Origin of the sequence: Bradyrhizobium campsiandrae (assembly GCF_014529705.1) — a bacterium.
Classification (GTDB): domain Bacteria; phylum Pseudomonadota; class Alphaproteobacteria; order Rhizobiales; family Xanthobacteraceae; genus Bradyrhizobium; species Bradyrhizobium campsiandrae.
Genome location: NZ_JAANIH010000002.1, coordinates 92,892 through 146,685, shown reverse-complemented (window position 1 = coordinate 146,685; position 53,794 = coordinate 92,892). Strand labels below are relative to the sequence as shown.

General features: G+C 63.8%; 62 protein-coding genes and 1 pseudogene (2 of these 63 only partly in view). 32 read left to right on the top strand and 31 right to left on the bottom strand.

Annotated elements, in window-relative coordinates; genetic code table 11:
- From G8O24_RS02100 to G8O24_RS02075, 6 genes are all read left to right on the top strand, one after another.
- Positions 1-466 carry the 3' end of a glutamine synthetase beta-grasp domain-containing protein gene (locus tag G8O24_RS02100; protein ID WP_188096005.1) on the top strand. 569 nt of this gene lie to the left of the window's left edge, so the window shows 466 of its 1,035 coding nt (coding positions 570-1,035); its start codon lies beyond the left edge, outside the window; it ends in the stop codon at positions 464-466.
- 199 nt (positions 467-665) lie between these two features.
- Complete coding sequence (locus G8O24_RS02095) at positions 666-1,349, top strand: substrate-binding domain-containing protein (RefSeq protein WP_188096003.1); 684 nt, start codon at positions 666-668, stop codon at positions 1,347-1,349.
- A gap of 32 nt (positions 1,350-1,381) precedes the next feature.
- Positions 1,382-2,203 (top strand): tetratricopeptide repeat protein, encoded by an 822-nt coding sequence (locus G8O24_RS02090; protein ID WP_188096001.1) that lies wholly within the window; start codon positions 1,382-1,384, stop codon positions 2,201-2,203.
- A 106-nt stretch (positions 2,204-2,309) separates the two neighbouring features.
- A complete protein-coding gene (locus G8O24_RS02085; protein WP_188095999.1) occupies positions 2,310-2,777 on the top strand; it encodes a hypothetical protein in 468 nt (155 codons plus the stop codon).
- An 85-nt stretch (positions 2,778-2,862) separates the two neighbouring features.
- Positions 2,863-3,012, top strand: coding sequence for a hypothetical protein (locus tag G8O24_RS02080; RefSeq protein ID WP_007609497.1), 150 nt, complete (start codon positions 2,863-2,865; stop codon positions 3,010-3,012).
- A 459-nt stretch (positions 3,013-3,471) separates the two neighbouring features.
- Positions 3,472-4,968: a hypothetical protein gene (locus G8O24_RS02075; RefSeq protein ID WP_188095997.1), complete on the top strand. Its 1,497-nt coding sequence runs from the start codon at positions 3,472-3,474 to the stop codon at positions 4,966-4,968.
- A gap of 168 nt (positions 4,969-5,136) precedes the next feature.
- Here the strand turns inward: G8O24_RS02075 and G8O24_RS02070 are convergent.
- Together G8O24_RS02070 and G8O24_RS44225 are read right to left on the bottom strand one after the other, a co-directional pair.
- Positions 5,137-5,729, bottom strand: a pseudogene (locus G8O24_RS02070) (VOC family protein).
- On the bottom strand, positions 5,671-6,018 hold the full coding sequence (locus tag G8O24_RS44225; RefSeq protein WP_311972334.1) for a hypothetical protein: 348 nt from the start codon (positions 6,016-6,018) through the stop codon (positions 5,671-5,673). The pseudogene G8O24_RS02070 and the gene G8O24_RS44225 overlap by 59 nt, the downstream one beginning before the upstream one ends.
- On the opposite strand from G8O24_RS44225, the gene G8O24_RS45385 reads away from it, so the two are divergent.
- A complete protein-coding gene (locus G8O24_RS45385) occupies positions 5,902-6,669 on the top strand; it encodes a GNAT family N-acetyltransferase (protein ID WP_311972335.1) in 768 nt (255 codons plus the stop codon). The two genes, G8O24_RS44225 and G8O24_RS45385, sit on opposite strands and share 117 nt — an antisense overlap.
- Positions 6,670-7,005: 336 nt before the next feature.
- Here G8O24_RS45385 and G8O24_RS02055 read toward each other — a convergent pair whose 3' ends face one another.
- Positions 7,006-8,682, bottom strand: a complete 1,677-nt coding sequence (locus tag G8O24_RS02055; RefSeq protein ID WP_188095993.1) for a putative glycosyltransferase family protein — start codon at positions 8,680-8,682, stop codon at positions 7,006-7,008.
- A gap of 509 nt (positions 8,683-9,191) precedes the next feature.
- Positions 9,192-9,335, bottom strand: a complete 144-nt coding sequence (locus G8O24_RS44220) for a hypothetical protein (protein WP_244645695.1) — start codon at positions 9,333-9,335, stop codon at positions 9,192-9,194.
- Here G8O24_RS44220 and G8O24_RS02050 point away from each other — a divergent pair.
- Positions 9,315-10,496 (top strand): GSCFA domain-containing protein, encoded by a 1,182-nt coding sequence (locus tag G8O24_RS02050; RefSeq protein WP_244645694.1) that lies wholly within the window; start codon positions 9,315-9,317, stop codon positions 10,494-10,496. The two genes, G8O24_RS44220 and G8O24_RS02050, sit on opposite strands and share 21 nt — an antisense overlap.
- A gap of 75 nt (positions 10,497-10,571) precedes the next feature.
- Here the strand turns inward: G8O24_RS02050 and G8O24_RS02045 are convergent, their stop codons facing one another.
- On the bottom strand, positions 10,572-11,852 hold the full coding sequence (locus tag G8O24_RS02045) for a lipoprotein-releasing ABC transporter permease subunit (protein WP_188096174.1): 1,281 nt from the start codon (positions 11,850-11,852) through the stop codon (positions 10,572-10,574).
- A 176-nt stretch (positions 11,853-12,028) separates the two neighbouring features.
- Between G8O24_RS02045 and G8O24_RS02040 the strand changes: the two genes are divergently transcribed.
- Complete coding sequence (locus G8O24_RS02040) at positions 12,029-13,651, top strand: ABC-F family ATP-binding cassette domain-containing protein (protein WP_188095992.1); 1,623 nt, start codon at positions 12,029-12,031, stop codon at positions 13,649-13,651.
- Positions 13,652-13,813: 162 nt separating this feature from the next.
- Here G8O24_RS02040 and G8O24_RS02035 read toward each other — a convergent pair whose 3' ends face one another.
- The 5 genes from G8O24_RS02035 to G8O24_RS02015 all read right to left on the bottom strand — a co-directional run bounded on the left by G8O24_RS02035 (position 13,814) and on the right by G8O24_RS02015 (position 17,990).
- Positions 13,814-14,347 (bottom strand): REP-associated tyrosine transposase, encoded by a 534-nt coding sequence (locus G8O24_RS02035; protein WP_188095990.1) that lies wholly within the window; start codon positions 14,345-14,347, stop codon positions 13,814-13,816.
- A 107-nt stretch (positions 14,348-14,454) separates the two neighbouring features.
- Positions 14,455-15,546, bottom strand: a complete 1,092-nt coding sequence (locus tag G8O24_RS02030; protein WP_188095988.1) for a type II asparaginase — start codon at positions 15,544-15,546, stop codon at positions 14,455-14,457.
- A gap of 238 nt (positions 15,547-15,784) precedes the next feature.
- Positions 15,785-16,033: a hypothetical protein gene (locus tag G8O24_RS02025; protein ID WP_188095986.1), complete on the bottom strand. Its 249-nt coding sequence runs from the start codon at positions 16,031-16,033 to the stop codon at positions 15,785-15,787.
- A gap of 83 nt (positions 16,034-16,116) precedes the next feature.
- Entirely contained in the window at positions 16,117-17,001 is an 885-nt protein-coding gene (locus tag G8O24_RS02020; protein WP_188095984.1) for a dienelactone hydrolase family protein, read from the bottom strand.
- Between the two features lie 26 nt (positions 17,002-17,027).
- Positions 17,028-17,990, bottom strand: coding sequence for an alpha/beta hydrolase (locus G8O24_RS02015; RefSeq protein WP_188095982.1), 963 nt, complete (start codon positions 17,988-17,990; stop codon positions 17,028-17,030).
- A 432-nt stretch (positions 17,991-18,422) separates the two neighbouring features.
- On the opposite strand from G8O24_RS02015, the gene G8O24_RS02005 reads away from it, so the two are divergent.
- Both G8O24_RS02005 and G8O24_RS02000 read left to right on the top strand, forming a co-directional pair.
- Complete coding sequence (locus G8O24_RS02005) at positions 18,423-20,438, top strand: FIST N-terminal domain-containing protein (protein ID WP_188095980.1); 2,016 nt, start codon at positions 18,423-18,425, stop codon at positions 20,436-20,438.
- A gap of 124 nt (positions 20,439-20,562) precedes the next feature.
- Entirely contained in the window at positions 20,563-20,766 is a 204-nt protein-coding gene (locus G8O24_RS02000) for a hypothetical protein (RefSeq protein ID WP_188095978.1), read from the top strand.
- 52 nt (positions 20,767-20,818) lie between these two features.
- Here G8O24_RS02000 and G8O24_RS01995 read toward each other — a convergent pair whose 3' ends face one another.
- Genes G8O24_RS01995 through G8O24_RS01985 form a run of 3 tightly spaced genes read right to left on the bottom strand, consistent with a single transcriptional unit; the run spans position 20,819 to position 23,424 of the window.
- The gene (locus G8O24_RS01995) at positions 20,819-21,940 is read right to left on the bottom strand and encodes an HD-GYP domain-containing protein (protein ID WP_188095977.1); all 1,122 of its coding nucleotides are present in this window, start codon (positions 21,938-21,940) and stop codon (positions 20,819-20,821) included.
- Positions 21,941-22,000: 60 nt separating this feature from the next.
- A complete protein-coding gene (locus tag G8O24_RS01990) occupies positions 22,001-22,321 on the bottom strand; it encodes a PilZ domain-containing protein (RefSeq protein ID WP_188095976.1) in 321 nt (106 codons plus the stop codon).
- Entirely contained in the window at positions 22,318-23,424 is a 1,107-nt protein-coding gene (locus G8O24_RS01985) for a DUF2336 domain-containing protein (protein ID WP_188095975.1), read from the bottom strand. Before G8O24_RS01985 ends, G8O24_RS01990 begins: the two co-directional genes overlap by 4 nt.
- 300 nt (positions 23,425-23,724) lie before the next feature.
- On the opposite strand from G8O24_RS01985, the gene G8O24_RS01980 reads away from it, so the two are divergent.
- From G8O24_RS01980 to G8O24_RS01970, 3 genes are all read left to right on the top strand, one after another.
- Complete coding sequence (locus tag G8O24_RS01980) at positions 23,725-24,672, top strand: helix-turn-helix domain-containing protein (RefSeq protein ID WP_188095973.1); 948 nt, start codon at positions 23,725-23,727, stop codon at positions 24,670-24,672.
- Positions 24,673-24,721: 49 nt separating this feature from the next.
- Complete coding sequence (locus G8O24_RS01975; RefSeq protein WP_188095971.1) at positions 24,722-25,312, top strand: NADPH-dependent FMN reductase; 591 nt, start codon at positions 24,722-24,724, stop codon at positions 25,310-25,312.
- Between the two features lie 106 nt (positions 25,313-25,418).
- Complete coding sequence (locus G8O24_RS01970) at positions 25,419-26,402, top strand: acyltransferase family protein (RefSeq protein WP_188095969.1); 984 nt, start codon at positions 25,419-25,421, stop codon at positions 26,400-26,402.
- Here G8O24_RS01970 and G8O24_RS01965 read toward each other — a convergent pair.
- Positions 26,399-28,480, bottom strand: coding sequence for a methyl-accepting chemotaxis protein (locus G8O24_RS01965; protein WP_188095967.1), 2,082 nt, complete (start codon positions 28,478-28,480; stop codon positions 26,399-26,401). The genes G8O24_RS01970 and G8O24_RS01965 overlap by 4 nt on opposite strands.
- 103 nt (positions 28,481-28,583) lie before the next feature.
- Complete coding sequence (locus G8O24_RS01960; RefSeq protein ID WP_188095966.1) at positions 28,584-29,024, bottom strand: DUF1810 domain-containing protein; 441 nt, start codon at positions 29,022-29,024, stop codon at positions 28,584-28,586.
- A gap of 189 nt (positions 29,025-29,213) precedes the next feature.
- Between G8O24_RS01960 and G8O24_RS01955 the strand changes: the two genes are divergently transcribed.
- The 3 genes from G8O24_RS01955 to G8O24_RS01945 all read left to right on the top strand — a co-directional run bounded on the left by G8O24_RS01955 (position 29,214) and on the right by G8O24_RS01945 (position 31,723).
- On the top strand, positions 29,214-30,173 hold the full coding sequence (locus G8O24_RS01955; RefSeq protein ID WP_244645700.1) for a DUF2778 domain-containing protein: 960 nt from the start codon (positions 29,214-29,216) through the stop codon (positions 30,171-30,173).
- Between the two features lie 72 nt (positions 30,174-30,245).
- The gene (locus tag G8O24_RS01950) at positions 30,246-30,503 is read left to right on the top strand and encodes a hypothetical protein (RefSeq protein ID WP_188095962.1); all 258 of its coding nucleotides are present in this window, start codon (positions 30,246-30,248) and stop codon (positions 30,501-30,503) included.
- Positions 30,504-30,631: 128 nt separating this feature from the next.
- On the top strand, positions 30,632-31,723 hold the full coding sequence (locus G8O24_RS01945; protein WP_188095960.1) for a TRAP transporter substrate-binding protein: 1,092 nt from the start codon (positions 30,632-30,634) through the stop codon (positions 31,721-31,723).
- 21 nt (positions 31,724-31,744) lie between these two features.
- On the opposite strand, the gene G8O24_RS01940 is transcribed toward G8O24_RS01945, so the two are convergent.
- The 6 genes from G8O24_RS01940 to G8O24_RS01915 all read right to left on the bottom strand — a co-directional run bounded on the left by G8O24_RS01940 (position 31,745) and on the right by G8O24_RS01915 (position 36,934).
- Positions 31,745-32,527, bottom strand: a complete 783-nt coding sequence (locus tag G8O24_RS01940) for an ABC transporter ATP-binding protein (RefSeq protein WP_188095959.1) — start codon at positions 32,525-32,527, stop codon at positions 31,745-31,747.
- On the bottom strand, positions 32,515-33,570 hold the full coding sequence (locus G8O24_RS01935; RefSeq protein WP_188095957.1) for a dihydrodipicolinate synthase family protein: 1,056 nt from the start codon (positions 33,568-33,570) through the stop codon (positions 32,515-32,517). Before G8O24_RS01935 ends, G8O24_RS01940 begins: the two co-directional genes overlap by 13 nt.
- Before the next feature lie 6 nt (positions 33,571-33,576).
- Positions 33,577-34,398: a GNAT family N-acetyltransferase gene (locus G8O24_RS01930; RefSeq protein ID WP_188095955.1), complete on the bottom strand. Its 822-nt coding sequence runs from the start codon at positions 34,396-34,398 to the stop codon at positions 33,577-33,579.
- Positions 34,385-35,422: an NAD-dependent epimerase/dehydratase family protein gene (locus G8O24_RS01925; RefSeq protein WP_188095953.1), complete on the bottom strand. Its 1,038-nt coding sequence runs from the start codon at positions 35,420-35,422 to the stop codon at positions 34,385-34,387. Before G8O24_RS01925 ends, G8O24_RS01930 begins: the two co-directional genes overlap by 14 nt.
- A gap of 14 nt (positions 35,423-35,436) precedes the next feature.
- On the bottom strand, positions 35,437-36,207 hold the full coding sequence (locus G8O24_RS01920; protein ID WP_188095951.1) for an ABC transporter permease: 771 nt from the start codon (positions 36,205-36,207) through the stop codon (positions 35,437-35,439).
- A gap of 79 nt (positions 36,208-36,286) precedes the next feature.
- Positions 36,287-36,934, bottom strand: coding sequence for a TetR/AcrR family transcriptional regulator (locus tag G8O24_RS01915; RefSeq protein ID WP_188095949.1), 648 nt, complete (start codon positions 36,932-36,934; stop codon positions 36,287-36,289).
- A gap of 99 nt (positions 36,935-37,033) precedes the next feature.
- On the opposite strand from G8O24_RS01915, the gene G8O24_RS01910 reads away from it, so the two are divergent.
- The 5 genes from G8O24_RS01910 to G8O24_RS01890 all read left to right on the top strand — a co-directional run bounded on the left by G8O24_RS01910 (position 37,034) and on the right by G8O24_RS01890 (position 40,527).
- On the top strand, positions 37,034-38,038 hold the full coding sequence (locus G8O24_RS01910; RefSeq protein WP_188095948.1) for an ABC transporter substrate-binding protein: 1,005 nt from the start codon (positions 37,034-37,036) through the stop codon (positions 38,036-38,038).
- A gap of 311 nt (positions 38,039-38,349) precedes the next feature.
- Positions 38,350-39,048, top strand: coding sequence for a septum site-determining protein MinC (minC, locus tag G8O24_RS01905; RefSeq protein WP_188095946.1), 699 nt, complete (start codon positions 38,350-38,352; stop codon positions 39,046-39,048).
- A gap of 19 nt (positions 39,049-39,067) precedes the next feature.
- Positions 39,068-39,883, top strand: coding sequence for a septum site-determining protein MinD (gene minD / locus G8O24_RS01900; RefSeq protein WP_188095944.1), 816 nt, complete (start codon positions 39,068-39,070; stop codon positions 39,881-39,883).
- Positions 39,880-40,161: a cell division topological specificity factor MinE gene (gene minE / locus G8O24_RS01895; protein ID WP_028136732.1), complete on the top strand. Its 282-nt coding sequence runs from the start codon at positions 39,880-39,882 to the stop codon at positions 40,159-40,161. Before minD ends, minE begins: the two co-directional genes overlap by 4 nt.
- Positions 40,162-40,341: 180 nt before the next feature.
- Positions 40,342-40,527 (top strand): hypothetical protein, encoded by a 186-nt coding sequence (locus G8O24_RS01890; RefSeq protein ID WP_188095941.1) that lies wholly within the window; start codon positions 40,342-40,344, stop codon positions 40,525-40,527.
- A gap of 18 nt (positions 40,528-40,545) precedes the next feature.
- Here the strand turns inward: G8O24_RS01890 and G8O24_RS01885 are convergent, their stop codons facing one another.
- Positions 40,546-40,797, bottom strand: coding sequence for a hypothetical protein (locus tag G8O24_RS01885; protein ID WP_188095939.1), 252 nt, complete (start codon positions 40,795-40,797; stop codon positions 40,546-40,548).
- A 101-nt stretch (positions 40,798-40,898) separates the two neighbouring features.
- Positions 40,899-41,291, bottom strand: a complete 393-nt coding sequence (locus tag G8O24_RS01880; protein ID WP_188095937.1) for a hypothetical protein — start codon at positions 41,289-41,291, stop codon at positions 40,899-40,901.
- A 140-nt stretch (positions 41,292-41,431) separates the two neighbouring features.
- Between G8O24_RS01880 and G8O24_RS01875 the strand changes: the two genes are divergently transcribed.
- Complete coding sequence (locus tag G8O24_RS01875) at positions 41,432-42,232, top strand: SDR family NAD(P)-dependent oxidoreductase (RefSeq protein WP_188095935.1); 801 nt, start codon at positions 41,432-41,434, stop codon at positions 42,230-42,232.
- Here the strand turns inward: G8O24_RS01875 and G8O24_RS01870 are convergent.
- Both G8O24_RS01870 and G8O24_RS01865 read right to left on the bottom strand, forming a co-directional pair.
- On the bottom strand, positions 42,229-42,459 hold the full coding sequence (locus G8O24_RS01870) for a DUF6894 family protein (protein ID WP_188095934.1): 231 nt from the start codon (positions 42,457-42,459) through the stop codon (positions 42,229-42,231). The genes G8O24_RS01875 and G8O24_RS01870 overlap by 4 nt on opposite strands.
- A 366-nt stretch (positions 42,460-42,825) precedes the next feature.
- Entirely contained in the window at positions 42,826-43,842 is a 1,017-nt protein-coding gene (locus G8O24_RS01865) for a hypothetical protein (RefSeq protein WP_188095932.1), read from the bottom strand.
- 355 nt (positions 43,843-44,197) lie between these two features.
- On the opposite strand from G8O24_RS01865, the gene G8O24_RS01860 reads away from it, so the two are divergent.
- Both G8O24_RS01860 and G8O24_RS01855 read left to right on the top strand, forming a co-directional pair.
- Positions 44,198-44,794, top strand: a complete 597-nt coding sequence (locus G8O24_RS01860; protein WP_188095930.1) for a L,D-transpeptidase — start codon at positions 44,198-44,200, stop codon at positions 44,792-44,794.
- A gap of 147 nt (positions 44,795-44,941) precedes the next feature.
- A complete protein-coding gene (locus G8O24_RS01855) occupies positions 44,942-45,163 on the top strand; it encodes a hypothetical protein (protein ID WP_188095928.1) in 222 nt (73 codons plus the stop codon).
- Here the strand turns inward: G8O24_RS01855 and G8O24_RS01850 are convergent.
- Positions 45,160-45,594 carry a COG4315 family predicted lipoprotein gene (locus tag G8O24_RS01850; RefSeq protein ID WP_188095926.1) on the bottom strand — a complete coding sequence of 145 codons (435 nt, stop codon included), beginning with the start codon at positions 45,592-45,594 and terminating at the stop codon, positions 45,160-45,162. The two genes, G8O24_RS01855 and G8O24_RS01850, sit on opposite strands and share 4 nt — an antisense overlap.
- Before the next feature lie 110 nt (positions 45,595-45,704).
- Positions 45,705-46,178, bottom strand: coding sequence for a MarR family winged helix-turn-helix transcriptional regulator (locus G8O24_RS01845; protein ID WP_188095924.1), 474 nt, complete (start codon positions 46,176-46,178; stop codon positions 45,705-45,707).
- Positions 46,179-46,280: 102 nt separating this feature from the next.
- Here G8O24_RS01845 and G8O24_RS01840 point away from each other — a divergent pair, with 102 nt between their 5' ends.
- The 3 genes from G8O24_RS01840 to G8O24_RS01830 all read left to right on the top strand — a co-directional run bounded on the left by G8O24_RS01840 (position 46,281) and on the right by G8O24_RS01830 (position 49,768).
- Positions 46,281-48,203 carry an FAD-binding monooxygenase gene (locus tag G8O24_RS01840; RefSeq protein WP_188095922.1) on the top strand — a complete coding sequence of 641 codons (1,923 nt, stop codon included), beginning with the start codon at positions 46,281-46,283 and terminating at the stop codon, positions 48,201-48,203.
- Between the two features lie 140 nt (positions 48,204-48,343).
- On the top strand, positions 48,344-49,321 hold the full coding sequence (locus G8O24_RS01835) for an SH3 domain-containing protein (RefSeq protein WP_188095920.1): 978 nt from the start codon (positions 48,344-48,346) through the stop codon (positions 49,319-49,321).
- A 168-nt stretch (positions 49,322-49,489) separates the two neighbouring features.
- Positions 49,490-49,768 (top strand): hypothetical protein, encoded by a 279-nt coding sequence (locus G8O24_RS01830; RefSeq protein ID WP_188095918.1) that lies wholly within the window; start codon positions 49,490-49,492, stop codon positions 49,766-49,768.
- 15 nt (positions 49,769-49,783) lie between these two features.
- On the opposite strand, the gene G8O24_RS01825 is transcribed toward G8O24_RS01830, so the two are convergent.
- On the bottom strand, positions 49,784-50,047 hold the full coding sequence (locus G8O24_RS01825) for a DUF3551 domain-containing protein (protein ID WP_188095916.1): 264 nt from the start codon (positions 50,045-50,047) through the stop codon (positions 49,784-49,786).
- Positions 50,048-50,193: 146 nt separating this feature from the next.
- Here G8O24_RS01825 and G8O24_RS01820 point away from each other — a divergent pair, with 146 nt between their 5' ends.
- Positions 50,194-50,373, top strand: a complete 180-nt coding sequence (locus tag G8O24_RS01820) for a hypothetical protein (RefSeq protein WP_188096184.1) — start codon at positions 50,194-50,196, stop codon at positions 50,371-50,373.
- 70 nt (positions 50,374-50,443) lie between these two features.
- The gene (locus tag G8O24_RS01815) at positions 50,444-50,770 is read left to right on the top strand and encodes a hypothetical protein (RefSeq protein WP_376708110.1); all 327 of its coding nucleotides are present in this window, start codon (positions 50,444-50,446) and stop codon (positions 50,768-50,770) included.
- Between the two features lie 7 nt (positions 50,771-50,777).
- On the opposite strand, the gene G8O24_RS01810 is transcribed toward G8O24_RS01815, so the two are convergent.
- The 3 genes from G8O24_RS01810 to G8O24_RS01800 all read right to left on the bottom strand — a co-directional run bounded on the left by G8O24_RS01810 (position 50,778) and on the right by G8O24_RS01800 (position 52,562).
- Positions 50,778-51,347, bottom strand: coding sequence for a TetR family transcriptional regulator (locus G8O24_RS01810; RefSeq protein WP_188095914.1), 570 nt, complete (start codon positions 51,345-51,347; stop codon positions 50,778-50,780).
- Complete coding sequence (locus tag G8O24_RS01805) at positions 51,347-51,691, bottom strand: DMT family transporter (RefSeq protein ID WP_188095913.1); 345 nt, start codon at positions 51,689-51,691, stop codon at positions 51,347-51,349. The genes G8O24_RS01810 and G8O24_RS01805 overlap by 1 nt, the downstream gene beginning before the upstream one ends.
- 205 nt (positions 51,692-51,896) lie before the next feature.
- Positions 51,897-52,562, bottom strand: coding sequence for an O-methyltransferase (locus G8O24_RS01800; RefSeq protein WP_188095911.1), 666 nt, complete (start codon positions 52,560-52,562; stop codon positions 51,897-51,899).
- Positions 52,563-52,659: 97 nt separating this feature from the next.
- Between G8O24_RS01800 and G8O24_RS01795 the strand changes: the two genes are divergently transcribed.
- Positions 52,660-53,292, top strand: a complete 633-nt coding sequence (locus tag G8O24_RS01795) for a TetR/AcrR family transcriptional regulator (protein WP_188095909.1) — start codon at positions 52,660-52,662, stop codon at positions 53,290-53,292.
- Between the two features lie 102 nt (positions 53,293-53,394).
- Positions 53,395-53,794: the 5' portion of an FMN-binding negative transcriptional regulator gene (locus G8O24_RS01790; protein ID WP_188095907.1), read on the top strand. Its footprint extends 242 nt past the window's final position; the window shows 400 of its 642 coding nt (coding positions 1-400); it begins with the start codon at positions 53,395-53,397; its stop codon lies off the right edge, out of view.

Sequence of the window (53,794 nt, the reverse complement as noted above, 5' to 3'; positions counted from 1 at the left end):
CGCTGACGAAATGTGGATGGCCCGCTATCTGATGCTGCGTCTCACCGAGAAGTACGGCATCGACATCGAATTCCACTGCAAGCCGCTCGGCGACACCGACTGGAACGGCTCGGGCATGCACGCCAACTTCTCCACCGAGTACATGCGCACCGTGGGCGGCAAGGAGTACTTCGAGGCGCTCATGGCCGCCTTCGACAAGAACCTGATGGACCACATCGCCGTCTACGGCCCGGACAACGACAAGCGTCTGACCGGCAAGCACGAGACCGCTCCGTGGAACAAGTTCAGCTACGGCGTTGCTGACCGTGGCGCGTCGATCCGCGTTCCGCACTCCTTCGTCAACAACGGCTACAAGGGCTATCTGGAAGACCGCCGCCCGAACTCGCAAGGCGACCCCTACCAGATCGCTTCGCAGATCCTGAAGACGATCGCGTCCGTGCCGACCGACAAGAAGGCCGCGGCCTAAGATCCTCCCGGCCCGGGCTGGGGGGCTGGCCCGGGTTGGTTTTCAATCCGCCGGAGCGAAGGCTCCGGCGGATTTTTACGTTCTGATGACGGCGGGACGGCGGTGCTGGAGGCGACGGCGCTTGCCGGCCTGCGCAGCCTGTGCTTGACCGCCGCGCTCAAGCTGATGCATCGCGCCTGACCGCTACGGGAACTCACTCATGGACAGAATTCGCATGCTCTCGACGCTCGGCCTGATGGGTGCGATGCGCAGCCTGTCGTCCGCGTTCGAGACCGCAACAGGCATCCAGGTCGAAGCCGACTTCGCGCCGACCCTGGCGCTGCTCAAGCGCTTGCGCGCCGGCGAGGCCGCCGATCTCGTGATCCTCACACGCGAGGGGCTCGACGAAATGATCGGCGAGGGCCGCGTGATCGCGGACGGCTCGGCCGACCTGGCGCGCTCCTATGTTGGCCTTGCGGTGCGGGCCGGACAGCCGCACCCCGACATCGCCAACGAGGCGGCGCTGCGCAGGACGCTGCTCGCGGCGCGCTCCATTGCCTATTCCCGGCTGGGCGCGAGCGGCGTTTACTTCGCCCAACTGATCGCGCGCATGGGAATTGCGGACGAGATCAACGCGAACGCCACGATCGTCGAGCAGGGCTTTACCGCGGAGCGGCTGGTGAGCGGGGAGGCCGACCTCGCCGTGCAGCAGATCAGCGAGCTGAAGCAGGTGGGCGGCATCGAGGTGGTCGGCCCGATCCCGCACGATTTGCAGATTCCGGCCGTGTTCTCCGCGGGCCGCATGGCAGATGCAAGGCAGGCCGAAGCCGCCGACCGGCTGCTCCGCTATTTGGCATCGCCCGACGTCGTGCCCGTCCTGCGCCAGTCGGGACTCGAGCCTTGAAATCGCCGGGACACGGACGCAACGTGACGGCCATGCGGACCTACCTCAGTGCCCTCCTGATCGCGCTCGCCGCGCCCATCGCAGCCCATGCGCAATCGGCCGACCTTGTGCTGTGCGACCGCGTCGCCGCCGACCCCAGCGATCCCGACAAGCCGGCCGACGTGAAGGGCGTGCCCGACATCGCGGCCGCCGACATCGGGACCGCCATCAAGTTCTGCAAGCAGGCAGCAGGCACGTCGCGTCGGGCGATGTTCGCGCTCGGCCGCGCCTATGCCGCCAACCGCCAGACCGCGGAGGCGCTCGCGGCCTGGCGCAAGGCCGCCGACAAAGGCTCCAGTGCCGCGATGGTCGAGCTCGGCGTGACCTATGCCACCGGCTCGGGCGTCGCCAAGGACGAAGCGCAGGCGCGAAAACTGTTCGAGAAGGCGGCGCAATCAGGCAATCCCCGCGGCGTCTCCAACCTCGCCGCGCTCGGCAGCGCCGGCGGTGGGGCGCCGGCCGATCCGGCGCAGGCGCGCACGCTGCTCGCCAAGGCCGCCGAGACCAATGCCGAGGCGCAGTACCAACTCGGCCTGATGCTGTCGAACGGCGATGGCGGTGAGAAGGACGACGTTGCGGCGCGCGCGCTGTTCGAGAAGGCGGCGGCGCAAAACCATCCGGGGGCGCTGGAGCGGATGGGCGCCTTCGCCCAGGAAGGCCGCGGCGGTCCGAAGGACAAGGACGCCGCAAAGGCCTATTACGAGCGTGCGGCTGCGCTCGGCGACGAGGACGCCAAGAAGGCGCTGGAGCGGCTGCGCTGCCCCTACGCGATCAAGGACAAGCAAGGCAGGCTCGTCACCACATTGTGTTTCTAGACGGCGCGCGGCCGCCTGCAGGGTCGAGGCCAACCTTGATCGAGCGCAAGGCTGCCGCATGCCGCACCGGCTTACACTGCGGTCTTCATGGGAATGGAGACTTGCGATGACGCTTCGGGCATGGATGCTGGCGCTGGCCTTGACGGGCGCGGCCACGGCGGTGGTGGCGCAGGATCTCAAATCGCCGTCAGCAGATCAGTACGTGCCGCGGCTCGGCGACATCATGAGCGCCGCGCAGGCGCGCCACCAGAAGCTCTGGCTGGCCGGCAAGGCGCAGAACTGGGAGCTCACGGCCTTCGAGCTGCGTCAGCTCAAGGCCAGCCTGGTCGAAGCCGCGCTGCTCTATTCGGGCATTCCCATCAGCAACGTCACGACACTGGAGCCGTCGCTGCAATCGACGTCCGACGCGATCGCGGCAAAGGACGGCCGCAAATTCGCAAAGGCCGTGGGCGATCTGACCGAGGGCTGCAATGCCTGCCACCGCTCGATGGGGCGCAGTTTCGTCGTCATCAGGGTTCCCTCCGATGCGCAGCCCTTTGCCAACCAGCAGTTCGCGCCGCAGGCCAAGCCCTGACCGGCAGGCGGTGACGGAACGGACCGCGTGCGAGGCGGGTTGACCTCGATCGCGGTGACCCGAAATCACGACAGGAGGCGCAACCATGATCCGCAAGCTCGCATCCGGCGAATACCGGCTCTATTCGCGCAAGGTGAATCCCAAGACCGGCAAGCGCCGCAACCTCGGCACGTTCAAGAGCCGCGCGGCGGCCGAGAAGCATGAGCGGGAGGTGCAGTATTTCAAGCGGCACTGATGGCCGGCGAAGGCCCACGAGGCGGGGCCGGCGCAAAAGTCGAAAACAACCCCATGCGCAGTAGGCAAGTGGTTGAAAGGCCAAGCTGGCGGGCCTTCGAAAATGGATATTGCGGATTTTACGAAATCGACTTGACCTGTCGGGCAAAACAGGTGCATGATTTCATGATGGCAGGATCGGTTCCGCGGGCCGCGCGTTGACAAGCCTGACGGCAACGGTGCCAGGCGCTCCGCGATAGCGGCGCCTCGAAAGGCTACCCACCCGGCCGGCAGCGCATTGACCATTCAGAATGTCGTCAAATCTAACCAAGCATTAACTGTCGATTTCCTTTTGATTGCCGAGTCGTGATTGCACAATCAAACTTTACGCTACCCTAGATAATTCACGTCTAAGCCACTGAGAGAATGGATGGCAACCGACGGCAGCAAGCCGCCGGAGGTCTGACTTGGATGCGGTGGAATGAACGATCGGACTTTCTGGACAAGCCAGACGATTGCTGGACAATCCGGAGCGACGTCGTCGTCGACGTTGGGAACCTATGCATTCCTGATCTCGCTCTTGAGCGTGTTCTACGTTTCGAACGCCTCACTCATCTTAAGTCACTACGACCTCGGCTGGCATTTGGCCGCTGGTGAGTTGATCAGAAGCAAATCACACGTTCCGTTCCAAGATCCCTGGTCGTTCACTCTCGGGACCAAGCAGTGGTTCAACCTCTCCTGGCTCTGGGATGTTATTGCCAGCGTGATTGTCGAGTACGCGGGGTACGGTGGACTTGTCGGCCTGGTCGTCATATGCGGCGCCCTGATCGTCTTGTATCTGACGTCGGCGTGCCTCGCGAGCGGGGCGTCTACGCTCGCGGTCGGCGCCGCGATTTTCGCGACGTGCCTTCTTTATCCCGCTTACGAGGCTGCTCCCAACAGCTATCTGGCGGCGTCTCCGAACGTTGCGACAATGCTGCTCAGCGTCATTTTCTACCGGGAATGTCTGCGGTCTACGAAACTGTTGCTGTTGCCCTTGCTGATGATGCTGTGGGTCAATTTGCACGGAGGATTCGTTCTGGGCTTCATGATCCTCGCCGTCTTCGGGGCAGGGGCGCTCGTCCGGCGCGACTGGAGCAGGTTCAAAATCATAGCACTCGCGGGGCTCGGTTGCTTTGCTGCAACCTTCGTCAATCCATGGGGGTGGCAAGTCTATCAGGGCGTGACCGCGACCCTGGGACACTTTGTTCAGGGCAATATCGGTGAGTGGCTGCCGTACGCTCACAACATGGAAATCCCGGGGAGCATTCCCGGAATGGCCTATATTCTGGCGTTTGTCGCGCTCGAATTGCGGTATGGGGCCTCCACGAAGATCCGCCTCGAGCCTCGCATTCTTTCCTGGGTCTTTCTTGCGCTCGGGCTCACCCAATTTCGATACATGTCCTTTTTCTTCATTTTCTCGGCGATTCCTGTGGCTCTGCACCTCGATCGATTTCTGCCAAGGCAGCTGCCTCACTTGGCCGTTCAGCAAGCGTTCATGACGGCAGCGATCGCGGGCGCATGCGCATTGCCTCTGACCTTCTTTCGGATAGAGCCGGCCATCGCGTTACCCGATATGTTATCGGAGCAGGACGCTCAGTATCTGCAGACGCATCTGACGCATGCGCGGATTCTCAATCACTGGAATGTCGGAGGATACCTGATCCTCCGCACCCACGGATCGGTCCCTTTGTTTGTGGATGGACGAGCTGCAACGGCCTATCCCGATGAATTGTTGCGGGACTATTTCAGGCTCGTTCATTGGGAGATCGATGAAGGCGCTTGGGACGAAATACTCGAAAAATATCGCATCGATGCCGTGCTGTGGCTCACGAACCATGAAGAACTGAGACAGTTCCTCGTGGGAAAACGAGGATGGAAAGAGGACCACACCGGGGCCTACGAAAGCGTATATGTGAGACCGGGCCTGGCGCATTGACCCCTGGTCATTCGAGATCCGCCGGCTCGCTCTAGGCATACACTTATAAGGCGCAGACGTCGGCTTTGAAGGTCTAAACAGAAATGTTCTGTTCAATCCGGGCATGGCCGGTTTGACCCAAACCGGACATGACGATGGCGGAGCGAGTGCCATCGTCATTCGTGGGCGTTAGTCGGCAGGCCCGGCGAACAAGATCAGATTGCCATCGGGGTCAAGCACGATGAAGTTCCGTGCGCCCCAAGGCTCTTTCTTCAATCCTTGATGCAACGTCACTCCTGTGGCTTGAAATTCCAAGAAGAGCTGTTTGATCTCCGCCGCCGTGTCGACAGTTATCGAGGCCGACAGAAGGTGTTCGCGCTGGCGAATGTCCCCGACAAAGACTGGTTCGCAAACTCGGCGCATGCAAAGCCGCGCCCGGTCGCGCTTGACCATGCCGTAAAACGGCGGATCTCCATAAACAAATTCGACCACAAACCCGAGCTTGGATATAAAGAAGTCGCAGGACACCTTAACGTCCGCGACATAGAGTTGGGCTTCTGTGCCACTTAGGGTCGGCTGTATCGTCGTCTGCTTGATTTACGGCGTGCCACAAGCTCCTGCGCGTCGCTGAGCTTAAATGATGCCCCCAGCACCTGATGATCATCGAGGTGCCGAAAGCGAGGTAGCGCAGCTCTAATCTCGGCGGCGACCGGATGATACCGATCACGATGCCAACGCAGATATTGCTTGGCCTGCTTCTTGAGGTTTTCGAGGTTCGGCATGGGCGCAACTACGGGATACTAAACGTAGGTGGGCATTGCCCCTTCGGCCTCGGCCGATGCGCCCTACTGCAGCTGTGCTATAGTGCTCCGGCCGTCTGCGGATTGTCAACGGGGCCATGTCACTTGTTGTGAGCGGTTTCGGCACGCCGGCGCCGCTCGATACCAGATGCAGCTGGTAGCGCCGCACGTCCTCGAAGCTCCCCATATCCGGGGATCGTCCGAGGAAGGCAGCGAAGTTCTTGACCCTCTGCACGTAGTCATGTTGGGTCTTGGGCGCGAACTTGCGGATCGTCATGTCTTCGATCATGCGCCGGCGCAACGAGCTCACTGCCTCGTCGGTCATGGGGATGCCCCTGTCTTGGTGAAGGCTGCGAACCCCTCATCTCAAGACAGGACGCCCTGCCGCGCTATCCTCTCAACCGTGCCGCATACCACACTGTTGCGGCGACAATTGGAGAATGACCCGATGATCCGGCGTGCATACGTGTCAGATATCCCTCAGGTGGCTGCTCTCTATCACGCGGTTTGGCACGAGACCCACGCTCCCTTCATGCCCCGTGCAGAAATAATCCGTCGGTCCACGGAGTTTTTCATGGAAAGGATGACGGCACTCTTGCAGTCGACTTTGGTAACGGAACTGAACGAAGAGATCGTGGCGTTTTCGGCGTGGAGAGGCCACATTCTGGGTCAACTTTATGTAGCGATGCCACATCGAGGCACGCAAGCCGCGTCACGTCTGTTGACAGCCTCTGAAATTGAGATGGCCAAGGAGGGCGTTACCGAGTCCGAACTGCACTGTCTCGTTGGCAACGAACGTGCGCGCCGCTTCTACGAGCGCATGGGCTGGCACAATAAAGAGAAAATAACGGAGCCGGTTGCCGGTGAGCACGGTCAGACTGATGTCCCCTTCTGGTGCATGACCAAGCTTCTCGCTATCTAATACACCTCCTTCGGTCGCTTCCGCTCCTGTGCAGTTTTTTGGACGCCGGCAATGAGGAGGCTCCGCAGGCTCGATTGACCGGCGTCCAAAAAGCGACAAGGCACGAAGTCGCGGGAGTTTGGCACCCGCTGGGCAGCGAGCCCTATGGGGATTTGATGGCGGCGCCGACCTCGATGGTGGATGCGACGGAGGCAGGATGTGATCTGCGGGGAGGTTCGCGGGCGAGGTCAGGAGCATGCAATAGGCAGCTCGGCGGCTGCTCAGACATGACATTTTCGGACAACCGCTTCGCACCTTTCCGGATCATGGTTTAGCTCCGGCCCTGCGTATTGCCGATCAATAGACACGCAAGACGATCGCGTCTTCGTCCGCGCTGACTTGCCTGTATGCTCGCATGTAATCGGAGAGGCGGCCGTCGGTCTCGTTCCAGACGAAAGACGGGGAGCGGCGCAGCACGATATATTTGACGTGAGCTGCCGTGAGTTGGCGCTGCTGGAGCGCCAGATCGTCGGTTTCGAGGCGATCGGCAAGCGTAACGCCGAGTTTGCGTGACGTCTCGCCTGCCACGATGGGGTGACCATGGCAGACTGATCGCGCCATGGCGATGTTTCCCGCAATGTAGCCGCGGGGCAGATCCAGTACGCCGAAGCTGTCAGGGTCGTCGGCGATCGCAGTGAGTGCGGGCGGGCAGCGCATCGGGGTGGCGGCAAGGTTCGCAGGAAAGAAGTCGAGCAGCATCGCCATCGCGAGAAGTGCCATGCAGGTGCGTCGCCTCATGCCGTCCCCGCGCGCGGCCATGACGCAAGCTTGGGCCAGGCCAAGACTGAGGAACATGTAGACCATGACAATGGCACGGGCAGGCGTGCGGACATTGCCGAAAAAAGGCAGATTGGCCAGGACGAAATAAGGCAGCGGCACCCCGGACGGATGTCCTCCGATATGGAGCGTCTCACCCGCGGCAAGCACGAGAAAGAACAGCATCCCGGCCAGCGCGTAGTGCAATATCCGCTTGTCGGCCTCCGTCTTGCAAGCAAACGCCCAGGCCAGCACCGTGAGATTGGCGAGGCCCAGATAGACCGTGGCCTCCCAGGCATTGCCGGTCAGGCGGGCATAGATGCTCGCGCCGAACTGAGCCAGAAGATGGGTCGGCGGAAAGGCGACCAGGGCCCAGGCATCGGCGACGAACGCGTTGGTGCCGCCATTGGCAGGACCGCGGGCGATGATCATCGGTATCAGCCAAGGCGAAAGCAAGAGAATGCTGCCGATCACGCAGAATATCGGGACGGCCAGCATCCATTTGTCCGGCCATATCCGATCGCGGTTGCATCGATACACGAGATCAAAAGCCATGAAGTAAAACGCGTAGAACAGATAATACCAGCATGACAGCCCGCTGAGTGCCATCATTCCGCTTGCCGCGGCGAGATATAGATAACTCCGCTCTTCGAGTGACCTCAGATAGAACAGCGCAAATAGCGGCAGGAATTCGATCGTCGCGACATGGGCGTGGTGCATCACTTGCGCCACATGCCAGGGATTGAAGGCAAAGACGAAGCCGGCCAGCACCGCGCCCGCGTTGCATCCGGCGCGCTCGCCCAGAAGGTGGCGTGCCAGCAGAAACATCGCGACCGCTGACAGCGGGAAGGAAGCCAGCAACGTCACATTTTGGAAGAGGACCAGGTTGGTAAAGCTGGTGCCGAAGACGTGGCCCAGCAGCGTCACGGCGGCAACCTGCGGCCAGGCAAACGAATGGTAGCTGAGCGATGTCCCCTCGGGATAGCGGATTTGATTCGTGAACAGGAGGTCGCGCCAGCCGTGCGCTGTCGCCGCGTGCCAACTGTTCCAGAAATCCTGCATATTGTCTTCTTCGGGCCCGATCAGCGCCGATGACAGATGCGCGAGCCATGGCCAGAAGAAAAGGACGGTCAGGACGACGAAGCCGCCGATCACCAACGGCATCGTTGGGGTGATGATAGGCCGGCGCGTGACGGCGCCTGCGTCCAGCGTAACCATCACCAGGACCGTGCGAAGTTGGATAGGAGATCGAGCCCGCAGGCTGGTTCGCCTGCGGAGCATTTGCTGTCTGAAATAGCTGCGTGACCGGACGGCATGACAATCGCGGGCATGGCACAGAGATAGCCTAGCGGCCATTTACATCAACTTAAAGGTAATGGAATGCAGCCCGGCAAGCGCAGGTTCCGCACGGATTGACCAGGTGATGGGACAGCTTATGTCCGCCACTGCGTGAATTGACGGGTATTGCATCTCCAGAGTGAGAAAACGGGCTGCTGCATTTGGTTAATACTCTGTTTACGCGAATCGGCGCCTGCTGAGAGGCGATGAACGGGGCCTTCGACCCATCCTAGTTGTGTCCGTATCTGCGTGCGTGGCCCATCACACCATGCCATCGACAAACAAGGGTGCAATTTAAGCAAGACCGCGAAGCCCGCCGTTCCCAGCCAACTCGAGATGGTGACCCGCCAACTCAGGGACCTCGGCAACAAATATATCGAGGACAAGGACTACATCAGCGGTTCAGGAAGCTGCTCCAGCTCGACAGCAAGGACGTCAATGCGCGCTTCATCTACGCGCATCTGATCGAGGACGGCACCCACAAGAAGCTTGCCGAAGCGTGCGATCTCCTGTTGTCGATCCTGGACGACCATCCCGAGATCCTCAACAACCCGACCGAGGACAATCTGAACCTGGTCAGGGGCGCGGCCATGAGGTGCAACTTTATCGGGCCGAATGACAGGGCGATCGATCTGCTTCGCAAGTTGGCCCGTCAATCAAATCGTGCCGACGACCATTTTCATCTCAGCGAGGTGCTGACGCGATGCAACGCGTTCGAGGAGTCGATTGCGAGCCTCGAAAAGGCGATGCGGCTCGAGCCCAGGGCGTTCGATACCGAGACCAACAGGGAAACGCTGAAGTTTGCCAGGTCGCAGCTGAACAAGGCGGCCTCCGGCGCTGCAACCGACAGCAAGAAGGTCGGCCGCTATCCGGAAACCTCGGACTTCACCGGCGATCTGCGCAAGCTGATCCGCAACCACATCGCGGTCAATCTGAACAGCGCGCCGAAGTTCATCGAGAAGAGCACGCGCTTCTTCACGATGGGCTCGTGCTTTGCGAGGAACCTGTCCAAGAACCTGATCGAGAGCGGCTATACCAGCCACCACATGGAGATCTCGGAATATATCAACACGACGTTCGCCAACAGGGTGTTCGTCGACTGGCTGCGCGACGCCGATATCGATCAGGCCATCAAGGCCAGGTTCGTCGAACTGCTGCCGCCTGGCTGGAGCAAGGACAACACGCTCAAGGCCATCAAGAGCAGCGACGTGTTCATCCTGACCCTCGGCGTCGCACCGGCCTTCTTCGAAAGGGACACCGGCAGCTTCGTGCTGCCGCGGCCGACCGCCCTGAATTCGCGGGCGCTTGCCGAGAAATATCTGTATCGGACCACGAGCGTGAAAGAGAACGTCGACAACGTGCTCTATCTCCTCGACTTCATCAGGAGCGTCGCGCCCGAGATCAAGATCGTCGTCACGGTCTCGCCGGTGCCGTTGCAGGCCTCGTTCGAATTCGAGTCGGCGGTGCAGGCCGACTGCCTGTCGAAGAGCACCATGCGATTGACCGCCCATGAGGTGGTCAACAACTCCGGTATTTCCGACATCTTCTACTGGCCGTCGTTCGAGATCTTCCGATGGGCCGGCTCGAATGCCGGCGACTTCTACGCGGCCGATGACGGCGCGGCTTGGCACGTGTCCGAAGACAAGGTCTCCAGCACCATCAGGACGTTCGTCGAGATGTTTTCTCCGACGTGACGTCGGATGTGTAGCCGGGGTAGGAGGGGCGGCTGAGCCCTTGCGAAACCCATCGCCAACCTGACGCACTCGCTACTAGCCCGCCTGTCGCAGCGCCTCGACGGGATCGAGCCGCGCGGCGCGCCACGACGGGTAGAGCGTCGCGAGAAACGACAGGGTCAGCGCCATGGTCACGACCCCCGCGGTTTCGACGAGATCGATGTCCGCCGGCAGCTTTGACAGGAAATAGAGTTTTGGCGGGAACAGGTCAGTGTTCGTCAGCCAGGACATGAACTGTCGGATCGGCTCGATATTCGCGCAGACAAGAAGCCCGACGACAAAGCCGACCAGCGTGCCGGCCACGCCGATCGATGCGCCCGTGATCATGAAGGTCCGCATGATCGCTCCTTGCGAGGCTCCCATGGTCCTGAGGATGGCGATGTCGCTGCCTTTGTCCTTCACCAGCATGATCAGGCCGGACACGATGTTCAGCGCGGCCACGAGCACGATCAGGCTCAGGATCAGGAACATCACGTTGCGCTCGACCTCGAGCGCGCCAAAGAAGGTCGCATTGCGCTGCCGCCAGTCGACCAGGAAGACTGGCCGGCCGGCCGCTTCCGCGACGGTCTTGCGAAACAGGTCGACCCGATCAGGATTGGCCGTGAATACCTCGATCGCGGTCACGTCCTGATTGCGGTTGAAAAACGCCTGCGCCTCCGCGATCGGCAGGAAAATGACGCTTGAATCGTATTCGGACATTCCGATCTTGAATACTGCCGCGACCGCATACTTCTTGACGCGCGGCATCATGCCCATCGGCGTGACGGCGCCGCGCTGTGCAACGAGGGTGATGCTATCGCCGGCCTGGACGGAGAGCTGATCGGCCAGGCCCTGGCCGATGGCGACGCCCTGGCCCTCGTCAAAATGGTCGAGCGACCCATTTGTGATACTGCCCGCGATCGAGGGAAGCTGATTGAGGTCGGCAGCCCGAATGCCGCGCACCAGGACGCCGGAGGCGTTGGACGACGAGGCCAGGGCCGGGCCGTCGACAACAGGAATCGCCAAGCGAACGCCCTGCACCTGACTGATGCGCTCAGTGACGTCCTTCCAGTCCGTCAGTGGCGTTTCCAGCGGCTGTGCCACGATATGCCCGTTGAAGCCGAGAATCTTGCCCAGGAGTTCGGTGCGAAAGCCGTTCATCACCGCCATGACAATGATCAGCGTGGCGACCCCGAGCATGATGCCCAGGAACGAAAACCCGGCGATGACCGAGACAAACCCTTCCTTGCGGCGGGCCCGCAGATAGCGCGCGGAGAGCATCCACTCGAAAGGCGCAAAGGGGCCAGCCTGCGGAGAATCCATCACCACCTCGTCCATTTGGACCGTCATTCTCTCCTGTAGAGGTCGAATTGACCATGGGGCGTGGACGGCCGGCGCCCGAATGGGTTGGGGCAGCCAGGTCGCGGTTTGGGCGAATCCGTACCCCGCCGGGCTTCCCCTGGGGGCGCGCATGGCCTATTACGCTGCAACGCAAAATTCCCCCAAAAGACCCCATGATCCGCCTCGACAACGTCAGCAAGCAAGCCGGCCACCAGATCCTGTTCATCGAAGCCTCGGCCGCCCTCAACAAGGGCGAGAAGATCGGCCTGGTCGGCCCGAACGGCGCGGGCAAAACCACCCTGTTCCGGATGATCGCCGGCGAGGAGCTGCCCGACGAAGGCCAGGTCTCGACCGATCGCGGCATCACGATCGGCTATTTCAACCAGGACGTCGGCGAGATGTCTGGCCGCAGCGCGGTGGCCGAGGTGATGAATGGCGCCGGTCCCGTCAGCGAGGTCGCAGCCGAGCTGCGCGAGCTCGAGGCCGCGATGGCCGACCCTGACAAGGCCGACCAGATGGACGAGATCATCGCCAGATATGGCGAGGTGCAGCACGCCTTCGAGGAGCTCGACGGCTATGCGCTCGACGGCCGGGCGCGCGAGGCGCTGTCCGGCCTCGGCTTCAGCGAGGAGATGATGGACGGCGACGTCGGCAAGCTCTCCGGCGGCTGGAAGATGCGCGTGGCGCTGGCGCGCATCCTCTTGATGCGCCCCGACGTCATGCTGCTGGACGAGCCGAGCAACCATCTCGATCTCGAAAGCCTGATCTGGCTGGAGAAGTTCCTGCACGATTACGAAGGCACGCTGCTGATGACCTCGCATGACCGCGAGTTCATCAACCGCGTCATCTCCAAGGTGGTCGAGATCGATTCCGGCTCGCTCACGACCTATAGCGGCAATTACGAGTTCTACGAGCAGCAGCGCGCGCTGAACGAGAAGCAGCAGCAGGCGCAGTTCGAGCGCCAGCAGGCGATGCTGGCGAAGGAGATCAAGTTCATCGAGCGCTTCAAGGCGCGCGCCTCGCATGCGGCGCAGGTGCAGAGCCGGGTCAAGAAGCTCGACAAGATCGAGCGGGTCGAGCCGCCCCGCCGCCGCCAGAGCATCGCCTTCGATTTTCCGCCGGCGCCGCGCTCGGGCGAGGACGTCGTCGCGCTGAAGAACGTGCACAAGGGCTATGGCGCCAAGCGGATCTATGACGGGCTGGATTTCATGATCCGCCGCCGGGAGCGCTGGTGCGTGATGGGCGTCAACGGCGCCGGCAAGTCGACCTTGCTCAAGCTGGTCGCGGGTGCGAGCGAGCCGGACGAGGGCACGGTGGCCTTGGGTGGTAGCGTCAAGATGGGCTATTTCGCCCAGCACGCGATGGACCTGCTCGACGGCGAGCGCACCGTGTTCCAGTCGCTGGAGGACCAGTTTCCGACCGCGGGGCAGGGATCTCTTCGCGCGCTCGCCGGCTGCTTCGGCTTCTCCGGCGACGATGTCGAGAAGCGCTGCCGCGTGCTGTCAGGCGGCGAGAAGGCGCGCCTCGTCATGGCCAAGATGCTGTTCGATCCGCCGAACTTCCTGGTGCTGGACGAGCCGACCAACCATCTCGACCTCGCCACCAAGGAAATGCTGATCACGGCGCTGTCGGATTTCGAGGGCACCATGCTGTTCGTCTCGCACGACCGCCACTTCCTCAGCGTGCTGTCGAACCGCGTGCTCGAGCTGACGCCCGAAGGCATCCACCAATATGGCGGCGGCTACACCGAATATGTCGCGCGCACCGGGCAGGAAGCGCCGGGATTGCGGAGCTAGTGGCTTGTAGCCCGGATGGAGCGAAGCGTAATCCGGGATTGGCGCAACGCCGGCAGTCGTGCGCTGCGGATGCTCCGGCCCCGGATTGCGCTGCGCTTCATCCGGGCTACAAGATTGCCGATGGAGTTTTGTAGCCCGGATGGAGCGAAGCGAAATCCGGGATCAGTTTCCCCGTTCACCAAAGTTTCCATTGATCTCGCCGGCGCCACCCCAATCGCTCGGCAGAACGCCGGCGCGAACATATCGATGAAGCGATGAGTATGGCCAATCAGCCGGCGCGGCGACGAGCCCATGCTTGACGGGATTGTAGTGGATGTAGTCGGCGCACCGCTCGAAATCGGTGTCGTCGCGAATTGTGTGTTCCCAAAACCGTCTCTGCCATAGGGCGAAGTCGCCGCGATGATTGCGAGTCACAGGTACGCCCGAGGTGGCCAACCCGTGCGTGAACAGGCTCTTGATACGCCGCCAACGTCCGGAGAAGTCCGAGTCATGATCTGGCAGCGTCATGATCACATGCAAATGATCGGGCAGGATGACGATCGCATCGACCGTGAAGGATCTTTCGGCGCGCGTCACGCGGAACGCGTTCCGCAGCGTGTCGACGTGATCGACGAGCGCCGATGATTCACGATCGTCCAGCGTCACGGTGAAAAAGAAGGTGCCGCCGGGTACGAAATTTCGCCGATAGCGAACCATGCAGTTTCCCGGATTACGCTACGCTCCATCCGGGCTACAACCAGATCGAGAGAGTTGCAATGAATTCCAGGGATGGGAGCCGATCGGCTCCCATCCGTTGGGACGCTCTAATACGTGTAGAACATCCGCTGGATTTCCTTGGTGTCTGACGTCTTGGTCAGCGCCAGCATCAGCAGGATGCGCGCCTTCTGAGGGTTGAGCGTATCGGAGACGACGAAGTCGTGTTCGTCGTCCTTGGCCTCGCCATTGCGCGCGACGATGCCGTTGCCGACACGGCTGCTCCTGACGATCACGACACCCTTCTTGCGGGCCTCGTCGAGCGCCGGCTCGACCGCCGGCCGGGCCAGGCTGCCATCACCCACGCCGGCATGCACGATCCCCTTGGCGCCGGCGGCGACAAACGCGTCGACCGCGACGCGGTTCATGTTGGCGTAGCCGTAGACGATATCGACCTGCGGCAGGACATCGAGGTTGGAGACGTCAAATTCGGAGTCCGCGGTGTTCCGACGGGTCGATTGACGATAGAAGTACGGCTTGTTGCCCTGCATGTAGCCGAGAAAGCCGAGCTCGGGCGTGCGGAAAGTGTCCGCCGTCGAGGTGTTGTTCTTGGTGACGTCGCGCGCGGCGTTGATCTGATCGTTGAGCGCGACGAGCACGCCCTTGCCGACGGCCTCCTCGCTGCCGGCGAGGATCACCGCGTTGAAGAGGTTGATCGGGCCATCGGCGCTGATCGCCGTCGAGGGCCGCATTGCGCCGACCACGACGACAGGCTTCCTGCTCTTGACCACGAGGTCCAGGAAATAGCTCGTTTCCTCGATCGTGTCGGTGCCGTGCGTGATGACGATGCCGTCGACGTCGTCCTGCGCGAGGAGCGTGTTGACGCGCTTGGCGAGCTTGAGCCAGTAGTCATTGTTCATGTTCTCGCTGGCGATCTGGAAAACCTGCTCGCCCTTGACGTTGGCGACCGTTTTCAGTTCGGGGACGGCGTTCAAGAGGGTCTCGATGCCCACCGTGGCGGCGGTGTAACCGACGACGGTGGTGCTGCTCGCTCCGCTGCCGGCGATCGTGCCGCCGGTCGCCAGAACCACGACGTTGGGCAGACCGGGGCCCCTTGCGTTCGCAACGTCAAGACTGACGAGCAGCGCAAGCAGCACGCCCATCGTCGCCATCATGTGATCACGCATTCGAAACTGCAACATCTCGACCACCCTTTCCTGGAAGCCTCGTCGACGCGCCCCGCTTCGCTCAGCACGACATGATCCGTCAGCCGAGGCATTCTGTCCAGGGTGGCGATGATATCGCCTTGCGCGCCCGGCGCGTGCAGGCAGGTGGCGATAGTACTCCCTCTCTCGTGCTCGAACGACAGACGTCAATGCCCGGGACAAGCCCGGGCATCACGAAGGTTGCTAGTTAAAGAGGCAGCGAACGCAGAGCGGCTTACGCGCCCGTCTCGCACTTCTTCATAAAACTGTTCTTGGCCGCACCGGCGAGCGGCTTGCCGTCGGATCCGACCGCCTTGGGCGCACAAGCATCTTCCTTGCACTTCTTCATGAACGAGGTCTTCGCGGCGCCGGCGAGCGCCTTGCCGTCCTTGCCGACCGCCTTGCTCTCGCAGGTGTCGTCCGCGAGAGCCGAGCCCGCTGCAAAGGTCGCAACGATCGCGGCGAGGAAAATGCGCTTCATCATGGATGTCTCCCTAAACCAAAAGATGGCGGGGAATTGGAGCCCGGAATCGTGGCGCAATCAAGCAGGGCCCGTTCGCGCGCGGATCATTTTTTCCAGCCGCCGACGATCGCAATGGCCTTGACCAGGGCGTCATCCATCGCCGACTGATTCCCGGGCGCGGCTTGCCGCCGGGACGAGGGCTCGTCGAAATCATGGGTGGCACCGGGATAGACGGTGACGTCGATCGGGCTGCCGGCCTGTCGCGAGCGGTCGGCGAGGCGCAGGCAGATCGCGGGCGAAACCTCCTCATCGTCGGCGCCGAGAAACATCGCGATCGGCGCCGCGATTGAGATCGTCGAGGTCAGCAGGGCGGCCTGTCCGCAGCCGGGATAGAACACGAGGGCACCGCGGTAGCTTGCCTCGTCGGCTTGCTGGTTTCCTTGTCGGATCATCACGTTCAGTGCGGTGCTGCCGCCGTTGGACCAGCCTTGCAGGTAAATCTGATCTGCGACGGCGTAACCGCGGCCCCGCAGGTAGGCGAGCGCGCCTTCGGCGTCGAGCGGGCGCACGTCGATCTCGTTGACATCGGCGCGGTCCGCGTCGCCATGGGTGAAGCGGCCGAAACCAGAGGCCTTGCCGCGCGGGCCGAAGCTGTCCGGCAGCAAGGCCAGATAGCCGCGTGCCGACCAATAGTCGCCCCACATCGCATGTCGCTTCGACAGGGTATTCGCATTGCAGGCCGAGGCGATGCCCGCGCCGACGAATGTGCAATCGGCATTGTCGTTGCTGGAATAGGGGCCGCCCCGACCGTGCAGCATGACGACGGCGGGCCAGGGGCCGGGCGTCGACGGCTGGAACACATAGCCCGTAAGTGTCGTGTGCCCGTCGGCGCTAGCGAAATAGACGGTCTGCGGCGCCGCGGAGGCGGCCGCGACCGGCAGCAGCGTGCTCACGAGGCTTGCGAGGGCCGCGACGACGTGACGTAGCAATGCAACGCGCCCCGGGTGCAACGCGATCAGATCCCGCGCGTCAGCAACGTCTTGAAGTCGGCGCGCGCGCGCTGCGCCTCGGCGCGGGCGACCTCGGAGGCATCGCCGAGACCGAAATAGCCGTGGATCAGGCCGGCGCCCTCATGATGGCTGACGCCAACGCCCGCCGCCTCCAGCGCTTTCGCATAGGCTGCGCCTTCATCGCGCAGAGGATCGAACCACGCGGTGGTCACAATCGCAGGCGCGAGGCCGGCGAGCGAGGTGGCGCGCAGCGGCGAGACCCGCCAATCGGCGGCGTGATCGCTGTCGGCAAGATAGTGGCCGGCGAACCATTCCATGACGGCGCGTGACAGGAAGTAGCCTTCGGCGTTCTCGGCGCGTGACGGAAACCGCGCGTTCTCGCGCGCGTCCGCATAGCCACCCACGACGTCGGTGACGGGATAGACCAGCAATTGCGCGGCGAGCCTGATGCCCGCATCGCGGCAGGCGATTGCGGTGGCGGCCGCCAGATTGCCGCCGGCGCTGTCGCCGGCAACACCGAGACGCCTGGCATCGCCGCCAAATTCCGCGACGCGGCCGAACACGTCGCTGCTGGCCGCGAAGGCATCTTCGAAGGCGCCGGGAAAGCGCGTTTCGGGCGGCCGTCGATAGTCGACGGAGACCACGACCGCGCCGGTCTCGATGGCGAGATTGCGCGCCTGCCGGTCATGGGTCTCGAGATCGCCCGCAACCCAGCCGCCGCCATGGAAGAACACGACGGTGGGCGCGGGCGCGCTGCCGACCCGGTAGACCCGGGCATCGAGCGGGCCGGCGCCGCCCTTCACCTTGATGTCCTGCACGGCATCGACCGGCGGCGGCGGCACGGCCGCACGGGCTGCCGCCAGCGCGCGCAAGGAATCGCGGGCGCTCTGCGGCGTCATCGTCGCGGGGTCGCGCAGCGGCAGCTTCGGAATGATCTCAGCGATGACGGGATCGAGCGGCGCGGGCATTGGCTGGTCCTCACGGGTTCTTGGTCTTGCTTGGCCGTCAGCATAGATTTGCAGCGCCGCAACGGCAACCGTTCGCGTGTTCCAATGGCAATGCTGCGGGATGAATGGGCGGGAGGCCCTCGAGGTGGAAATCGAAATGCTGGTCCAGTCGCGGCGCAGCGTGCGCGGGTTCAACAACGAGCCGGTGCCGCCGCGCGTCGAGTGATGCTGAAGGCATCGTCGCCGAGTCTTTGCGGCGCGAAAAATTTGATCCAGATCAAGAGCGCCGACGCGGTCGGTATCATGAGCCCGCGGCGCGGCCCGACGCCGTAATCATACGGTGCTGATCTTCAGCGCAAGCGCGGCGGCGTCGTGCGCGTCATAACCTGATGGCAATGTCGAATCCGTAATTCATTCCTTTGAGACTTTCACGCGTCGAACAAGGATATTGCGATGCTCTCGTTGTTTTCTCAGGCAAGTCATAAGCAGCCCGCCCCGTCGATCGTTCCGGAGGTTCATGATGAGGCACCTGCCGTCCGCGAAGCCTGTGCGATCAGAGTGCTGGAAAGTGACGACCGGCTGCAGAATATTTCCGAAGGCGACTTCGTCGTGGAGGGCGCGCGCTCGCCCCTCGCCATCGCGTTCGTCTCGCCGCATTGCGATTTCGCGCGCGTCGTGGCGACGCTGCAAAGGCTGGCGGGCTCGACGACGGTGATCGCGATATCCAGCGCCGGCGAGCTGTGCTCGGCGGGACCTTCGCTCTACAAACCGACGGGGACGAGCTGGTCGTCCGTCGTCGTGCAGATCTTCCCGGCGGACCTGCTCCAGTCCGTCAGCATCCACGCCGTCAGTCTCCATAACGAGGACATCCGCAAGGGCGAACCATCCAAGGCGCATGGTGCGCGCATCGAGGCGATCGCGCGCGAGGTCGGAGCGATCAGGACGCCCTTCGCGATCAACGTTCGCGACACGATCGCCTTCGCGCTCGTGGACGGTGTGTCGGCGTCCGAGAACTATTTCATGGAGGCCGTGTATAGGAGCGGCAAGTTTCCGTGCGCCTTCGTCGGCGGATCCGCCGGCGGCAAGCTCGATTTCAAGAACACCTATCTCTACGACGGCAGGCGAATTATCGAGAACCATGCTGTCATCGCCTTCCTGAAGCTAGCGCCAGGACGTGCCTACAGCATCTTCAAGACGCAGAACTTCAAGAAGGCGGGAAAATCCTTCGTCGTGATGGGCGCGGATCCCGACCGGCGTACCGCCTCGGGCGTCATGGAGGCCAACGAGATCAAGCCGTTCGCCTCTGCGGTGGCGAAGGCGCTGAACACCACGCCGGCGAACCTGATGTCGATGATGACGAAGTATTCGTTCGGCATCGAGGTCGGCGGCGACCTGTTCGTTCGCTCGGTCGCGGGCATCGACCCGGCCAGCGGCGTCGTCTCCTTCTTCTGCGACGTCAACTCGGGCGACAGATTGGAGCTGCTCGAAGCCACCGATTTCGTCGATCAGACGCGACGCGATATCGATGCCTTCCTGCGCGGAAAGCCGCCGGCGATCGGCGCGATCCTCAACGACTGCATCCTGCGCCGGCTGAACAATGAGAGCCAGCTCCGCAACATGAGCAACATGTGGCCGATGCCGGTCGCCGGCTTTTCCACCTTCGGAGAGTTGTTCGGGATCAACATCAACCAGACCTTGACCGCGATCGTGTTCTTCGACGTCAGCGAGAAGCCGTTGGACGATCCGTTCATCGAGACGTTTCCGATCCACTACGCGCATTTCGTCGAATATTTCACGCGCACGCATCTCAACCGTATGGTCCTGCTGAACCAGATCAAGGACGGCATCGTCCAGCGTCTGACGGATTATCTGAGCGCCAGCGCCACGTTGAGCGGCAAGGTCGAGGACGCCCTGCAGCAGACGGCTTCGATCAACACGATCGTGAAGGAGATCCGCTCGGTCATCCTGACCAGCGCGCAGTCGGCGGCGAAGGCGACCGACACCACGGCGCTGTCGCAGGAGTTCGCCGGCCTCACTCAGGCGATGAACGGCTTGCGGGAGATCCTGAAGATCATCGATACGATCGCGGGCCAGACCAATTTGCTCGCACTCAATGCGACCATCGAATCGGCGCGCGCCGGCGAGGCGGGACGGGGCTTCTCGGTGGTGGCGACCGAAGTGAAGAAGCTCGCGCAAGATACCCGAAGCAGCCTCACGCGAACCCACGCCTCGATCGGCGGCATGGAAACCTCCATCGGGTCGCTGGGAGCCAACATCAACGCGACCCGGGGCCAGCTGATCCAGACCCAGGACGGCTACAACAGCATCGTGACGCAGATCGAGGAGATGTTCAAGAATCTTCAGATGATCAACGCCGTGCTGGCGGACCTCGAGACCTTCGTGCGCGATCGCAATGGCGCGTTGACCAGCGCCATGAACGACATCGAGACGCTCAAGCGGATCGGGTAGGGGATACCATCGGGCGATCCGATAAAATTTGGTGACGACCCCTCAGTTGGGTCTTGCAATCCTGTCGCGCCGGCAGGAACAATATGCCTCGCAAGGGGTTTGTTGCTGGCGCGAGGGAATTGACATGCGGCGGCTGGCTAGCCTGGTTCGATGGTTCTTCGGCCCGCGGGTGCGACGCCCGCTTGATGACGATCCCAGCCTTCCGTTTTCGCCTGAAGAGTTCGGCAGGCTGATCCGCAGCGGCCGTCATGAGGACATGAAGATTCTCGCCGAGCGGCTGGCCTGCCGCTCGATCCCGCGCCGCATCAAATATCGAGCCACGCATTAGACGGGGCCACGAGGCGGTCCTTTGGGGGGCCTTCCGTCCAGGCTTGGCGTGCTCAGCGCGCGAGTGCGACTTGCTTGAAGGAGGTGACCAGCGCCTTCTCGAGCTTCCCGGCCATCCCGCACAGAATGTTGTAGGCGTCCGTGCGCGGCATTGTCGGCTTGTAGTGTCGGTGCTCGATCAGCGCGGCGAAGATGTCCGAGATCGTGAGAATCCGCACGATGTCGTTGATGCTCCCACCGGCCAGCGCATCCGGATAGCCGCTGCCGTCCAGATATTCGTGGTGATGCCGGACGGCATCGAGAATCTCCGGCGAAATCCCGGCGTGCTCCTTCAGAAAATCATAGCCGGCTGCAGGGTGCGTCTCGATCATGGCGCGCTCCTCAGGATCGAGACGGCCGGGCTTGTCGAGGATGGCCAGCGGAATCCGGGCCTTGCCGATGTCGTGGAACATGGCTGCCGTATAGAGGCGCTCCAGATCAACTTGCCCGACGCCGAGACTTAAGCCGAAGTCGATGGTGATACCGGTCACCAGCAGGCAGTGCTGATAGGTCCCCTCGTGGTGGCGCCGGACCGTCGTCAGCCATTCCGACAGCCCGTGCTGGGTGATGCGATCGGCGATCTGGCGGCCGGCTTCCCTGGTGCCGACGACGTCGAGTGGCTGGTCGAGAGTGACGGACGTGAACATCGACGCAATCGCCGTTGCGGCCGTATCGACGGCGTTGTCCGGTTGCTGGGAGCCGTCCGACGAGCCCGACGCCGGCACCGCCGGGTCCGCGAGCGCCGCAAGCAGCGCGGCCTTGTTGATCGGGCCGGGGAGGACGAGTGTTGCGCCAAGCGCATAGGCTTGCGAGATACAGCCGTGGGATGCGTGCTCGACGAGAAAGATGCGCTTGGCGGCCTTTGCCAAGCCCGCGGATCTCTGCTTGATGGCCGCGATGTTGTCGACGTCGCGCAGCTCCGCGCGGATGACGATTGCGGATGGTACATGCGACAGTCTGGCTCCCGCATCGAGCCGTTCGCCGGCGACGGCGAAGTGCCGTTCCAGCGCCGCGCAGACATACGACAATTTGTCCGAGGAATCAGCCAGAACATGGACGAAGGGACGTGCCGATCGTGCCGTTCGGATGCCGCCGTCGCCGTTGACGGGGCTGGTGATGGTACGCGCATTCTGCACGGGAGACACCTGGGCCGTATGCGAGTTGAACGAGATGGATGATGCGTTGAGCCGAATTGCCTACTTGCTCTGCACGGCGGCCGCCTTCGCGTTCGCCAGTTTCTTTTTGCTGTCCGCGTTGACGAAGTGCACGCCGGCCATGGTGCCGTCGATCCAGACCAGCTCGCAGCGCCGGTAGGCGAGGCCGGTCGACGACAGCAACAGGAAGAATTCCTTGGCCTGCAGGACGTCGAGGGTACCTTCCACCTCGATCTTGGCGCCGGTTTGCGACACGTCGAGCAGGACGCAACTGCGGCACCAAGTGCCATCCGAGCCCATCAGGTTGACGGGCTGTCTGTGGTCCATCTTCACCCGCATCGCCTTGCGACCGTCGAACTTCATCCGTTAGCTCCCACTTTCGCGCCGCGATTTCCCTGATCGCGTTTGCCGGCACCGGCTGCAATTTCGCCCCAGCGCACCGTCCACTGGCTGGTCGACAACAGCAGCGTTTCGAAGATCAGCTGCGCGCGTTCGCGCTCGGCAAACGAGAGCCGTGCGCCGCTGCGGTTGCTCAGGATTGCGAGCGTGGTCGTCCAGTTCAGGCGCGAGGCCCGGCAGGCCATCACCCGGCCCTCGCAATCATCGTCTGTCATGACGTGCTCGACGATCTCGATCGGTGCCCCTGACAGCACCGACAAGGCGGTGAACAGATTGGCAGTCTCGCCACGGATCGCGAAACGGTTCACTGTGGAATCGTTGAGCTTGCCGACGCGGTTGAGCGCAACGATCTCGGGTCTTGCGCTCGCATAGTCGGCCGCGGAGGGCAGTTTCGGCGGCGCTGGCGCTGGCTTCTGCTCGGGCGGGGCAGAGGATGCATTGGGCTTGGCCGGCGTTGCCCTGCCGGGTGAAGGGGAAAGCAGTTTTCGCACGACCAGATCGGGTGTGTCGGCCCGCAGCGCCAGCGCTTTTGCAATCTCGTCGTCCTGGCCGGCCCTGTCGATCAGGGTGGCATAGGCCGCCTCGGAGAATCGAGTCCCGGGATTCTTGATCAGCGCAAGGCAGATCTGGTTGCCGCGCTCGATCAGCGCTTCGGTCACATCAGGCTCAATACACTTTCGCGCTGCGATTGCGCGCTGATGCCGCCCGCCGCACGAGGCCGCGACCGTCGCGAGATCGGTCGTCGAAAGCGCCTGCGATTTGAGCAGGACCGGACAGGCCACTTCCGGATCGTCGTGGGCGGCGAGGCGTCGCAATGTCTCCGGCGGCGCCACCTGGAGGTCGGCAAGCGTGGTGCTGAGCTGGATCAGCGCGCTGGCCTCGACCCGTTCTGTCAATCGCAGCAGAACGCCATCGACCAGGTCAGAGAGCAATTGCTGGGATCGGTCGCGGCTGCCGGTGAGCAACTGCGCAATGCCGGAAAGGATGCGCGTGCAGCGGTCCAGCGGGCACGTTGTGACCGTTTCTTCCAGTTCAACCAGAATATCGGCAGGCGAATTTGCCATCATGGCAGGGGCCTGTACTGAAATATATTTCGCTCATCGAAACGTCTTCATTTCGACCGACAGCCGTTAATTTGGATTTTAGAATTGGCGCCCCGGGGTATCAGCGCACCGTCTGGCCCACGGGAAACGATATCGAAAATCGGCAGGACACGAACCGTTTGCTTGTCCTTTGGATCGAACACTCGCCAACTGGTTGCGTGGGCTAGGACGATTCTTTCGGTCTAACAGGGCAGCCGAAGGGGGAGAAATCAGACCGGCATTGTGCCGGATGTGCGTCGTTTCGCGGCGCGCTTTCAATTTGTCATGACCAGTATTGATGATGCGCGCGAGTTCGCGCCGAAAATATTTCGTTTTGCCGACGTCGATGAGTTTCGCAACGCCATCCGCGGCCTGAATCTCGATTTCACGCCGCTTGTACGCACGATTGCGACCGAGCAGATCATTCTGCAATTGCCCGGCTGCGACGTGAATATGACGCGTACCTTTCCACGCGTGGTGGATGCGCAACTGGTCGCCGATTGCACAGCCATCGGCTTTGCGATGGAGGATCTCGACGTACCGATCCGTTTCAATGGTGCGCAGCGGGATCGCGCAGTCATTGTCATCGGCGGTGGCGGGGCGGCTTACAACACCATCGAGGAGGTGCAGCGCCAGATCGCTTCGATCGTGTTTCGGCCAGAGGTGAAGGATCGCGGCTGGCCCGAGACGCATGTCAGCTTCAAGATGTTCGAGACCAGCCCGGTGGCGATGCATCGGCTTCGAAAGGTGGTGAGAGCCGTGCTGGCAGCTGCCTCCGAGCCGACCGGTCCCGCCGAGGTGCCGCTGAAAGGTGCGGCGATGAGGGAGTCTCTGCTCGCTGCGGTCGACGCCGCGTTCGCCGATATCTTGCCCGCGCGCTGGACGCTGCGGCCGAACAACGAGCGGCAGTTCAAGCTGTTCCAGGACATCCGCGCGCTGCTGGCCGACGATCTTGCCCAGCCCATCTACAGCGATGAGATCGCGCGCAAGCTCGGCCTGTCCGTTCGCACCCTGCACGAGGTCGTTCGCCGCTACCGCGGCATGAGCCTGCACCGCTATTTGCGCCTGCGCCGACTCTGGTTGGTACGCCGGCGGTTGCTGGCCGGCGCCGACAGCGTGAAGGCCGTCGCGCTGGCCTTCGGCTTCTGGCATCTCAGCGATTTCTCGCGAAGCTATCGCGACCGGTTCGGCGAGACGCCGTCGGAAACACTGGAGCGCGGACGGCGGCGCTAGCACCACAAAGCAATGGGTCCGCGCCGCGGTTTCGTGCTAGTCTGCGGCCATGAGCAATCGCATCCTGGTGTTTTACGGTTCCTATCGTTCCGACCGCATGGGCATCCGCCTTGCGAATTTCGTCATCGATCGGCTGCGCAGCCGCGGCGAGGAGGTCGAATTCATCGACGCCAAGGCGATCGGCCTGCCGATGCTCGATCGCATGTACAAGGAATATCCCGCGGGCACCGCGCCCGAGGCGCTGGAGAAACTGGCTGGCCAGATCCGCGGCGCCGACGGCTTCGTCTTCGTCACCGGGGAATATAATTGGGGCATTCAGCCGGGCTTGAAGAACCTCACCGACCATTTCCTGGAGGAATGGTTCTGGCGGCCGGCCGCGATCGTGAGCTATTCCGCCGGCCGCCTGTCCGGCGCGCGCGCTTCGACCGCCTGGCACGGCACGCTGTCGGAGATGGGCATGGTGGTGATCTCGAGCACCATTGGCGTCGGGCCGATCGCCCAGACACTGTCAGCCGAGAGCGAGCCGATCGGTGAGGGCGGCAAGGCGCTGGAACGGTCATTCCCGCGCTTCGCGGACGATCTGACGTGGTGGATCGAGGCCGCGAAGGCGCAGCGGGCGCGCAAGGCGCCGCCGTATTAGGACGTTCGCGGCGCAGGGCCCGGTTGCCCTCAGCGATCCGCTGGGCTAATCGTTCCGCGCGATGGGTGTGTATCGGGATTCTGCGTTTCTGCCGCGACTTGAAGCGATGCGTGGGTATGCGGCCGTATCAGTGCTCGCGTTCCACGCCTGCATGCAGTCCTGGGAGATGACTGCAACCGGGATGGCGCCGGTCGTCGTCTTCTTCGTGCTCAGCGGTTTTCTTCTCGCGCGATCTCTGGATCGCGATCCTGACCCCGTCACCTTCGTGCGTCACCGCGTGTTCAGGCTGCTGCCGGCGGCAATCGCAACTGTGCTGTTGCTGACATTGGCGCATCGAAGCTTCGGTTTCTATGTCGGTTTCGAGCCGTCATTCGATCCTCTCAACGTGGTGCTCAATGCGCTTCTCATTAAGAGCGACATCAACGGCGTGATGTGGTCGCTGACCGTGGAGTGCGTCGCGGTTCCGGTGATCCTGACGTCCTGCGCTCTGCTGAAACGGCACGGAACGTTGCCGGTGTGGATTCTGGTCGCCTTTCTCGTCGCGCTCTCGTTCTGGGGGCCCTATGTTCACCTGCTCGGCGGGTTCACCAATCTTGCTCCGCTCTATGCTTTCGTCGTTGGCTTGCTGCTGCAATCGGGCGCAACCACGCTGAGCGGTGCGTCGCAATCATCGCGGGCGCCGGTGATCGCCTGCGTCGCCTTCGTCGTGATGGTCATTGTCGCGGTTCGGAAGCAGACCGCGGTCACCATCGCGTTCGAGACGCTGTGCGCGTCGCTGCTTGTTGGCCTGGCAGCCTTCGGTCCCCGCAAGCTTGCCGTGCTCCGGCCTTTCGATCTCGATATCGTCAGGTTCTACGGGCGCATATCGTACAGTTTCTACCTTCTGCACACGATCGGGCTTGGGATCGTGGGCCGTCTGGTGCCGTTCCAGCAGTTGCCGGTCGTTCGGGCGTCCCTGCTGTTTCTGGCGGGACTGCTGATGACGACGCCGGCTGCCTGGTTGATGTGGCGTTTCGTCGAAATGCCCTTCATCGAGATCGGGCGCAGGCGAATGATCGCAAGAGCCGCGGACGTCGCCGGCTCGCTTTAAGCCGCCCTGACTTCGCCGAGGAAGCGGTCGAACTGGCCGGCGAGGTCGCGCGACTGCGTCGAGAGCTGCTCGGCCGCGCCGAGCACTTCCCTTGCAGCCGCGCCGGTGTCGTCGGCGGCGCGCTGCACGCCCGAGATGTTGCTGTTGACCTCCTGGGTGCCGCGGGCGGCTTCCTGAACGCTGCGGGCGATCTCCTTGGTGGCCGAGCCCTGTTCCTCGATCGCCGCGGCGATCGCGGTGCCGATCTGGTCGATCTCGGCGATTACGTCGGCGACGTTGCGGATCGCGGCCACGGTCTCGTCGCTCGCGGTCTGGATCGCCGTAATCTGCTCGGAGATTTCGGTGGTGGCCTTGGCGGTCTGGCCGGCCAGCGATTTCACCTCGGAGGCGACCACGGCAAAGCCGCGGCCGGCATCGCCGGCGCGGGCGGCCTCGATGGTCGCGTTCAGGGCGAGGAGATTGGTCTGCTCGGCAATGCTCTGGATCAGCGTGACGACGTCGCCGATCTTCTGCGCGCCTTCGGCGAGCGCGCGCGCAGTGTCGCCGGTGCGGCGGGCGTTGTCGACGGCGCGGGCCGCGATCTCGGTGCTCTGCGCGACCTGGCGGCCGATCTCGGCGATCGAGGAGGTCAGCTCTTCCGTGGCACTGGCAACGGTCTGAACGTTGGTCGAGGTCTGTTCGGAGGCGGCGGCAACGACCGCGGCCTGGCTGTTGGTCCGGGCCGCTGTCGAGGTCATCGACTGTGCCGTGCTTTCCATGGCGGAGGAGGCCTGCGACAGGCCGCCGACGAGCTCGGTGACCTTGGCCTCGAAGGCCCGGGTCAGTTCGTCCAGCGCCTGGGCGCGGCGCATCTTGCCGTCGCTCTCGGCCTGCTTCTCCGCCGCGAGCCGGTCGGCGCGGATCATGTTGTCCTTGAAGACCTGGACGGCTGCGGCCATCGCTCCGATCTCGTCGGAGCGCTCGGCGCCGGGGATGTCCTCGGCCACGTCGCCGTCGGCGAGTCGCGACATCCGCATCGTCAGGCTGACGATCGGGGCGCAGACACGGCGGCGGACCATCACGATGAGGCCGGCGCTGGCGATCAGCACGGCGAGGAGGCCTGCAAGCGCGATCGTGAAGCTGGTGCGCGCGGCGCTGGAGGCGCCGGCGAGGATCTGCTCGGCGTTGTCGTAAAAGGCGTCACGGACGCCGATGATCGTGCCGAGGCCGCGCTGCGAGGCTGCGTAGTAGGTCTCGACGTCGTGCTCGTATTTGCCGCTGGCGGCACCGTCCTTCACCAGCTTGAGCTCCCGGCCGAATTCCTCGACGTAGCCCGCATTCAGTATGTCGAGCGCGGCACCGACGTTGGCGGGGGTCGCGGGATTGCCGCGCAATTCGATCAGCGACATCACGATCTGGTCGTTGCGTCCCTGCATGCGGGCGATGTCGGATTTTTCGGCGTCGTTCGCGACCTTCTTGCTGCCGACGAGGTTCTTGTGGACGCTGGCATTGAGACCGCCGACGTCACGCAGCGTCATCGCGATGTTGGCATAGCTAGCCTGCCGGTAGGCGTCGCCGTTGAGGATCGCCATGCGGCGGACCTGCTCGTTGAGCAGCGCGGTGACGCCGGCGTTGAGCACGGCGTTGTCGGCGACGATCTTCTTGGCTGCGTCCTTGCGCATCTCCGCGGGCCCGGCGATGGCCTTGTCGATGGCCTCGCGCAAGCCGGTGAACTTCGCATTGATGCCGTCGATGTTGCTGCCGATGCTCGTCCCGTCGTCGAACGCGCCGGGCAGCTCCTTGCGCACCGCATTCATCTTGTCGCGGGCTAGGTCGGTCTGCTTGCGCAGCTTGTCCTGCTCGGCAAGCTGCGCGAGGTCGATGGTCGCGGGCCCGTAGAGGATGTTGGTGGAGAAGCCGCGTTCGGGATTGAGATAGCGCGGAATGTCGCTGACGGCGCGGACGATCGCGAGCCGGCCCTGCGCCTCGGTGACACGCTCGATCGTTTGGTATTTGGTCACGGCGACGTAGACGGCGAGGCCGCCGCCGACGGTCGAGAGTGAGACGATGGCGGCGGTCAGCAACGTACCGATTTTCATGATCTGTCCGGCAATTGGCGCGGGGAGAGAAAGACAATTCTCCGTAAGAAATAGGGGGTGCCTGTTAATCTCGGGTTTACGCTGACGGCTGCCGATGTCGCAGTCAGCTGGCCTGTTGATCGAGGGAGGCGAGAATTTCGAGCGTCGCGCCATCAGGCGCGCCGGCGAAATACCGGGCCAGCGCTTCGCTGAAAACCGCCTCGTTGGACACGGCCTCGAACAGCGTCATCGACGAGCGGAATTTGGCATCATCGGGCGCGCCGAGAATGGCGTGGATGGTCCGCCCCTCGACGGCGAGCACGAGGCGGGTGCATTCGATCAGGCGCGGGCCGAGAATGGGATGGGCAAGATAGGCCTCGGCCTCCGCCCGCGAGCCGATGGCATAGCGCCGGGACATGGCGCTGAAGCCGAGTCCGGCGATCTGGGGGAAGACGAACCACATCCAGTGAGTCTGCTTCCGGCCCCGGGCCAGCTCCCCCAAAACGTCGCGAAAAACCGGCTCCTGGGCTTTAAGGAAGCGCTCTAGATCGAAAGGATCGGTCATAGGATACCTCAGGAGGGTTTTCCGGCCGCGATTATGCCTAACTTTTGGCTCCCAATGTGGTAGCTGGTATAGAGTCTCCGGGTGGGGGTTGGGTCCCCCGGGGGTCGATTTGGGGATCTGATGGTTTCCGACCGCGCAAGCGCCGAGAGGCTGTTGTCGCGCCGCCGTCTTGGGCGAGCCGAGACGATACTGCTGTCTATGGCCGCCATCGCGCTGGCGCTCGGCGCCGCGGCGTGGGTCGCCGACATCGGCGACTCCACAGCGCTGGTCACCGCGGCGCTGCCGCCGGCCAATGTGCCGTCGTTCGAAGACCGTTTTGCCTCGCTGTCGAGTAACCCGCCTGCGCGCGAGCTCGGCCTGCGGACGATGGAGCGCTCGGCTCTGAATGCCGTCCAGCTCAAATTGCGCGACGCCAAGGCGATGCTCGCCCAAAAGCTCCAGGGCGACGACTGGCGTTCGACCCTGACCGACAACGACCAGCCCGCAACCGAAGGGGCACCGAGGCCCTCGCTGCGCGCCGACGCCGTCCCGATGCCGCGCTCGCGGCCGGTGCAGGCGGACTTCAGCGCACAGATCGCCTCCAGCCAGGCCTATGCCGACGCCAATCCCCGGGTCGACAACCGCAATTTCTTCGAGAAGTTCACCGACAAGATCAGGCTGGCCTCGCTGACCCCGGGCGATGGCCTGCTCGGCAGAGCACCTGACCTCGCCGCGCTCGGTTACGATTCGAAGACGGCGGTCTATGACATCAAGGCCAAGGCGCTTTACCTGCCGAGCGGCGTCGCGATCGAGGCGCATTCGGGCATGGGCGCGCTGATGGACGACCCTGACCATGTCGACCAGCGCATGGTGGGCGCCACCCCGCCTGCGGTCTACGACCTCAAGCCGCGCGAAAAACTGTTCCACGGTGTCCGGGCCCTGCGCATGACGCCGACGGATGGCACCAGCGCGCTCGGCCGCGTCGGTCTGCTCACCCACACCTACATGCTCGGGCCGCGCGGCGATTCCAACGGCTGCGTCTCGATCAAGGACTATGATCGCTTCCTCAAGGCCTACGACAATGGCGAGTTCAACCGCCTGGTCGTGGTGCGAAGCCTGGGCGAAGCGGCGACGGCCTCGCAGCGCGCCGGCGCCAGCACCGATTCCTGAAACGCGACGTGAATTGCCGCGGCGGGGCTGCCGTTTTCCCTTCGTTAAGCCGTTGTCGTCCAGAAGCAGCCCATGAGTGATCCACAGAGCTCCGAGACCCCGCTGCGCACGACGTTCAAGATCAAGCTGAACGGCGACACGCTGGCGATCGCGACCGTCGGCCAGGCCTATCAATTCCTCACCAACTTCAAATCGGTCGAGTGGATGGAATTCCGCTCGCTGCATGAGGATGCCATCCACGCGCTGGAGGGGGCTGCCGGCAATGCCATGCTTGCGGTCCAGGCCACCAACGCCGTGCGCGCGCTGTTCGTGAGTGCAAAGCTGCTTTAGCCGGGTTCTGGCTGATCGCCCCTCCTTTAGCATGACTTGAACTGCATGGCCGGAACGGGCAAACGGTTCGCGAGAACCGTGGCTTGCACCATCCGCTTCAAGCCCGACATCAAGGGAGAGAGCCCATCATGAAACGCCGTACATTCCTGAGGGGTGGTGCGGTCGCCGGCGCCACGACGCTGGTGGCGGCCCCCGCGATCGCGCAGAGCGCGCCCGAGATCAAATGGCGCCTGACCTCGAGCTTCCCGAAGTCGCTCGATACCATCTACGGCACGGCGCAAACCTTTGCGAAATATGTTGCGGATGCCACCGACAACAAATTCCAGATCCAGACCTTTGCCGCCGGCGAGCTGGTCCCGGGCCTGCAGGCGCTCGATGCCGTCAGCGTCGCCTCGGTCGAGATGGCGCAGACGCCGCTCTATTTCTACATCGGCAAGGAGCCCGCGCTGGCCTACGCCACCGGCGCGCCGTTCGGCATGAATCATCGTCACCAGGAATCCTGGTGGTACTTTGGTGGTGGCGCCGATCTCGCCAACGAGGCGCTGAAGCCGTTCAAGGCCCACGCCATTCTCTGCGGCAATTCCGGTACCCAGATGGGCGGCTGGTTCCGCAAGGAGATCAAGACGGTCGACGATCTCAAGGGCCTCAAATTCCGCATCGCAGGCATGGGCGGCCACGTGCTGGCGCGACTCGGCGTCGTCCCGCAGCAGATCGCGGGTGGCGATATTTACGCCGCGCTGGAGAAGGGCTCGATCGACGCGGTCGAATTCGTCGGTCCCTATGACGACGAGAAGCTCGGCTTCCAGAAGGTCGCAAAGTACTACTACTTCCCCGGCTGGTGGGAAGGCGGGGCCATGCTGCACATGATCGTCAATGACGAGAAGTGGGCGAGCTTGCCGAAGCACTATCAGGCAGTGGTCAACCAGGCCGCATCCGCAGCGGGAGCCTGGATGCTCGAAAAATACGACAGCGTGAATCCGGCGGCCTTGAAGCGGCTGATCGCAGGCGGCGCGGAGCTGAAGGCGTTCCCGCAACCAGTGATGGAGGCCTGCTACAACGCGACCCAGGAGCATCTCAACGAGCTCGCGGCCAAGAGCGATCTGTTCAAGCGCACCAAGGAAAGCCACGACGCGTATATGAAGGAGCTCTTGTTCTATACGCAGATCGCGGAGAATTTCTACGACAATTATCTGCTCGGCAAGATGCGCAACAAGAGCTGATGACGAGGGAGGGCGCGGCGGCTAGGCCGCGCCCAACCCAAGCCGCGCGTAAATCCGCCGCGCATAGGCGCCGAACGCATCCGTGGTCTTCAGCGGCAGGTCGCGCGGGAAGGGCAATTCGATCGGGAAGTAGTCGGCCATCTTCGCAGGCCCCGCGGTCAGGACGGCGCAGTGCGAGGATAGGAACACGGCCTCCTGGATCGAATGCGTGACGAAGATGATGGTCTTGCCGCTCTCGCGCCAGATCCGCAGCATCTCCAAATTCATCTGCTCGCGCGTCAGCGCGTCCAGCGCGCCGAACGGCTCGTCCATCAGGATCAGTTTCGGATCGTGGATGAAGGCGCGCGCGATCGCGGTGCGCTGCTGCATGCCGCCGGAGAGCTGTTGCGGATATTTCTGCTCATAGCCCGAGAGACCGACGAGGTTGAGCAGGTCGCGTGCCCGCTCGCGCGCAGCCTTCATCGGCAGGCCGACGATCTCGGCCGGCAGCAGCACGTTGTCCAGGATGGTGCGCCATTTCAGCAGCAGCGCCTGCTGGAACACCATGCCGATGTCGCGGGTCGGATCGAACGGGCTGTCGGCGTTGCCGATCCTCACCGTGCCGCCGTCGGCATCGTGCAGACCGGCCAGGATCTTCATCACGGTGGTCTTGCCGCAGCCGGACGGGCCGACCAGCGACACCAGCTCCCCTTCCTGCACGTCCATCGTCACGTCGGACACCGCCAGAAATTCGGCGCCGCCGCCTCGGTAGACCTTCCGGACGCCTTGCAGGCTGATGAAGGGTTTTGAACTCATGCCAGCCATTTGCTCAAATGCGCCGCGACGAAGGCATCGTCGCTGAGGTCGGCGTGCTCGCGCGTGACGCGGTCGATCTCCTCGATCTGACCGGGGCTGAGGCCCTCGTTCGGATCGAGGCACCACAGGCCCCGCATCAGGCCCTGGCGCCGCAGCACCTCGTGGCAGCCGGCGATGCAGCCGTGAAAATTGTTGGCGACGTCGAAGAAGGCGCTGTTGCAGTCGGTGACACGGGCATCGAGCGCGAGCAGATCGGCCGGTACGCTGTCCTGGTGCCGCGCCTGTTTGCAACGCTCGAATTGCTCGATGGCGCTCGCCGTCCACACCGACCAGTGGCCGAGCAGGCCGCCCTTGAAATAGGTGCGCGTGGTGATGCCCTTGTCGCGCAGATCGAAGGGCAGCACCAGGTCGAGCAGGATGTGATCGTCATTGCCGGTGTAGAGCGCGACGCGGTCGAGCGCACCCGCTGCGGCGACGCCGCGCAGCACGTCGAGCGTGCGATAGCGGTTGAACGGCGCGATCTTGATGGCGATGACATTGTCGATCGAGGCAAAGCGCTGCCAGAAGCGGCTCGACAGGATGACGCCACCGACGGCCGGCTGGAGGTAGAAGCCGACCAGCGGGATTTCAGCGGCGACCGCCGTGCAATGTGCGATGATTTCATCTTCGGAGGCGTTTCTCATCGCGGCGAGGCTGAGCAGGCCTGCGTGATAGCCGATGTCGCGCGCGGTGCGGGCTTCGGTCACGGCCTGCCGGGTCGGGCCGGCGAGGCCCGCAACCATCGCCAATGGGCGTTTGGTCCAACTGGCGGCGGTCTCGGCGGCCAGCTCCAGCACCGGCTTGTAGAGGCCGACATCGCGGATCGCGAATTGCGTGGTGTGGACGCCGACGGCAAGGCCGCCGGCGCCGGCATCGATGTAATAGCGCGTCAGTGCGCGCTGATGCGTCTTGTCGAGCCGCCGCTCGGCAGTGAGCGCCAGCGGGTGGGCCGGCAGCACGGTGCCCTCGGCAATCAGCTTGCGGATTTCGCTGTTGATCTGGCTGTGGTGCATGATGTCCTATCCGAATTCGGGGCCGGCGACGGCGAATGGCATTTCCTGGCCAGCCGATGTGGCTGGACCGAACCGCATGCGCTGGAATGGCCGCTCGATGGTCCAGCCCGAAGCGGTCAACCCTTCCAGGAACGCCGCTTGCGGCGCGACCGCGTCGAGCAACAGTGGTACGGTTTCCGATTGCACGATGGCATGGACGAGCGCCAGCGCTTCCGCGGCGTTGTCGGCGAACAACGGGCCGATATGGCGCGCGGTCCGCCCGTCGCGGATCAGCGCGATCGCGCCGCGCGTTGCGACGATGCGCGAACCGGAACGTTGCGCAAAGGCGGTCAGCAGGGCAGTGCGGTCAAAACCGGTGGCCCGCCGGTCGCGGGCACGAAGGGTGTCGAGCGTTGCGGCCGGTGGTGCCGGCGCGGGGGCCGTGGTCGGGCTGGCCAGCTTCAGCCGCCGCAATTGCAGCGTCGGCGTGAAGCCGAGCGGGCCGTACACGGCAGCGCCATCCGGCGTCGCGTCGAGCCAGCAGGTCAGGCCGTTTCTGCGCGCGGTTTCCAGGCAGGCATCGACGAGACAGGTGGCAAGGCCCCGACGGCGATGGCTTGCCGTCACCAGCACCATGCTGATCCAGGCATTGTTGCCGGAGTAGGGCAGCAGCGCGGCTGTTGCGACCAGCATCACGCCGGTGCGAACGCCGAAGACGACGCCGTCGCGCAGGAAGACGCGCCAGTCCTCTTCGGTCTGGTTCCAATGCGCCTCCGTCGAGAGCACGAGCCCGGCCATCGCATCTTCGACGCCGAGCTTGAGGACGGGCGGACCGTCAGTAGCGGCCATCGCGGACCTCGTATTTGGTCGGCTTGCCGAGGCTCGGCATGGCGCGGGACACCCAGTCGGCCGTCCAGGCGATCAGCTGCTCGGTGTCCACCAGCGGCAGGCCGAACAGTTTTACGGCGTTCGACGTGTCGGTGAGCCAGGCGGTCGGCTCTTCCTTGCCCGTCAGCACCGGCGCGCGGCCGAAGCGGGCGCCGAATCTTTGCGCGAGATCGCGCACCGCCAGGATCTCGTGGCCGCTGACATTGATCGGCGAGGTCGGCGCTGTGCAATGGGCGAGGCAGCGCAGCGCCTGCGCGGAGGCATCGCCCTGCCAGATGAAGTTGACGTGGCCGAGGCTGACGTCGATCGGCGTGCCGCTGAGCACCTTCGTGGCGATGTCGTGCAGCACGCCGTAGCGCATGTCGATCGCGTAATTGAGCCGGAACAGCCGGCCCGGCGTCGCATATTTGCGCGAAAAATACTCGAACATCCGCTCTCGGCCGACGCAGGACTGGGCGTATTCGCCGGGCGGGTTCGGTGCCATCTCCTCCGTCGAGCCTTTGCCGTCGACCGGCACGAACGGATAGACGCAGCCGGTCGAGAACGCCACGATCCGCGACGACGGGAAGGCCTGCGCGACCAGCGCCGGCACATGCGCGTTCATCGCCCAAGTCAGTGACAGGTCGCCCTCGGCACCGAATTTGCGCCCGGCCATGAAGATGATGTTCGGCGCCTTCGGCAGCGCATCGATCGCGGCCGCGTCCAGCAGGTCGCAATTGATGGTCTCGACACCGCGCGCATGCAGCCAATCCTTGACGCTGGCGTCGCTGAAGCGGGCAACGCCGATGACGCGGCGATCGGGGGCGGCGGCCTTGGCCAGCCCTGCCAGCGTCGGGCCCATCTTGCCGGCGACCCCGAGGATCATGATGTCGCCTTCGACCTTTTCGAGATCATCGATCAGCGCCTGGGTCGGGCGGCAAAGGATATCGTCAAGGGTTGCGATGTCGGGGATCGTCTTCGGCAGCGTCTGGCGGGTGAGGAGCATGAGGTGGTCCTTCGTTAATTCTGCCTGGCATCACCGACGACGAACATGCGTTCGAGGCCGAGAACCAGGCCGTAGAGAGCGACGCCGAGCAGGGTCAGCAGCACGACCGCCATCACCATCGCGGGCGTGTCGAGCGAGGACTGCACCTGGATCATGAGGTAGCCGAGCCCGCGCTCGGAGGCGATGAACTCGCCGACGATGGCGCCGGCGACGGCGAGGATGGCGCCAACCTTCATGCCGGAGAAGACGTAAGGCAGCGATCCCGGCAGCTGGATCTTGCGGAACAGGGTCCAGCGCGAGCCGCGCAGCGATTTGACGAGGTCGAGCAGGTCAGGCTCGACCTCGCGCAGGCCCCGCGCGGTGGTGAGCAGGATCGGAAAGAAGCAGATGCTGAAGGCGATCAGGATGTTCGGCAGGATGCCGTAAGAGAACCAGACGATGAAGAGCGGGCCGAGCGCGACCTTCGGGATCATGTTCAAGGTCACGAACAGCGGCAGCAGGACGAGGCTGACGAGGGGAGCCCAGCTGAAGATCACCGCGAGCGCGACGCCGACGAAAGCGCCGAGCGCAAAGCCGCCGAGGATTTCGATCGCCGTCACCAACGTGTTGGCACCCCAGGCGTAACCGGCCGTTCCCAGCGTCTGCACTGTCGCAAGCGGCGAGGGCAGGATGAATTTCGGCACGTGGAAGGCGTCGACCGCGACCTGCCAGAGCACGATCACGACGAGGTGCACGATCAGGACGATCGCAAAGCTGCGCGTAGGCCTTGCTCCGCCATCTGCCACCGTCTGCTCCCTGCTGCCGGCCTCACTGCCGCCACGAGAGCCTAACCGGCCTTGGCGCAAGTTTCAACCAGTTGGTTGATTATGGCCGAAGCGACTGGAGCACGAGATCGGCAACGTGGCGGCGGCGGGCACGGCGGGCGGTGCGGCTCGACAGGTCCTTGCCGAAGATCGCCGACAGCGTCGGGGTGTTGGAGAAGAAGAAATAGCTGAGGCCCGCGATGGAGATGTAGAGCTGGACCGGGTCGATCCCCTTGCGGAACAGGCCGGCACGGACGCCTTCATGGAGGATGTGGGAGACGCTTTTCACCAGCGGCGAATGCATCGCCTCCAGCCGCGTCGAGCCGCGGACATGCCGGGCGCCGCCCCGGTTTTCGTCGTTCAGGAGCACGATAAAATCAGGGTTTGCGGCCAGATGGTCGAACGAAGCCTCGATCAGCCGGCGGATCGCCTTGTCCGGCGGTAGTCCCTCGAGGTTGAGCTTGCGCTCCTGCTCGCGGATATCCTCATAGACCCATTCGAGCACGGCGAGGTAGAGCGCGTCCTTGTCGCCGAAATAGTGGTAGACCAGCTGCTTGTTGACGCCGGCGCGCTCGGCGATCTCGTCGACGCGAGCACCCGCAAAGCCGTGCCGGGCGAATTCCAGCCGCGCCGCGGTGAGCAGTTTCTTGCGCGTGGCGACGGGGTCGCGGCGCTGCGGCACGGTGTCGCCAGATCGTTTTGCGGCCATTTCCAACCAAACAGTTGACAAGTTGAGGGCGGGCTTGTTGCATTGGTAGCCTCACATGGGGAGAGCGACAAGCCGGGTCGCGGCAATGAGGAGAATACGATGAAGCGTTTGCAGGCTGCGATCGTAACCCTGATGCTCGGATTGCCGGCGTTGCCGGCGAGCGCGGGCGAGGCGGTCAATCTGATCCTGAACTGGACCCCGACGGCCGATCACTCGCCCTATTATTACGCCAAGGCGCAAGGCTGGTATGAGAAGGCCGGCATCGACCTCACCATCGAAACCGGCAAGGGCTCCGGTGTCTCCGCCGCCAAGGTCGGCTCCGGCGGCTCGCCCTTCGGCGTCGCCGATCTCGCCACCATGCTGGTGGCCAGGAGCAAGGGCGCCGATGCGGTCGCGGTGATGAGCGTCTACGCCAACACCGGCCAGACGTTCTACTGGCTGAAGAGCTATGGCGTGAACGGCGTGAAGGACTTCGCCGGCCACAAGATCGGCAACCCGCCGGGCGACGCCTCGCGCGTGATGTGGCCGGCCTTTGCCAAGGCCGCGGGGCTTGCGCCTGACTCTGTCAGCTTCGTCAATATCGGGCCAACCGCGAAGATCGCCGCGCTGAAGAGCCACACCGTCGACATCATCAGCGACTTCTACAACGAGCACGATCTGAAGGTGATCGAGTTCGGGCCGGACCTCGGCTATGTCAACTGGAAGGACATCGGCCTCAACCCTTACGGCAACTCGCTGATCGTCAACGGCGCGTATCTGCAGAAGAATCCGAAGCTCGTCGAGGACTTCGTGCGCGTGACGCAAAAGGCATTCGCGGCCTGCGTCGCCGATGTCACGCCCTGCCTGAAGGCGCTGCTCGATCAGGTCTCGGGCCTGGACAAGGAGAACCAGGAGCGCCAATGGGAGCGCATCAAGTTCCTGATGACGGACGAGTTCACGACGACCAAGAGTCTCGGCTGGATCGACGGCGAGCGGATGAAGAAGGACTATGAGCTGGTCCAGACCTATCTCGGCATGGAGAAGCCGTTCGACGTGACCACGGCGTTCACGACGAAGATGCTGGACCCCGCCATCAAGATGGATGCGAGCAAGGTGAAGAAGTAGGGGGGATCTCGCCGCTCGCAATGACTGGGTCAGAGCAACGCGCTCCATTGCCGCTCCCGTCACCCTGAGGTGCTCGCCTCTTCGGCGAGCCTCGAAGGGCGACGGCCCGGCTGCATCTCGGCCGTCCATCCTTCGAGGCTCCGCGCGCGATGCTGCGCATCGCGCGCCTCGCACCTCAGGATGACGGGGCGGGAGCAAAACCCCGGGGCGGAGCCATCCAAACCCACGTAACCCCACGGAGAAATTAACCGGCCGTTAACCATATCCGCCGCATCGTTAACCATTCAATAACAGGGAACGAGTCGGCCGCTATGGAGGCTGCAGCAAAAGTCCAACGCCAAATGGTGCGCCTGCGCGGGCGCTCCTACGTGGCTTTCGTGTTCGTGCCGACGGTCCCGATCCAGGACTGGCTCCAGGAGATCGACGCCACCATCGCGCGGTCGCCAGGCTTCTTTGCGGGCCGTCCCGTGGTGATCGATCTGTCCTCGGTCGACCTCAGCCAGGCCGGTATCGGCCATCTGCTCACCAGCCTGCAGGACCGCAACATCCGGGTGCTCGGCATCGAGGGCGTGGACGAGGGCAGGCTGACGCCGATGATGCCGCCACTGCTGTCGGGCGGACGGAGCTGCGTGATCGAGCCGACCGCTCCGAAGAAGCCGGAGGCCAAGACGGAGCCCAGGCCGACCTCGCTGCTGCTCGAGGCCCCCGTTCGCTCCGGGCAGACCGTGATCTTCCCCGAGGGCGACGTCACCATCCTGGGCTCGGTCGGCTCCGGCGCCGAGGTCGTCGCCGGCGGCTCCATCCATATCTACGGCGCGCTGCGCGGCCGCGCCATGGCCGGCGTGAACGGTCACACCAGCGCGCGCATCTATTGCCAGAAGATCGAGGCCGAACTGCTTGCAATTGATGGGTTTTATCAGACCGCCGACGATATCGATGCCGCTCTTCGCGGCCGGCCTGCCCAGGCCTGGCTGCAGGGCAACACCATGCGAATTACCGCGCTGAACTGACCAGAAGGAGATATTTGAGATGGCCAAGGTACTGGTCGTGACATCAGGCAAGGGAGGCGTCGGCAAGACGACGACGACTGCCGCGCTGGGGGCTGCGCTGGCGCAACGCGGCGACAAGGTCGTCGTGGTCGATTTCGACGTGGGCTTGCGCAACCTCGACCTCGTCATGGGCGCCGAACGCCGCGTCGTGTTCGACCTCATCAACGTGGTGCAGGGCGTCGCGAAACTCCCGCAGGCCCTGATCAAGGACAAGCGGCTGGAAAATCTGTGGCTGCTGCCGGCCTCGCAAACCCGCGACAAGGACGCGCTGACGGAGGAGGGCGTGGGCAAGGTCATCGCCGATTTGCGCAGCCGGTTCGACTGGGTGATCTGCGACAGCCCGGCCGGCATCGAGCGGGGCGCCTCGATGGCGATGCGCTTTGCCGACGAAGCCGTGATCGTGACCAATCCGGAAGTCTCCTCGGTGCGCGATTCCGATCGCATCATCGGCATGCTCGATTCCAAGACCGTGCGGGCCGAGAAGGGCGAGCGGGTCGAGAAGCACATTCTCATCACCCGCTACGATCCCTCCCGCGCCGCGCGCGGCGAGATGCTGACGATCGACGACATCCTGGAAATCCTCGCAACACCCCTGCTCGGCATCATCCCCGAGAGCCAGGACGTGCTGCGTGCCTCCAATGTCGGCACACCGGTGACGCTGTCGAATGCCGACGGTGCACCCGCGCGTGCCTATACCGACGCGGCGCGGCGGCTGTGCGGCGAGACCGTACCGATGCAGGTGCCGGCCGAGCGCAAGGGCTTCATGGATCGCCTGCTGCGACGGAGGGCTGCATGAGCATGGGTCTGCTCCGGCTTCTCCGCGGCAACAAGGCCTCTGCACCCGTCGCTCGCGAACGGCTGCAGATCCTGCTCGCCCATGAACGCGGAATGCGCGGCCAGCCCGACCTGCTCGGCGTGCTGCGTGAGGAAATTCTCGCCGTCGTGTCCAAGCATGTGACGCTGGATCCGACCAAGGTGATCGTACGGCTCGAGCGCGGCGACGAGGTCTCGACCCTGGAGGTCGATATCGAGGTGCCCAACGATTTCGAGCGCAAAAAGGCGGCGGTCGCGTAGGGGACGCGGCCGAGGACTTTGGGGTGGGTGAAGGCGGTCCGCTGGGCATAGCGGGCCGCCTTTGTTTTGCGCGTGTGATCGGCGATGTGCGGAACAGGAGCCGCGCCTTCATCGTTGTCGGAGACCCGCGTGGCGGCGCGAGCGAGGCCCCGCGGAATCGCCAGTCAGGGAGAGGCGCCCATGATGTCCGAGGTCCAGGTTCACACCGTCGCCCGGCAGATGCTGGAACAGCATGGTTTCGCTGCAATTGCGAAGGCCGCCGAGCAAGCCCAGGCCTGCGAAGGCCGTGGCGATGATGAAGAGGCCAAGGAGTGGCGCCACATCGCCGACGCCATGAAGATGATGCGCGGGCCCGCCCATAGCTAAGACGCACCGGCAGACAATCTAGCGCTCCTCGTGATCGGCTCCCTGGGTGGAAGCCCGGCGCTGCGTCTGCGGCTGTGCACGCTCTCCGGTTTCCTTGCAGGGCAGCGGCTCCCACGAGCCGTCTGGGCCCTGCTGATAGGCGCTGCAGGATGACGGCGAGGTCGATTTGTCATCGCTCCTCTGAGTGTCGTTGTTCCTCGCCATGGCCGGGGCGGTCAGCGCAGCGCTGATCGCGAGAGCACCGGCGAAAATGAGATGGGCATTCCGCATGGGGTTCTCCTTTCAAGGAGGCCGCATGCTGGCGATGATTGTGACGATTATTTGCCGCCGCGCGGGTTCCGGCGGGGCAGGCTTAACATCTGGAAAACGCTCTAGCCGCCCTTGCTGCGGATCAGGCCGGCGAGGCTGGTCTTCTGCTTCTCGCACCAATTGCTCATGCCGAGCCGGCGCTGGTCGAGATCGGTCATCTGGGTTGCGACCGCAACCTCCGCCATGATGTCGTCGGCCTGCTTCTCGCCCATCTTGCCGCCGGTGTGCATCCAGGCAATGGCCTTGCGCACCTGCTCGGTGGTGCCGTCGGGAAGCTGCATCTGCTGCGCCCTTTGCACCAGATCCTGATAGACGACGTCAGTGCCGGGACATTCGACCTTGGCGGCAAAGGCCTGCAAGACCATCGTCACATAGGTCGAACGGGTATGGTCGTCGGCCGCCTGGGCGGGAGCTGCGATCAGCAACAGGCCTGCCATCAGGAAGGGATAGCGCATCCTTGGGTCCTCCTCGTTTTCTGGGGAGGCTAACGTCCGGCGCGCCGCTCCGCAATGGTCGCCGGGGGCGATTGTCGCCCCTTCGTGCGGTGCGTTAGATTGAGGCGTCCTAGTCCCCGTGCCCGGCCCAGGAGAGCGACATGAGCCTGTTCAGCGCGCCGTTCGATTCCGAACGCGACAGGGCGCTCGTCACCGGTGCCGGCAACGGCATCGGCCGCGCCATCGCGCTGGGCCTGGTCGGCGAGGGCGTACCGACGCTGTTCGCCGATGTGAGCGCGGAGCGGGTGAGGGCTGCCATCGGCGCGAGCAAGCGGCCGGATCTGGCGTTGCCCTGGGTCGGCGATCTCGCCAGCTTGCACGCCTGCGACGAACTGCTCGCGGCCGCCGATGCCGCGCTGGGCGAGGTGACGCATTTCGTGCACAGCGCATCTCCGCCACGGCGCGAGGCCGATCACGCGCTCGCGGTCGATCGCAAGACCTGGCAGGAGATGCATGCCGTCAATCTCGACGCCGGCTTTCATCTGGCGCGTGATCTCGCAAAGCGGCTGATCGCGGCGAAACGGTCAGGCTCATTCCTGTTTCTCACGTCACTGCATGCAGGCACGCCACGCAATCTGCCGCATTATTCCACGGCGAAGGCGGCACTGGCGATGCTGGTGAAAGAGCTCGCCAAGACGTTTGGCCGTCACGGTATCCGCGTCAACGCGCTGGTGCCCGGTGCGATCGCAGCCGGCGGATTTGTCGCGGACGCCTCGCTGGCGCGGCACATTCCGCTCGGGCGTCTCGGCGAGGCCAGCGACCTCGTGCCTGTCGCGCTCACCGTGCTGTCGAACAAGCTTTCCGGCTACGTCACCGGCGCAAGCTTCACCGTCGACGGCGGTTTGTCGCTGACGAACTGGTTCGAAGCGCCTGACTTGGAAGCGCCTGACTTGAACGACTAGCGCTGCCAGGCCGGCACGGGATCGAGCGGCGTGCGATAGACCTCGTTGTGATCGCGATCGGTCACGCGCACCGCGCAACCCTTGCGCTGCAACTCAGGCTTCACCTGTGACAGCTCGCTGGCCAGTTGAACGGCGCGATCGGAAGCCACCTCGATATCTTCGAGAATGATTCCGCCCTGGTTTTTGAACTCTTCACCGTCAACGAGATCGAAGGAGTAGTAAGGCATCCGAATTCCCCGGTGTGACGACCCAAAGTCTCGAACGAAGCCTTCAACGGAAGTCTTCAAAACATGCTGGATCGTACCACTGAGTCGATATCTATCGAATGAACGGAGCGCGCAATCTCTGTGCTTATGGCGCAGAAATGATGTGCAACGTTCAAGGGCTTTAAGATTTTATTAAACGTGTCGGCCTGATCATAAGGCATGGAATTGCAGCAGAACCGGGCTCCGGGAACCGGCAGCTGCAAGAGAAGGCCGGCGGCATAAATCCCGACGGCCTTTTCTCTTGGCACCCAGCGGCGCACCACCGTAGTTGCACGGACTCAACGCATTGCGTCGAGTCGGACAGCTTGCGTCGTGGTTTGATGCAAACTAGTGCACCGGCATCGGCGGGCGCACGACGGGCCCGTCATCATCGGCAACGGTTTGCGTCGATGCAACCGGTGGCGCCGCTGGCGGCGGGACCGCGGCGGCCTGCGACGGCGGTGGCGGAGGTGCGAGCGGTGGCGGCGAGTAAGCCGGCATGTAGGTGCGCGACACCACAGGTTTCGGTTTGCGCGTCTGTGGCGGCAGCGGCGCCGCAGGGCGCGGTGGCAGCGCGGACACGTGCGCGGACGGATTGACCGGCGGTCGCGCCTCAGCCACTGGCTTTTGCGCCGGCGGCTTCGCCATCTCGCGGACCATCTGCTCCTGGCCGGCCTTCAACTCGGCGATGCTGGCCTTGAGCTGTTCGATCTGCTGCGCCATCGCGGCGATGTCGCGCGTCATCGAGTCCGCCGATGCGGCGGCATCGGCTTGCGCCGGGGCAGGGGCGGTAGCAACAGGTGGTGCGGGCGGAGGCGCTGTCTGATCGGCGGCCTGATCTGGCGCGGCCGACGGAGCGGCCTGCGCGGCTGCGACCGGTGCGGTCTGCGATGTCGAGGGCAGCAACGACGCCAGGGCCGGTGTCCATTGTGCAAGCATCTGCGTTGCCGTGTCGCCGTGCTTCTCCCAGGCGATCGTCGCGGCGGCGCTGCCACCCGCGAACAGGAACGTGACGAACGCGCCGCGCAGCCACTTGCCGGCGGCCGATCGCTTTGGCCTGATGTGATCGTCACTTGCGGTCACGCGCACAGCGGTGTCGACGGAAGGCGCAGCGGCTTGAGGCGCAGCTGCTTGCGGCTCCGATGCAGGGCTGAACTTCGGCTCAATCGTCGCTTTGGGCTCTGGCGCGAATTTCGGCTCGGGCCGGATCGTGAATTCCGGTGCAAGTGTTGGCGCCTCGCCGCCCGCGCGCGACGCCCTGATCACGTCGGGCGAGATCTGGATCGCGTCATGCGGATCGTTGTCCTTGACCGTGTCCTTCACGATCTCATCGACGATTTGCCGACTGTTCAGCGTTGCGAGCATCGCAGCTCCTTTGAAGCGTTGGTGGTCCGCATTGGCGCGAGCCGATCGGTTGAATGACTCCATCCAAGCCTGATCAGATTGCAAGCCTGATCAGAGTGGCCGATGGCGCACGAGTCCAGCCGGGTTTGACCAAAGCAAGGCGAGGCGATGGAGAGACTGCGACGGTCTTCCGCCCGATGTGGTGATGGAACCCGGCCGGCCAAACACGGGCACGTGTTCCGTACTGCCTTGTTTTGAGCACGATTTGGGCAGCATGTCGCAGCGCTGGGGGCGCTGCTATCCGCATCGGGGGCCGGCGGTGCCAAGAATCTCAATTGCTGCTTTCGTTGTCGCCTTGCTGCCGCTCGGGGGCTGCATGCAGGCGACCCTGTCGCCGTCGACCGACGCGAGCATGACGCCGCGCGACCGGCAGTTGCTGGCGCATACGCCTTACGCGCAGGCCAGCATACCCGAGCAATATCTCCGCCACATCGTCGACTATCCGCGCAAGGAGCAGCCGGGCACGATCCTGGTCGATACCGATGCGCGCTACCTCTATTACGTCCTGCCCGACGGCAAGGCGATCCGCTACGGCGTCGCGGTCGGCGAGGAGGCGATGGCCTTCTCCGGCGTTGCGCGCGTCGGACGTCTTGCGGAATGGCCGGACTGGGTGCCGACGGCGGAAATCCAGGCGCGGCTCGGGCCATATCCGGCGCGCGTGGCCGGCGGTCCCGCCAATCCGCTGGGCGCACGCGGCATCTATCTCTATGTGGGCAACAAGGACACGCTCTACCGCATCCACGGCACCAACCAGCCGGAATATATCGGGCAGGCGATCTCGTCGGGCTGCATCCGGATGCGCAACGAGGACGTGATCGATCTGTTCGATCGGGTGAAGCTCAATGCCACCGTCGTGGTGCTGCCGCCGGGACAAAGCGCGCAGGTCGAGACCGGGCCGAGCTGGCACGGGTGAGGCAACGGACCTGACCTGTCATATCGGCTGCATCACCGAAGCTTGAACGATGCAACGAGAGCCAGCCCGCCGCAAAGGTGAACTGCTTCACAGCCGCTCCGCGCCGGCCGCGCTATGTCTCAATGGCTCGTTGCCATTGGAGGCATCATGCAAAATTTCATTGATGATTTGAACGAGAACGACCGTCGCATTGTGCGCAAATGGCGTTGGGCCACGGTCGGTTTCTACGGATCAATTTTGGCCGGCCTCGTCCTATACGCCGCGCTGAACTGGAATCCGCAGGTGAATTACGCCGCGGTCGATGCCGCGGCCCACGCCAAGCTTGCGGGCGCACCAAGCGGTGACGCACGCGCGCCGTTCGCGCCCTAATTTTCAGGGCGTGCGATGCGCCATTGCAGCGTCGTGGCGTTGCCGTTGGCATCGCCCGGCGCCTTGTCGGCCGGCGAGGTGTAGAGCGGGCGATAGCGGTACGCCCACATCTTGCTGCCGTCGTCGCGGTCGATCACGGTGAAGTCGCCGACCGCCTTGGCTTCGGCTGTTGCGGCGAGCGGCACCCAGTTCTGGGTGCATTTGTCGTTGCAGGTCGACGTCTTGCCCGTGGTGTCCCGCTCGTAGTAGTAGAGCGTCATTCCCTTGAGATCGACGAGCTTGGGGCCCTGCTTGGTCAGGACCACCTTTGCGGGCGCGGTCGTCGCCTCTGGCTTCGGCGGAGGAGGGGCTTCGCCGCCGCCATGTCCGTTCGCGAGCGCATGGCCGGCGGACAGTGCGATGACTGCTGTCGCAATGAGAAACCTGAACATCGAAGCTCCGAACACACAAAGTTAATCGCGCGTTAAGCGCCAAATTGGAGCGAAGATAGCAGCCGAAGGTTAGTTCCAGGTTTCGCAGACCTGCGACAAATACGGACAAACTACCGATCCTGAGCCTGCGCATCGCGCATGGGGGCCCGGCTGAGCTCGTTGCCCGCGGCAATGGCCTTGCGCAGCAGCCGCATCAGCTCCTCACCTTCCTTGGAACTGAGTCCGCGCAGCATGATCGCTTGCGCGGATTCGACGGCCGGCGTGATCTTGCGCAGCGTGCGGCTGCCTTCGTCGGTGATCACGAGCTCGCGCGCACGGCGGTCGCGGCGAGAGGCGCGGCGCTCCGCGAGGCCCTTCTGCACCAGCCGATCGACAACACCTGTGATGGTGGTGCGGTCATAGGCGATCAATCCCGCGAGGGTGATCTGGTCCAGTCCGGGATTGGCTTTGATGGTCGCAAGCGCTGCGTATTGGACCGGCGTGAGGTCAAAGCCGGCTTCGCCAACCTCGGCCAGAAACACGGCGACCGCGATCTGCTGGAATCGGCGCGCCAGATGACCGGGCATGTCGTTGTTGTCCTTCACCGAATTCTCCTTGACGCGAGCGCGGCGGCAATGATTGACAAGTATACTGATGATCAGCATACTGATCAATATCAAGCAAGACATCAGCGGGAGAGGTGCTTCATGCAATTCCATCTCAATGGATTCCAGCCAGGCGACCCCGAGATCGCCGATCCCGCCGAGCGCGTTCCGGCCCCGGGCGCTGCGGGCGCCGTGCCTGACGAGGTCGATGTCCTCATCGTCGGCTGCGGACCAGCCGGTCTGACGCTGGCCGCCCAACTTGCGCAATTCGCCGACATCAAGACCTGCATCATCGAACAGAAGCCGGGCCGGCTCACGGTCGGCCAGGCCGACGGCATCGCCTGCCGGACCATGGAGATGTTCCACGCCTTCGGCTTCAGCGAGCGGGTGTTGAAGGAAGCCTATTGGGTCAATGAGACGACGTTCTGGAAACCGGATGAGCGAGCGCCCGAGAAGATCGTGCGCAGCGGCCGGGTGCAGGACGTCGAGGACGGGCTGTCGGAATTCCCGCACGTCATCCTGAACCAGGCCCGCATCCATGACGGCTTTCTTGACGTCATGCGCAAATCGCCGGCCAAGCTCGAGCCTTACTACGGACGGCGTCTCGTCGACCTCCAGGTCGATACGGCCGCGGGTGCCACCGATCACGCCGTCACCGTGCGCCTCGAACGCGTCGACGGCGCTGATGAGGGCAAGGTCGAGACCATCAAGGCGCGCTATGTCGTCGGCTGCGACGGCGCGCGCAGCACCGTGCGCAAATCGATCGGCCGCGATCTGCACGGCGATTCCGCCAATCACGCCTGGGGCGTGATGGACGTGCTGGCGGTGACCGATTTCCCGGACATTCGCTTCAAGAGCCTGATCCAGTCGGCCAGGGACGGCAGCCTTCTCATCATTCCGCGCGAAGGCGGCTACATGGTCCGCATCTATGTCGAGTTGGCCAAGCTCGACGTCGGCGAGCGCGTCGCCAACCGCAACATCACGGCCGAGGACGTGATTGCGAAGGCGCAGCGGATCCTGAAGCCGCATACGCTCGAGGTGAAGGAGATCGCGTGGTGGTCGGTCTACGAGATCGGCCAGCGCCTGACCGACAAGTTTGACGACGTGCCGGGAGCCGAGGCCACGATGCGTTCGCCCCGCGTCTTCATCGCCGGCGATGCCTGCCACACCCATAGCCCGAAGGCGGGCCAGGGCATGAACGTCTCGATGCAGGACGCCTTCAATCTCGGCTGGAAGCTCGCGGCCGTGCTGCGGAAGCAGTGCGCGCCGAGCCTGCTGCATTCCTATTCGGCCGAGCGGCAGGCGGTGGCCAAGGAGCTGATCGATTTCGATCGCGAGTGGGCGGGGATTCTCGCTTCCGCGGCGAAGGCAGGCGGCGCCGACGCGGCAAAGACGCAGGACTATTTCGTCAGGCACGGCCGCTACACGGCGGGCACGGCGACGCATTACACGCCGTCGATCCTCACAGGCGCAGCCTCGCATCAACATCTCGCGCAAGGCCTCGTCATCGGCAAGCGCTTCCATTCCGCCCCCGTCATCCGGCTTGGAGACGCCAAGCCGGTGCATCTTGGTCACGCGGCGCAAGCCGACGGGCGCTTCCGGATCTATGCGTTTGCTCCGGCCGAGAATCCCGCGGCGCCAAACTCGGCCATTCGTGCCTTGTGCAATTTCCTCGCCGAGTCCCGGCAATCGCCGGTCCGGCGGTATACGCCGGAGGGCGTCGACATCGACGGCGTGATCGATCTGCGGGCCGTGTTTCAGCAGGATCATCGCGAACTCGCGATCGAGGACATGCCGCCGATGTTGCTCCCGCGCAAAGGTCGTTACGGCTTGCGCGACTATGAGAAGATGTTCTGCCCGGACCTCAAGGGCGGCCACGACGTTTTCACGATGCGCGGCATCGATCGGAAGTCCGGCTGCATGGTCGTGGTGCGCCCGGATCAGTACGTTGCGCAGGTGCTGCCGCTCGATGATTTTGCTGCGCTCGCAGCATATTTCGACGGCTTCATGTTGCAGCAGACCTGACGCGCGCTTCGCCGATGAATGGCGGATGAATATCGAACTCCGCGTAAGGTGTGCATCTCAATCTTTTGGCTGATGCGACGTCCGCGCGCGGAACGCTTTATTCCGCTCGTGCGTTCCGCCCCTCAGAGGAGGAATTCGCCATGAGACTGAGAACCGCTTTACTTGCCGCATTGCTGCTCGTCCCGTCAGCTGCACTGGCCGCGCCAGGAATCGTCACCGTCTCGACCGGTCTGCGTGCCGGTCCGGGTGCGGGATTTCCGCTGGTCGACCGCATCCCCGAGGGTGCCCGCGTCAACATCCATGGCTGCCTGCGCGGCAATGCCTGGTGTGACGTGAGCTTCTCCGACGATCGCGGCTGGGTGTCGTCGGAATATCTCGAATATCTCTATCGCAATCACTACGTCTATCTCCCTGACTACGTCGACGAGATTGACGTGCCCGTCGTTCCCTTCGTGCTGAGCTCATACTGGTCGAGCTACTATGAGGGGCGCCCCTGGTATCGCCGCCACGCCTATTGGAATAATTATTGGAGCTCGCACGAGCGCTTCGCAACGAGGCTGACGATCGATCCGCGCGCCGCTCGCGTCGGCCGCGCAGCCACGCATGACGCAGCAGTGGCCCTGGAACGCGAAGGCATCCATGGCAAGGGCAATGTCAACGCCGCCGCCGCGATCTCCGGACGTGAGGCTGCGACGGCACGCCGCGATGCCGCCATGACGAAGCGCGACTCTGCAGTGGCGGCCGACCGCACAGGCGCGATGCGAGGCGAGCGTATCGCGCATGAACGGACCGCCTTGCAGGGGCGCAATCCCCGCGATGCGCAGGCGCGCATGCTGCATGAGCCGGCAGCGGCCCGCGCTGCCGCGCGCGCGCAATCGATGGCGCGGCCGCATGAGGCGCCGCGCGTATCGGCTGCGCCTGCGGCCCGGCCGGCGACGCCGCATATGACTCAGCCGAACGTCAGCCATGGTGCGCCGATGAATGCCCATGCGCAGATGCCGGCGCCGCGTGCAGCTGCGCCTGCACCTGCGATGGCGCATCCGGGTGGTGGCGGTGCTCCGCATGTCAATGCCGCTCCGCACGGTGGTGCACCCGGCGGCCCCCAGAAGTCGCATTAGCATTCCTGAAAAGCCCGGCCTCCGCGCCGGGCTTTTTGTTTGGGCGAACCCGGGTTCCGTGCGCGTACAATTTAAAAAGGTTCTGCGCGAGCAGATTTCATCGATCGTAAGATGTCTACTCAAAGCTGTAAGCATCCACTCGGGGCAGCGGGGCTACGGGAGGACGAGATGAGACAGAGCCAGGCGGAGTCGCGTCGCCAAAATGTCGCGAAGAAGTCGATGACCAAAGAGGCCAAGCAACTGGCCGGCCTGATCGCCGGTTTGCGCAAATCCCTCGAAGGTATCCACAAGGAGCGGACGAGCACCAAGCTCTCCGGCGCCGAGATGGGCCTGCTGGACGAACGCCGCAACAATCTGTTGCTCACCATCGCGGCCCTGGACGATCGGTTGTCGGCCGTGCAGGGCTTGATAGACCTCGGTCGGCCGCATGTGATCCGCGTCCACTAAAGCGGATTCCGGACGCTATCGGTTCCGTCGCGGCGGCGATGGGCCGTAGCCCGGCGGGCGGCTCTGCACCGCATAAGGGTTGGCATAGCACCGGGCCGCCTGTCCGGAGGCCGTTGCGGCGCATTGCGGCGTCGACGTGAAGCCGCAGTCTATCGTGCTGCCGTCGACGGTGTAGACCTCGATGCAGACCGGATAGCGCGGATCATAAGTCTGCCCGGCGGCAGGCATGACGGCCAACAAGCTCCCGGCAAGCAGAATCGCATCCTGGATGTAGCGCATGATCGAACCCCGTCGCTCGGCTGGAACCGGTGCCGGCGCGCAAGGCGGCTGCGGACGGCACCAAATTGCCACGCTCCCGGCGAATTGCCGCCAAAGCCCGCTGCCACGACGAGAAGGGGCGGCGGGGCAACGCAAGGGGATGCGCATTGGCCTACAAAATGGTCGCAGAACGCGACAATGAGAAGTACAGTTTTGCCCGCGAGAGCCGGTTGCTGATCGTGGCGAAGGCGAAGGTTTGGGCGAGCGAAGGATGGCGGGTGGTCATCACCGATCAGGACGGGAAGGCCTACGCGCCGCCGGAGTTTGATCGGTTGCTGGCGGCGTGATCGCAGGATGGGCTAGGGGACGACATTGAGATCGCACTTTCGACCGGGGCGCGAGGTTATCGCGCCTCTGGTGATTGTTGGCACCATTGCTGCGGCGCTGACGCTGCCGCCTGCCTCCGCGCAAAATCTCGACGCCGGCAAGTCGGCCGAGAAGCTTTTTGCCGACGGCTGTGCGACTTGCCACCGCAGCCCGCGCGGGCTCGCCAAGGGGCGCTACACCCTGACGCTGTCCTGGTTCCTCCAAGATCATTATTCGGCGGGCCCGGATACTGCGAAGGCGCTCGCAGCCTATCTGGTATCGGTCGACACGCCGCCTCCGGGCCCCGCGACGAAGCCCGGAGCCAAACAGGCGAAATCCAAACCGCGTCCGCCCAAGCCTGCTGTGCAGGGCCAATAGTGCCAGACTACCGGCGCCGATAGGTCTGTTCGATCAGGCGGTCGTGCACGGCGCGCAAATCAGCGTTCATGCGCGTCTGTCCCGTCGTGACGAAGGATAGCCAGGCGCCATCGGCGGCCAGACGCACGGTCTGGAACTCGGGCGCCGCATCCGTGGCGCGGTGACGTTTCAGGCGTGCCTTGATCCAATCGTTCCAGAGCTTGCGCAGCGATGGATCGGTGACGACCACCATGCTCAGAGCCGCCCACGGCGTGGCGAAGCCGAAGGCTTTGCCGATGAAGACCGCATTCACGTAAGCGCGGGTGAAACTTCCGCGCGGCTTTGGATCCGCCGCGATGGCCGCGTCAATCTCGGCATCGACACGGGCGAGCAGGTCGGCGAACAGGCCTTCGATGAGCGCCTGCTTGCTGCCGAAATGATGAAACAACCCGCCCTTGGTGACGCCGGCCGCCGCCGCCACGGCCTGCACCGTGACGCCGGAGACGCCATGATCCATGGCGATGTCCGCTGCGCAGTCGAGCAGGGCGCGTCGCACCTGCTCGGGCTGCTTGGCGCGCGTGTAGGCGCTCGCCGGCATCAATGCGCCGAGGTCTGCGAGAACAGGTTGATGACCAGAACGCCTGACACGATCAGTCCGATGCCGACGAAGGCCGCAGCGTCCAGCATCTGGCGGAACAGCACGAAAGATACGGTGGCCGTCAGGATGATGCCGACCCCGCCCCAGATCGCATAGGCAATGCTCAAGGGGATCGCCCGGATTGCGACCGACAGCGCATAGAACGAGGCGACGTAGAACAGCACCATCGCCAGCGTCGGCCACGGCCGCGTGAACTGCGCAGACTGCTGCAGAAAGGCGGACGCCGTCACCTCGAACACGATGGCGAGGGCAAGCGCTGAATACGAGGCGAAGGCGGGCGTCATAGGCTGCTCAGATGGGGTCGTAGAAAGATACCGCGCGGTAGGTATGTTTAGCAGGCGCAGCACGGCTTTTGTCGGGAAACAAATATCACGTGTGAGTGACGGGCCTGCGACAGAGTGGGAACCCATGACTCAGCGACCTCCCCGAAGCTGCCGTACGACGAAACGTACGGCGGCTCCAGGATGCCGCGATTGGTTCGATGCGCTCCTAGAAGATGCGCACCGAGAGTTCGACGTCCTCTGCGAAGGGGGTGGACATGTAGCCGCTACCGGGGCTGCGGACGCGTGCCAGATAGTCGGGGCTGTCATCGGCATTGTCGGCCACAATGATCGCGCCCGGCCTCAAATGGTCTTCGACCAGACCGAGGATGTCGGGATAGAGCGCCTTGGCGCCGTCGAGCAGCACCAGGTCGATCTGATCGGGCAGATCGACGCTCAACGTCTTCAGCGCATCGCCTTCGCGGATTTCGACGAGATCGATCAGCCCGCCATCGCTGAGATTGTCCCGCGCACGCGCCGCCTTGGACGGCTCGAACTCGCTGGTGATGAGACGGCCGCCGCCATTGTCGCGCAAGGCTGCGGCCAGGTGCAAAGTCGAGATGCCGAACGAGGTGCCGAACTCGACGATCAACTTGGCGCGTGAGCTGCGCGCCAGCATATAGAGCAGGTGGCCGGTCTCGCGCGAGACTGCGAGCGGCGCATCCTTCAGCCGTCCGTAAAGGTCGCGGTAATCGGCCTTGCTCTGCATCATCCGTGCGCGGTCGGCTTCAGACACATCGGCGAAGGCGGCTCGCACCACGTTTCGGGCTGCTTCGTCCTGGTCGAACAGGTGATCCAGCAGCGGTGCGAGCGACGTGATGGTCGGGGTGGTCATTTCAGGTCTCCGGAATTCGTTGCAAAGCGTGTGCTTGCGTGCGAATTGGAATACGACTAATTCGTCGCATTTCCTATTCGCATTGCCCGGACGCATCATGGCCGATCGTCGAAGTCGTTCAGTTTCCTCACGAAAGCAGCCACAACAGGCGCGCTCCAACGAGCTCGTGGCGGCCATTCTAGATGCCGCTGTTCAGGTCCTGGCGAAGGAAGGCGCGCAGCGCTTCACCACCGCGCGGGTGGCGGAGCGAGCCGGGGTGAGCGTCGGATCGCTCTACCAATATTTTCCGAACAAGGCGGCGATCCTGTTTCGCCTGCAAAGCGACGAGTGGCGGAGCACGAGCGAGCTTCTCCGCGGCATTTTGGCGGACCGCTCGAAGCCGCCACCGGCGCGGCTGCGTGCGCTGGTCCATGCCTTCATTCGCTCCGAATGCGAGGAGGCGGCGATCCGCGGAGCGCTCAGCGATGCCGCGCCGCTCTATCGCGACGCGCCCGAGGCGCGGGAGGCGCGAGCAGCCGGCAAGGGCATCGTGGCGGTCTTCATGCGCGAGGCGCTGCCGGAAGCTCCGGAGGCGACGCGCGTGCTCGCCGGGGAGTTGATCAAGACGACGCTCTCCGAAGTCGGCAAGCGCTTTTCGGAGACGCCGCGGAGCGAGGCGGAGATCTTGCGTCATGCCGGCGGGCTGGCCGATATGTTTTGCGCCTATCTCGATGAGCTGGCACGACGCTGATGTCATTGCTGGCATCTAAGTTTGCGGTTCGATATCGTTTCGGTGTCCGTGGGATCATGGGTTAGGCTGCCACGGTCCTACCTCCGGCTCGAGTGCTGCGCCATGCATATCCTTCGACCTCAGTTCCGCATCGAGGAGCAGCGCGCGCTGGAATTTGCCGGTCGGCGCGGCTTCGGCGTGATCGTGGCGGCCGATGCAACAGGTCCGCGCGCTTCGCACGTCCCGTTCGTGCTGGCCGAACGCGACGGGCGCCGGATCGTGCAGATCCATTTCACCGCCAGAAACCCGCTGGTCGAACTTGCCGACGGCGTCAGGCGCTTCCTGCTGATCGTTGCCGGCGACGATGCCTACATCTCCAATGACTGGTATGCGTCGCCCGACAATGTCTCGACCTGGCTCTATGAGGCGGTGCACCTGTCGGGCGTCGCGCATTTGCGCGGGCACGACGAGAACCGCGCCCACGGCGATGCGCTGCTCGCCGTGGCGGAGTCGCGGTTGCCCA

What these genes read in the sequence shown, in the direction of transcription:
- minE (WP_028136732.1), top strand. Translation starts at nt 39,880, where the DNA reads ATGAGCATGGGTCTGCTCCGGCTTCTCCGCGGCAACAAGGCCTCTGCA.
- G8O24_RS01850 (WP_188095926.1), bottom strand. Translation starts at nt 45,594, where the DNA reads ATGTTCAGGTTTCTCATTGCGACAGCAGTCATCGCACTGTCCGCCGGC.
- G8O24_RS44220 (WP_244645695.1), bottom strand. Translation starts at nt 9,335, where the DNA reads ATGGTCGTCCAGGATCGACAACAGGAGATCGCACGCTTCGGCAAGCTT.
- G8O24_RS01810 (WP_188095914.1), bottom strand. Translation starts at nt 51,347, where the DNA reads ATGCCGGCGAGCGCCTACACGCGCGCCAAGCAGCCCGAGCAGGTGCGA.
- G8O24_RS01945 (WP_188095960.1), top strand. Translation starts at nt 30,632, where the DNA reads ATGAAACGCCGTACATTCCTGAGGGGTGGTGCGGTCGCCGGCGCCACG.
- G8O24_RS02055 (WP_188095993.1), bottom strand. Translation starts at nt 8,682, where the DNA reads ATGGTTACGCTGGACGCAGGCGCCGTCACGCGCCGGCCTATCATCACC.
- G8O24_RS02000 (WP_188095978.1), top strand. Translation starts at nt 20,563, where the DNA reads ATGCGGCGGCTGGCTAGCCTGGTTCGATGGTTCTTCGGCCCGCGGGTG.
- G8O24_RS01930 (WP_188095955.1), bottom strand. Translation starts at nt 34,398, where the DNA reads ATGGCCGCTACTGACGGTCCGCCCGTCCTCAAGCTCGGCGTCGAAGAT.
- G8O24_RS02025 (WP_188095986.1), bottom strand. Translation starts at nt 16,033, where the DNA reads ATGATGAAGCGCATTTTCCTCGCCGCGATCGTTGCGACCTTTGCAGCG.
- G8O24_RS02015 (WP_188095982.1), bottom strand. Translation starts at nt 17,990, where the DNA reads ATGCCCGCGCCGCTCGATCCCGTCATCGCTGAGATCATTCCGAAGCTG.
- G8O24_RS01870 (WP_188095934.1), bottom strand. Translation starts at nt 42,459, where the DNA reads ATGCCTTACTACTCCTTCGATCTCGTTGACGGTGAAGAGTTCAAAAAC.
- G8O24_RS01840 (WP_188095922.1), top strand. Translation starts at nt 46,281, where the DNA reads ATGCAATTCCATCTCAATGGATTCCAGCCAGGCGACCCCGAGATCGCC.
- G8O24_RS01800 (WP_188095911.1), bottom strand. Translation starts at nt 52,562, where the DNA reads ATGACCACCCCGACCATCACGTCGCTCGCACCGCTGCTGGATCACCTG.
- G8O24_RS01875 (WP_188095935.1), top strand. Translation starts at nt 41,432, where the DNA reads ATGAGCCTGTTCAGCGCGCCGTTCGATTCCGAACGCGACAGGGCGCTC.
- G8O24_RS02040 (WP_188095992.1), top strand. Translation starts at nt 12,029, where the DNA reads ATGATCCGCCTCGACAACGTCAGCAAGCAAGCCGGCCACCAGATCCTG.
- G8O24_RS01950 (WP_188095962.1), top strand. Translation starts at nt 30,246, where the DNA reads ATGAGTGATCCACAGAGCTCCGAGACCCCGCTGCGCACGACGTTCAAG.
- G8O24_RS01980 (WP_188095973.1), top strand. Translation starts at nt 23,725, where the DNA reads ATGACCAGTATTGATGATGCGCGCGAGTTCGCGCCGAAAATATTTCGT.
- G8O24_RS02030 (WP_188095988.1), bottom strand. Translation starts at nt 15,546, where the DNA reads ATGTTGCAGTTTCGAATGCGTGATCACATGATGGCGACGATGGGCGTG.
- G8O24_RS01985 (WP_188095975.1), bottom strand. Translation starts at nt 23,424, where the DNA reads ATGATGGCAAATTCGCCTGCCGATATTCTGGTTGAACTGGAAGAAACG.
- G8O24_RS01880 (WP_188095937.1), bottom strand. Translation starts at nt 41,291, where the DNA reads ATGCGCTATCCCTTCCTGATGGCAGGCCTGTTGCTGATCGCAGCTCCC.
- minD (WP_188095944.1), top strand. Translation starts at nt 39,068, where the DNA reads ATGGCCAAGGTACTGGTCGTGACATCAGGCAAGGGAGGCGTCGGCAAG.
- G8O24_RS02075 (WP_188095997.1), top strand. Translation starts at nt 3,472, where the DNA reads ATGAACGATCGGACTTTCTGGACAAGCCAGACGATTGCTGGACAATCC.
- G8O24_RS02090 (WP_188096001.1), top strand. Translation starts at nt 1,382, where the DNA reads ATGCGGACCTACCTCAGTGCCCTCCTGATCGCGCTCGCCGCGCCCATC.
- G8O24_RS01935 (WP_188095957.1), bottom strand. Translation starts at nt 33,570, where the DNA reads ATGCACCACAGCCAGATCAACAGCGAAATCCGCAAGCTGATTGCCGAG.
- G8O24_RS02080 (WP_007609497.1), top strand. Translation starts at nt 2,863, where the DNA reads ATGATCCGCAAGCTCGCATCCGGCGAATACCGGCTCTATTCGCGCAAG.
- G8O24_RS01940 (WP_188095959.1), bottom strand. Translation starts at nt 32,527, where the DNA reads ATGGCTGGCATGAGTTCAAAACCCTTCATCAGCCTGCAAGGCGTCCGG.
- G8O24_RS01805 (WP_188095913.1), bottom strand. Translation starts at nt 51,691, where the DNA reads ATGACGCCCGCCTTCGCCTCGTATTCAGCGCTTGCCCTCGCCATCGTG.
- G8O24_RS02085 (WP_188095999.1), top strand. Translation starts at nt 2,310, where the DNA reads ATGACGCTTCGGGCATGGATGCTGGCGCTGGCCTTGACGGGCGCGGCC.
- G8O24_RS01825 (WP_188095916.1), bottom strand. Translation starts at nt 50,047, where the DNA reads ATGCGCTACATCCAGGATGCGATTCTGCTTGCCGGGAGCTTGTTGGCC.
- G8O24_RS01965 (WP_188095967.1), bottom strand. Translation starts at nt 28,480, where the DNA reads ATGAAAATCGGTACGTTGCTGACCGCCGCCATCGTCTCACTCTCGACC.
- G8O24_RS01990 (WP_188095976.1), bottom strand. Translation starts at nt 22,321, where the DNA reads ATGAAGTTCGACGGTCGCAAGGCGATGCGGGTGAAGATGGACCACAGA.
- G8O24_RS01910 (WP_188095948.1), top strand. Translation starts at nt 37,034, where the DNA reads ATGAAGCGTTTGCAGGCTGCGATCGTAACCCTGATGCTCGGATTGCCG.
- G8O24_RS02095 (WP_188096003.1), top strand. Translation starts at nt 666, where the DNA reads ATGGACAGAATTCGCATGCTCTCGACGCTCGGCCTGATGGGTGCGATG.
- G8O24_RS01795 (WP_188095909.1), top strand. Translation starts at nt 52,660, where the DNA reads ATGGCCGATCGTCGAAGTCGTTCAGTTTCCTCACGAAAGCAGCCACAA.
- G8O24_RS01890 (WP_188095941.1), top strand. Translation starts at nt 40,342, where the DNA reads ATGATGTCCGAGGTCCAGGTTCACACCGTCGCCCGGCAGATGCTGGAA.
- G8O24_RS01860 (WP_188095930.1), top strand. Translation starts at nt 44,198, where the DNA reads ATGCAGGCGACCCTGTCGCCGTCGACCGACGCGAGCATGACGCCGCGC.
- G8O24_RS01865 (WP_188095932.1), bottom strand. Translation starts at nt 43,842, where the DNA reads ATGCTCGCAACGCTGAACAGTCGGCAAATCGTCGATGAGATCGTGAAG.
- G8O24_RS01925 (WP_188095953.1), bottom strand. Translation starts at nt 35,422, where the DNA reads ATGCTCCTCACCCGCCAGACGCTGCCGAAGACGATCCCCGACATCGCA.
- G8O24_RS01885 (WP_188095939.1), bottom strand. Translation starts at nt 40,797, where the DNA reads ATGCGGAATGCCCATCTCATTTTCGCCGGTGCTCTCGCGATCAGCGCT.
- minC (WP_188095946.1), top strand. Translation starts at nt 38,350, where the DNA reads ATGGAGGCTGCAGCAAAAGTCCAACGCCAAATGGTGCGCCTGCGCGGG.
- G8O24_RS01835 (WP_188095920.1), top strand. Translation starts at nt 48,344, where the DNA reads ATGAGACTGAGAACCGCTTTACTTGCCGCATTGCTGCTCGTCCCGTCA.
- G8O24_RS01830 (WP_188095918.1), top strand. Translation starts at nt 49,490, where the DNA reads ATGAGACAGAGCCAGGCGGAGTCGCGTCGCCAAAATGTCGCGAAGAAG.
- G8O24_RS01960 (WP_188095966.1), bottom strand. Translation starts at nt 29,024, where the DNA reads ATGACCGATCCTTTCGATCTAGAGCGCTTCCTTAAAGCCCAGGAGCCG.
- G8O24_RS02035 (WP_188095990.1), bottom strand. Translation starts at nt 14,347, where the DNA reads ATGGTTCGCTATCGGCGAAATTTCGTACCCGGCGGCACCTTCTTTTTC.
- G8O24_RS02045 (WP_188096174.1), bottom strand. Translation starts at nt 11,852, where the DNA reads ATGGACGAGGTGGTGATGGATTCTCCGCAGGCTGGCCCCTTTGCGCCT.
- G8O24_RS01975 (WP_188095971.1), top strand. Translation starts at nt 24,722, where the DNA reads ATGAGCAATCGCATCCTGGTGTTTTACGGTTCCTATCGTTCCGACCGC.
- G8O24_RS01970 (WP_188095969.1), top strand. Translation starts at nt 25,419, where the DNA reads ATGCGTGGGTATGCGGCCGTATCAGTGCTCGCGTTCCACGCCTGCATG.
- G8O24_RS01855 (WP_188095928.1), top strand. Translation starts at nt 44,942, where the DNA reads ATGCAAAATTTCATTGATGATTTGAACGAGAACGACCGTCGCATTGTG.
- G8O24_RS01915 (WP_188095949.1), bottom strand. Translation starts at nt 36,934, where the DNA reads ATGGCCGCAAAACGATCTGGCGACACCGTGCCGCAGCGCCGCGACCCC.
- G8O24_RS02005 (WP_188095980.1), top strand. Translation starts at nt 18,423, where the DNA reads ATGCTCTCGTTGTTTTCTCAGGCAAGTCATAAGCAGCCCGCCCCGTCG.